Here is a 42,068-nt window from a genome sequence, read left to right as displayed (position 1 = left end):
GGGGAGATCCGTACCACTGCTTCTGGGCTGAGGATCAGCGGGCGCCTGTACGACGGGGGCGGGGTGCGGACGTGCTCGTGGCTGAAGATCAAGTGGCTGAACGAGCAGGGCAAGTACCGCACCGCGACGTTCCGGAACTGCTCGCAGTCGGCGCCGCGCGCGTTCAGCGTGAACGCCGGCCACATGCTGAGCTCGGAGGCCAAGGTGTGCCGGGGCACCGCCAAGCGCGTGACGGGGAAGTGCTCCCACTGGGAGGGGGTCTGGGCCCAGGGCGGCTGACGCGGCCACTCCGCCCGGTCGGCGGGGCCGGCCGCGGCAGGTGTGGATCTGCCGGGAGTCGAGGGTCGAGCTGCCGCAGCTGTCCGGCCGGGGAACCGGTCTTGCCGTGCTCGGGGCGGAGGCGGTGGGCGCATAGGGTGGCCTACCGGAGCGGACGGCTCGCCCCTCGGAAGGACACAGGTGTCGACGGTTCAGCGGATCACCACGCGCAATGCTCGGTTCCAGCAGTGGCAGTCCCTGCTGACCAACCGCAACAAGCGGACCCGAGCCCGCGAGTTCCTGGTCCAGGGGGTCCGGCCGATCTCGCTCGCCGTGCGGCACGGATGGCCGGTGCACGCGCTCATCTACGACGCCGAGCGCAGGCCGTCGTCGTGGCTCGCCGAGTTGCTGCGCACCGTGCCGGCCGAGCTGATCGCGATGGCTCCGGACATGGTGGCGGAGCTGGGCGAGAAGGACGAGGCGCCGCCCGAGGCCGTCGCCGTCGTGGAGATGCCCGCCGACGACCTCGGCCGTATCCCGGTCGAGGACGACTTCCTGGGAGTCGTGCTGGACCGGCCGACGAGCCCGGGCAACATCGGCAGCATCATCCGCTCGGCGGACGCCCTGGGCGCGCACGGGCTGGTCGTGGCCGGTCACGCGGCCGACGTGTACGACCCGAAGTCGGTCAGGGCGAGCACGGGCTCGATCTTCTCCCTGCCCGCGGTCCGGGTCCCCGCGCCGGGGGATGTGGTCGGCTGGGTGGCCGCGCGGCGTGAGCGTGGCAGGCCGATCGTCGTGGTGGGCACCGACGAGCACGGCGACCGCGACGTCTTCGAGTTCGACTTCACCCAGCCGGTGCTCCTCCTGGTCGGCAACGAGACCAGCGGGCTCAGCAGCGCGTGGCGCGAGGCGTGCGACGTCATGGTGAGCATCCCCATGGCCGGGGCCGCGAGTTCGCTGAACGCCGCGAACGCGGCCACGGCGATCCTTTACGAGGCGTCCCGGCAGCGGATCACCAGCGGCCGGCTCATGCGAGGTCCGCGGCGGTGAACAGGGCGATGGCCCTGGTGCCGATCCGGAACGACTGACGGGGGCGGATGCCCGGCCGTGCGGGCACGCGACGGCCGCGTACGGTCACCGCGACCACCGTGTGCGGCGGGAGGACCGACCCCAGCGCCGACATCATCGCCGGGACGTCCTTGTTCCCGTAGTCTCCCTGCCAGCTGGTCTGCTCGTCGTAGGGGGGATCGGTGAGCACGATGTCCGGCGCGTGCCCGTCGATCGCGGCGGCCAGCTGGACCGGATCGAAGACGTCGGCCCGGGCCGGCCGGTGGGGCAGCGGCCCTCCGTCCGCGAGCAGCCGGCGGGCGAGCCGCTCCGCCGCCTCGGCGGCCTGCGCGTAGCCGGGTTTGCCGAAGCGCTCGGCACGGTCCGCCAGTTCCGCGGCCCTGTCTCGCAGGCCGGACTCCGACAGCAGGTTCAGGTTGGCCCGCGCCGTTCCCAACGCGTCGTCGGAGACGTCGGAGGCCAGCAGCGTCTTGATGCGGGGACGGTGGAGCAGGCCCAGCACCGTGAGCAGGTAGCCACTCCCACAGCAGGGATCCCACACCACGGCTTGATCCTCGCCACCGCGCAGCGCGAGGGCGCGCTGGAAGATCTCAGAGGCGAGTCGTACGGGGAAGGCCGGCATGCCCGGTGCGGAGTGCAGGACGGCTCCGCCGGCGAAGTCGCTGTAGTCGGCCCGCGCCGTCTCGTACCGATATGCCAATCTGCCCGTCCTTCGCCTGAACGGGCCCCAGACTACCCCGGCCGCCCACGGCATCGGCACGTACTCGCCCGGGAGGGGCCGGGCCCAGGCGACCGACACCGGCACCCTCTCGGGCGGAGCCCGGGGGCCTGGTGCGCTGTCCACGTCCGGCACCCCTATGGGCCGGGAGGCGGCGTCCGATTGATGGGGAAATGTCGGTGGGGGATGGCATGGTAGGAGTAACGAATTCCCTGGTAGGGCGTGTATGCGGGAGCACGAGCACTCCTCGTTGCCCGTAGCGTTCTCCTAGGGGCTCAGACGATGAGGGGAGCAGGGCCATGGCTGCCGAGGTCGAGGGCGTGCCGGTGGACGCGCTGGAGCGCCACGCCGAGCTGGCGGAGCTGGCCGACGAGGCCAACTGGCGCTACTACGTGCTCGACCAGCCGACCGTGAGCGACGCCGAGTACGACCGGTGGATGCGTGAGCTGCGCGAGCTCGAAGAGGCCCACCCCTCGCTGCGCACGCCGGACTCCCCGACCCAGAAGGTCGGAGCGCCGATCTCCACCGACTTCGCGCCCGTCCAGCACCTTCGCCGGCTGGAGAGCCTGGACAACGCCTTCAACGACGCCGACCTCGCCGGGTGGCAGGCCAGGGCCGAGCGGCTGCTGGAGGCCGACCCCGGGCCCTACCTGTGCGAGCTGAAGATCGACGGCCTGGCCATCGCCCTGGTGTACGAGAAGGGCCGGCTGGTGCGGGGCGCCACCCGCGGCGACGGCCGGGTCGGCGACGACGTGACCGCGAACGTACGGACGATCAAGAACATCCCGCACCGGCTCACCGGCGACGGCATCCCCGACGTGCTGGAGGTGCGCGGCGAGGTGTTCCTGCCGGTGGCCGGCTTCGAGAAGCTCAACGAGCAGCTCGTGGCGGCCGGCAAGCCGCCGTTCGCCAACCCCCGCAACTCCGCCGCCGGGTCGCTGCGCCAGAAGGACCCGCGCGTCACCGCCCAGCGCGACCTGGCGATGATCTGCCACGGCGTCGGCGCCTGGGAGGGCGGCGAGCCGCTCCCGCCGACCCAGTCGGCCGTGTACGAGCGGCTGCGGGACTTCGGCCTGCCGGTCAGCGACCTGTACAAGGTCGTCGGCGGCCTGACCGAGATCGGGGACTTCGTCGAGCACTACCGGCAGCACCGCCACGACACCGCGTACGAGATCGACGGCGTCGTGGTCAAGGTCGACCGCATCCCGGCGCAGCGCGACCTCGGCTCCACCTCGCGGGCTCCCCGGTGGGCCATCGCCTTCAAGTACCCGCCCGAAGAGGTCAACACCAAGCTGCTGGACATCCAGGTCGGCGTCGGCCGCACCGGCCGGGTCACGCCGTACGGGGTGATGAAGCCCGTGGTCGTGGCCGGGTCCACAGTGGAACGGGCGACCCTGCACAACGCCTCCGAGGTCCTGCGCAAGGGCGTGCTGATCGGCGACACCGTGGTGCTGCGCAAGGCCGGCGACGTCATCCCCGAGATCGTCGGCCCGGTGGCGGCCCTGCGAGACGGGAGCGAGCGGGAGTTCGTCATGCCCACCCACTGCCCCGAGTGCGGCACCGAGCTGCGGCGGATGAAGGAGGCGGACGTCGACATCCGCTGCCCGAACGCCCGGTCCTGCCCCGCGCAGCTCCGGGAGCGCATCTTCTTCGCCGCCGGGCGGGGCGCGTTCGACATCGAGGGCCTGGGGTACGTCGCCGCGACCGCGCTGACCGCCCCGCTGCCGCCGCAGGAGCCGCCGGTGCGCACCGAGGCGGACCTGTTCGACCTCAAGATGGAGCAACTGTTGCCGATCAAGTCGGTGGTCCGCGACCAGGACACCGGCCTGCCCAAGACCGACCCCGAGACCGGCGAGCCGAAGGTCGTCACGTTCTTCGCCAACATGAACGGCGAGCCCAGCAAGAACGCCGAGCACATGCTGGCGCATCTCCAGATCGCCAAGGACCGGCCGCTGTGGCGGGTGCTGGTCGCGCTGTCCATCAGGCACGTCGGCCCGACGGCCGCCCAGGCCCTGGCCACGGCCTTCCTGTCCCTCGACCGCGTCTTCACCGCTTCGGAGGAGGAGCTGGCCGCCGTCGAGGGCGTCGGCCCGACGATCGCCGCCTCCATCCGGGAGTGGTACACCGAAGACTGGCACCGCGAGATCGTCGAGCGCTGGCGTGAAGCGGGCGTCCGCATGGAGGACGAGCCCCCGGCCGTCGAGGGCCCGCAGACGCTGGCCGGGCTGACCTTCGTCGTGACCGGCACACTGGCCGGCTTCACCCGGGACGAGGCCGGCGAGGCCGTCGCGGGCAAGGGCGGCAAGGTCACCGGCTCGGTGTCCAAGAAGACCGACTTCCTGATCGCCGGGGAGAACGCCGGCTCGAAGTACGACAAGGCCCTCAAACTGGGCGTCCAAATCTTGAACGAAGAGCAGTTCACCACCCTCCTCACCCACGGCCCCGACGCCGTCCGCCCACCCGCCGCCGAAGAGCCCCCGCAGGAGGTCGCCGCCGCCGAGGTCGCGGCCCGGACCAGCGAGCCCCCCGCGAAGGCCGCCGCCGACGCCTGACCACCGACGTCCGGCCTGCGATGTGGGGCCGGGCAGGGATGAGGCGAGCACCCTGCCGCAGCACACGGCAGGGTGCGCCGTGGCGGGGTATGCCAGGTGCCTGGCACGGCGGTCAGCTGATCAGGATCGTCTCCGTCCGCGTGCCTGCCGCCCCGCTCACGCGCTGGTCACACCACACCGGCGGTGGTCGATCTGGCGCCTACGCCACCAGACGCACGCTTGCAAGCCCGATGCCGGCGGCGAGATGGCGAAGATCGGCGGGCGGTGCCCTATCAGGGCATGACCTGTGGTCGCCTTGGGGCCGGTCGAACATTCATACCCGGGAAAGCCCGCTGCGCCGGCCTGCGTGTCGCCGAACTGAGATGCGGCTGAGCGCACCACGCCCGAAGCGATGGCTACAGTTCCTCTGAAAAGCATCTCGGTGCTGGCTGCGTCGTGGCTGGAGAACGATGATTGCCAACTTATTCTTGATCGAGGCAGGTCTGGTCGCGGCGGCCATCGCAGTAGTTGCGAACTGGATTAATAAGCCGGATTGGGCGAAAACTCACCCATGGATTACGGCCGTCATATTGATCGTGCTTGTTCTTGCCGGTGCGCTGCTGCCGATCGCGAATGAGTGGATCGGCGATCGGCTGGCGGGGCACCGGCAAGATCGTTCGGATCAGCCCTCGCGGCGGTCGCCGACCCCGGAGCCTTCTCCCGCCGGCGCTTCCCCGACCTCGACCCCGGCGTCTCCTTCCGTCGGTGCATCTCCGACACCGACTCCGAAGCCCTCTCTCACCACCGAACCCCTGCCGACGCCCACGACCCACACGCCCCGGCCGCCGAGTCCCACGCCGCGGCGCAGTTGGACGAAGGCACGGAAGGAGACGGTGTCGCTCCTCACCACGACCGGGCTCGAACTCGACACCGACCCTCCGCGGGTGGTCCAAGCCTTCCTGGAAGGCGTAGATCTCCACTACGGAAATGACGAGGCGCGCGGGATGAAGCTTTATCCCCACCACGGCTTCAGCAAACCGACCAGGGAGGGGGTGCCCGATGCCGAGGCATGCTATCGGGCCTTGCAGAGCAGGCCGACCTACAGCATCGAACCGAAGGCCGGCCAGACGTTTTGTGCGTACACGTCGGAAGGAGGCGTCGCCCGGCTTGAGATCGAGCATGAGGAATACAAGGAAGTGGTGGTGCGGGTAACGGCTTGGAAACCGGTCGGGGAGACGTCTTAGCCGGTGGCGTTCCGATATCGGGGTCTTCGCACGTCTCCTCGCCATGGTGATGAGGGACCTCTGCCGTGATCCGTGGGGTGCGGTCGTTGGAGGGCGAGAAGCCGGCGGAGCGTCCCGGCCCCGCGCGGGACACATGGTCAGGTGGGGCGGTGGGGGGTTAGCCAGCCGCGGTCGCGGGCGAGGAGGGCGGTCTGGAAGCGGGTGCGGGCGCCCAGGGTCTTGGCGGCGTCGCTGATGTGCTTCTGGACGGTCCGGCGGCTCAGGCCGAGCACCCGGGCGACCGCCTCGTCCTTCATGCCGGCGGACAGCAGGAGCAGGATCTCCCGGGTGCGCTCGTCGAGCTCATCTCCGGCGGAGTGGCCGGTAATCCCGGCGAGGAGGGCATTGCCGGCGGCCGGCGAGCCGTCGCCGTTCCAGCCGAGATCGAGGGAGATGGGGACGGCGCGCTGCCACACGTTCTCGAAGAGGGCGGTCAGCACTTCCAGCAGGGTGGGGGAGTGGACGACGAGCGAGCCGTCGGCGGGGTCGTCGCGGCCGAGCGGCATGATCGCCGTGGTGCGGTCGAAGATCACCAGCTTCATCGGGACGTCGGGGGCCAGCCGCAGCTCGCCGCCGTGCGCGGTGCCGCGCAGCGCCGTCTCCAGGGAGACCGCGTCGGTGAAGCCGTCGCTGTCGTAGACCGACCGCAGTCGCACCCCTTCGTTCCACACCAGCGCGCCCGCGCTGCTTCCAGTGCTCGCGCTGCTTCCAGTGCTCGCACTACTTCTGGCGCTCGCGCCGCTAGCAGCGTGCGCACCGTCGCCGCCGCCGGCGGCCGGTGAGGTGGCGGTGACGTAGGGCGGCTTGGCGAGGTGGAGGACCTCGCTGCGGGCGGTCCTGAGCAGGTGGGCGTAGCGGACGGCCACTTCGGCGGGGGTTCCCAGCACCTCGAACAGGTCGGAGTCGACGTAGCGGTGGGCCGCCGCCCGGTAGATCTCGTGCAGCCGTTCCATGTACCGCTCGGCCGCGGCCAGCTCCTGGCGTCTGCGGGCCAGCAGCGAGCCGAGGGAGGAGTGCGGCGGGCTCGCGCGCCAGCGTACGGGCCGGCCGCCGGCGCGGACGGCGAGCAGGTCGGTCTCCAGGGTCTCCAGGGCGCGAGCGGTGTCCTCGGGCGTGGCGCCGACCGCTGTCGCCACCGCGGACTCCGCGGAGTCGGGGTGGCCGACCAGGTACTCGAGCACCTGCCCCGCCAGGGGAGCGAGGCCGGTGCCGGCCCAGGACGCGCCGGGAGACGGGTCCATCGATTGGCTCCTCGAAGCGTGCGACGGCGTTGATCGTACGACCCGCCGCTTCGCGCCCGCCGGCCGCCCCACCTCCATCCGATCACCGCACTCGCCCGGTCGATCGCCCCACCTCGGCGGGTCACCCGCTCTCGACCGGCGGATCGTCCCGCCTCCAGCCGATCACCCGCCTCGCCTGGCCGACGTTCCTTCCGTGCCTCGCCCGTGGGCGGTGGTGCGTCCTCACCGCTTGGGCGCCCGCGGGTGTCCGTTCGGGTGACCGATATCGAGGCGTGGGCCTGTCTTCGGGGCCTGCCGCGATTTCCTTCGTAGGGGCCGCTTCTCATGTGGGTAATTGCGCGAGCCCGCAGCCGGAATCCCTTGTCCCTCTGCCGTGCCGACGCCAGGGTGAAGCGCAGCCGATTAGTACAAAAACGGCATTTTACCCATTAGTAACACCCCCTGAAGGGACGACAATGTCCGCAGGTTTCAGACGCGCCTCGGCCGCGACCGCGGCCGCGGCGCTGCTGGCCACCACTCTGCTGGCGACCGGCACCCCGGCCGCGCAGGCCGAGCAGACCCCCGCGGCGGACGCCGCGGGCGAGCACTCGGTCACGCTGGCCGACGGCTCGGTGGTGCGCTGGTCCGGCGACGGCACCGGCACGCTGACCGACAAGGCGGGGCGTACCCGCGCCTTCCCGGTCCCGCAGAACCCCGGCCGCACCCGCCTCGGTGTGCCACTGACCCCGACCGCCGACGTGCTGCGGCGCCGGGCGGAGGCCGCCCGCCTGACCCCGTACTCAGTCGGCGGCCCGACCGGCCAGGCCACCTCGGCGGTGCGCCCGCGCACCATGAACTACGGTGCGGTGCCCATCCCGGCCAAGGCGCTGTCGGCCGTGGACCGGGCGGCCGACCGGGCCGCGGCCAGGACGGCCACGCCACAGGCGAGCCCGCAGGCGACGCAGGCCAAGAGCGCGGTGCCCGCGAACGAAGGCCTCACGACCTCGTTCCTGTCGTACCTCAACGCCGGCGGCGTCAACGCGATCGGCGCCTTCCAGCACTTCTCGACGTACCTGAACACGCTGCCCGGCAACGGGCAGATCATCACCAACGTGTCGCTGGGCGACCTCACCGACCAGTCGATGGCCGACGCCGGTGACCCGTACGTGCGGGAGTACGGGCCGACGACCGTGATCAAGGGCGGGCAGCGCTACCTCGACTACCCGTCGATGCCGCTGATCCCGACCTACACCGCCGACAACGACGCACGCCTGGACCCGATGGGCGCGATCGAGGGGCAGGACCCCTACCTCGGCGAGGTCCTGATGGACTTCTCGATGATGGCGCCGCTGCCGCACGACCGGCAGCGCCCCGAGGCGACGGGCAGCGGGCCGACCGACCTGCTCGGCATCGCGCCCGGCGCGAGCTACCGCCTGGTCATCCCGCAGGAGCCGTCGTCCAGGGGCATCGACGCCGCCTTGCGCGCCGCGGCCGCGCAGAAGCCCCGGCCCACGGTGATCACCGCGAGCCTGGGATTCGGCACCGACGGCTCGATCGGCTTCCCCTCCCGCTGGCTGGAGGACGATCCGCAGATCCGCAAGACGCTGCGCGAGATCGTGGACTCCGGCATCGTCGTGGTGGTCTCCTCCAACGACGGCACCCGCCTCGCCCTGCCGGTCTCGGTCGGCCCGGACGGCGGCAGCACGCCGACCGAGGTGACCCGCGACGCCGCCTCGGAGACCGACATCAACGACGTGGGCGCGACCACCGTCCCGACGCGGGTGCGCGACACCGGGGTGATCTCGGCGGGCGCCACGACGCTGGACGACACGCTGAGCTCGGCCGACGTTCGCACCGCGACCTACCCGACCACCCGGTACAACGGCGCGGCGAGCTATTCGTCCGGCTTCGGCAGCCGGGTGGACCTCGCGGCCCCCGGTGACAACCTGCCGACGCTGGCGCACTCCCCGCTCGGCCCGCAGATCGTGCTCAACGGCGGCACCTCGGCGTCCGCGCCGATGATCGCCGCCGCCGCGGCGAACGTGCTGTCGGCGGCCAAGGCCACCGGGCAGAAGCTGAGCCCGCGTGCGGTCCGTGACCTGCTGGTCTCGACCGGCCGCCCGATCGCCCGGACGCCGCAGGCCGACCGTGAGCTGCACATGGGCGCACAGCTGGACGTCACCGCCGCCGTGGAGAAGGTGCTGGCCGACAAGTACCGCATCCCGACCTCGGCGCTGCGGCTCTCGATCGCCCACCGGCAGCTCCTCGGCGTGGACGTCACCTCGTCGTTCATCGAGGCCACCGACCCGGACGGCATCGACCTGACCGGGCCGGCCGACTTCTGGGGCACCCCCTCGGGCCAGAACGTCTCCTCGCCGGTCACCTTCGGCCTGGACATGACCGGCCGTGGCGACGATCTGACCTTCCGGCTGCGCGTCGGTGACCGCGGGCTGATCCCGTCCGCCGGGCCGAGCCTGCGCGTCCTGCCGGCGGAGATCCTCGCCGCGGCGGGCCTGCCGGTGGCCTCGGAGTCTCCGCGCAGCGTGCCAGTGGTGTTCGAGGCGCTGCGCCACGGCAGGACCGTCGCCGCGCTCTCCCAGCGGCTCACCTTCTCGGCCACCGACGGCACCTACACGGGCGCGCCCGCGCCGGTCGTCCCCGGGTCGATCCCGCTGGGCAAGCCCCTCACCGTCCAGTACGACCTGTCGCGCACTCGCGACCTGTCCGATGCCAGGATCGTCCTGTCCTCCGTCGGCCACTGGACGCCGCTGTCCACCACCGACAAGTTCCGCATCCACTGGAGCGCCCCGGTAACGGCCGGCCAGGGCACCGCGACCATCCCCGCCGCGGCCTTCGCCGCCGGTGGCGCCGGGATCTACGGCGTCGGGCTGGTGGTGAACGGCGCGATCTGGGGCGACTTCCGGGCCGTGCGCGTGGGCGAGGGCGCCGACCGGCGTCCGCAGGCGCCGGTGCTGAGCGGAGCCGACCACCAGAAGGGCTACTCGGCGCTGGTCACGCTGGCCGCGCCCAAGCTCACGCTCTCGTGGGACGTCACCGATGTGCACGGCGCCGACGGCGCGCTGGTGGAGTTCCTCGCCCCGGCCCCGACGCTGTACGGGGCGCTGAACACCACCACCAACCAGAACGGCAGTGGCCCGGACGACAACGGTGTCGACCACGCCTCCACCCTGGTGCGCGCACTGCCCAAGGCCAAGGGCAGCACGACCCTCGACCTCGCGGCGCTGCGGCTGACCACCAGCACGCAGTACCCGGTGCGCGTGCTGCCCACCCGCGGCGGCAAGCCGATCGGCCAGGCGTCCCCGACCTCCTTCGTGGAGTACCGCGACGGTGAGACGGTGCCGGGCGGGGTGGAGAACTTCGAGGTCACCGGGCAGAAGGCGCTCATCGCCACCGATGAGTTCGCCGCGGACGACGAGGGCCGGACCTACGTCAGGACCTCGGCCACGACGCCGTACTCGCTGGCCACCGGCAAGGTCGGCACCCCGCTGCTGAGCGACTCCGGCGGCTCCCAGACGCAGTCGATCATCGGGTCCGACCCGGGCACCGGCCACACGCTGATCGCCCGCAGGCCGTTCGACGTCGCGGCGGCGCCGCAGCTCGACCTGCGCGACACCGCGACGGGCAAGCGCATCCTGCTCACCCCGCTGCAGGACGACACCCACGGCGAGGCGACCCTCCTGGAGGGCGGCGCGGTGGACCCGGTGCGTCACCGGGCGGCCGTGACGACCTTCGACGCCCGCTCCGGCCTGGCCGAGCTGTGGCCGGTGGACATGGCGACCGGGAAGGTCGGCACGCCCATCCCGCTGAATCCGGACAACATCGGGCGGACCTTCCGCAGCGTGTCGATCGACGCGGCCACCGGCGCGGTCTTCGCCGTCACCGGTGGCACCCAGGGGCCGTGCCTGAGCACGCGGGTGCCGTTCTGGACGGTCCGGGTGGACCTTTCCGCGCGTTCGGTCTCGCCGGTCGCCGACGCTCCCCGCTGCGCCGCCGGGTTCTCCCCCGACGGCAAGGGCGGCAGGCTGTACATGCTCGCGGGCCCGAGCACGCCCTTCGCCGGGCAGTTCCCGACGAGCACCTGGACCGTCGCCGACCAGGGCACCCTCACCGGCGACGCGCCCGCCGACCTCGGCACCCGCGGCCCGGCGTGGGCGGCGCTGGACGACGTCAACCACCTGGCGCTGGTCGCCCACCTGTACGAGGCGGGCACGACGGACGACAACAACGCCATGAGCGAGATCACCGTCATCGAGCCGGACACCGGGAAGGTGCTGGCCCGGCATCCGGTGGTGAACCTGGTGAACTCGACGATCGGCGTCTCGAACGTCGACGCGACCAGCCGGCAGGGGCTGTACCTGGACCCGAAGACCAGGACGGGGTACGTGGTGAACCCGTGGGGTGACGGCATCCAGCGGTTCCACTACTGATCACAAGGGCCGGCGGCGCCATCACGGCCGCCGGCCCGCTCCGGCCCGTCACCGTGACCCGGTGGCGGGCCTCGCCGTTGTCCCGGGGCATGTGGTTTTCACCGTCGCCCCGTGTGGTCCTCGCCGCCATGACCGGCCGGGCTCGTGTCAGAGCGTGACATGCCGCGAAAATCTTCGGCGGCGGGGGCGGGGCCGGTCGGCGGGGACCGGAGGCGGGCGACCGGTGCTCGCGGGGAACGCGGACCCGCGCGCGGCAGGGCAACAGACCTGGACGAATGCCGCTGGAACCTTGTTCTATGAAATTTCAGTCATCCGTGATCGATGGTCAGCACGAAGCAGAACCGCCGTATGCCGGAAATAACCCGTGACGGAACGTGCCCAACCGGTTTCGCGAAGTGGCCTAGAGGTCGTACCCTCCCATAGTGACCTCTTGGGGGTTTACTTGCTAATGACGGATCCATCCGACACGCGGGACACCCCGCCGCGACCCTTCTCCCCGCTGTGGATCTACCTGACCGGGGTCGTCGCCACGGGCTGCGCCGCCCTGCTCATCGCGGAGATCGGCCTCGGCGCGGGCGTGATCGCCGGCCTGGCGCGCACCCCGCTGTTCTGGATGCTCGTCGTGCTGGTCGTGCTCGGAGAGCTCCGGCCCATCGTGGTCTCCAGCTCGCGCCTGGCCGGCGGCACGGCCACCTCGACGCTGTTCACCTTCGCCGTCCTGCTCTACCAGGGGCTGGCCGTCGCCGTACTGATCCACACGACCGCGCTCATCGTCAGCGGCCTGGCCCACCGCAGGGCCTGGCACCGGATGCTGTTCAACATCTCCCAGATGACGCTGGCCTCCACCTCGGCCGCGGCCGTGCTCGCCGCCTTCGGGCACCGGCCCCACCCCGCCACGCCCTGGGTGCCCGAGGGCACCGACATCGCCGCGGTCGCGGCGGCGGCGCTCGCGTACTTCGTGGTCAGAGGCGTGCTGGTGTGCTCGGCGGTCGCCCTGCACGAGCGCAGGCCCCTGTGGCGGGTGATCCGCACGACCATCGGGCACCAGAGCCTGGTCTACGGCGCGCTGCTGGGCCTGGCCCCGCTGGTGGTCGTCGTCATGAACCGCTCGCCCGCGCTGGTCCCGCTCTTCGTCGCGCCGCTCGCCGCCATGTACTTCACCGCCTCACTGTCGGTGCGCCGCGACCACCAGGCCATGCACGACGGCCTGACCTCCCTGCCCAACCGCAAGCTGCTGATCCTGCGCACCGAGGAGGCCATGGCCGAGGCGCGCGACGACGCCCGCGTCGGCCTGCTGCTGCTCGACCTCGACCGGTTCAAGGAGGTCAACGACACCCTCGGGCATCCGGTGGGCGACCGCCTCCTGCAGATCGTCGCGCACCGCCTCACCCACAGCGTGCGCCCGGGGGACGTCGTGGCCCGGCTCGGCGGGGACGAGTTCGCCGTCCTGCTGCCGACCGTCCGCGACTCCACCGCCGCCCGTGAGGTCGCCGCCCGGCTGCGGGCGGCGCTCACCGAGCCGGTGCGGCTGGAGGGCATGACCTTCGACCTGGACGCCTCGGTCGGCATCGCCCTCTACCCCGACCACGCGCCCGACTTCGAGCTGCTGCTCCAGCGCTCGGACGTGGCGATGTACTTCGCCAAGGAGGGCCGCAGCGGCGTCGAGGTCTACCTGGCCGAAAAGGACCGCAACTCGCCCGAGCGGCTGAACCTTCTCGGCGACCTGCGCCGGGCGGTCGGCGACGGCGAGCTGCAACTGCACTACCAGCCCAAGGTGAACCTGTCCTCGGGCCGGGTGGAGGGGGTGGAGGCGCTGCTGCGGTGGTGGCACCGCGAACGCGGCCCGGTGCCGCCGGACGACTTCATCCCGCTCGCCGAGCAGTCGTACCTCATGCGGCAGATCACCCAGTACGTCATCGACGCCGCGCTGGAGCAGGTGGCCGCGTGGTGGCACTCGGGCCTGCGGGTGCCGGTCGCGGTCAACGTGTCGGCGCGCGACCTGCTCGACCCGACGCTGCCCGAGCTGCTGGAGGCGGGCCTGGCCCGGCTCGACCTGCCGCCGGTTGCGATCAGGCTGGAGGTCACCGAGCGCATCCTGATGACCGACCAGGCCTACACCGCCGACTCCGTCCACGCGCTGGTCGAGCTCGGCGTCCCGCTGGCCCTGGACGACTTCGGCACGGGGTACTCCTCGCTGGTGCGCCTGCAGCGGCTGCCGGTGTGCGAGGTGAAGATCGACGGCTCGTTCGTCCAGCGGCTCGGCAAGACGGCCGACGACGAGCGCATCGTCCGCTCGATCGTCGACCTGGTGCGCTCCCTCGGGCTGCGCTCGGTGGCCGAGGGCGTCGAGTCCGACGAGGTGGCCGGGTACCTGCGCGAGATGGGGTGTGACGCCGGGCAGGGCTGGTGGTTCGCCGAGCCCATGCCGGCCGGCGAGATGACCACGTGGCTGCGCGCCCGGGTCGACGGCCACGAGACCACCGCCCCCTGCCTCGGCCCCGCGTGCCGCGGTACGCACGAGGTCACGACCCTGTAGCGTCCGGCGCCGGGACGGCCGGGACCTTCGCACGGTCACGAGGCGGAGAACCCCGTCTAATGGTTCGGCCACCTTCCGGCCCGCGCCCTAGGATGACACTGTCCGATTGCCATCCATGAAACGGGTTGACGACTCATGTCCGCCATAACCCGCGACGAGGTCGCTCACCTCGCCCGGCTGTCCCGGCTGGCGCTCTCCGAGGACGAGCTCGACCACTACGCCACGCAGCTCGATGACATCATCGGCGCGGTGGCGCGGGTCTCCGAGGTCGCCACCGACGACATCCCGCCGTCGTCGCACGCGCTGCCGCTCACCAACGTCTACCGTCCCGACGAGGTGCGCCCGAGTCTGACCCCGCAGGAGGCCCTGGCGGCCGCCCCGGCGGTGGAGGACGACCGCTTCCGCGTCCCGCGCATCCTGGGGGAGGAGGCATGAGCCTGATCCGCAAGACCGCCGCCGAGCTCGGCGCCCTGATCGCCTCCGGCGAGGTCTCCGCCGTCGAGGTCGCGCAGGCCCACCTCGACCGCATCGCCGAGGTCGACCCGCAGATCAACGCGTTCCTGCACGTCGCGGCCGATTCGGCGCTCGCGCAGGCCCGCGCCGTGGACGAGCGCCGCGCCGCCGGTGAGCCCCTCGGGCCGCTCGCGGGCGTGCCGATCGCGCACAAGGACGTCTTCACCACCAAGGACATGCCGACCACGGCCGGGTCCAAGATCCTCGAGGGCTACCGCCCGCCGTACGACGCGACCGTCACCGCGCGGCTGCGCGAGGCCGGCCTGGTCATTCTCGGCAAGACCAACCTGGACGAGTTCGCCATGGGCTCCTCCACCGAGAACTCCGCCTACGGCCCGACGCGCAACCCCTGGGACCTCTCCCGCATCCCCGGCGGGTCCTCGGGCGGGTCCAGCGCCGCCGTCGCCGCCTACCAGGCGCCGCTGTCCACCGGTACCGACACCGGCGGCTCGATCCGCCAGCCCGCGGCCGTTACCGGCATCGTCGGCATGAAGCCCACCTACGGCGGCTCCTCGCGGTACGGCCTGATCGCCTTCGCGTCCTCGCTGGACACGCCCGGCCCGTTCGCGCGCAACGTGCTCGACGCAGCGCTGCTGCACGAGGCGTTCTCCGGCCACGACAGCATGGACTCCACCTCCATCCACGAGCCGGTGCCGCCGGTGGTCGAGGCCGCCCGCCGCGCCGACGTCGCCGGCCTGCGCGTCGGCGTGGTCAAGGAGTTCGGCGGCGAGGGTTACCAGCCCGGCGTGCTCGCCCGCTTCCGTGAGGCGGTCGACCTGCTGGAGTCGCTGGGCGCCAAGGTCGTCGAGGTCTCCTGCCCGAGCTTCGGCTACGCCCTGCCGGCCTACTACCTGATCGCCCCCTCCGAGTGCTCGTCCAACCTCGCGAGGTTCGACGGCATGCGCTACGGCCTGCGCGTCGGCGACGACGGCACCCGCAGCGCCGAGGAGGTCATGGCGCTCACCCGGGCCGCCGGGTTCGGCCCCGAGGTGAAGCGGCGCATCATGCTCGGCACCTACGCCCTGTCCAGCGGGTACTACGACGCCTACTACGGGTCGGCGCAGAAGGTCCGCACGCTCATCGCCCGCGACTTCGAGGCGGCCTTCCACCAGGTGGACGTCCTGGTCTCGCCGACCACGCCCACCACCGCGTTCCCGATCGGCGAGCGCGCCGACGACCCGATGGCGATGTACCTCGCCGACCTGTGCACGATCCCGGCCAACCTGTCGGGCAACGCCGCCATCTCCGTGCCGTGCGGGCTGGCCGACGAGGACGGCCTGCCGGTCGGCCTGCAGATCATGGCGCCCGTGCTCGGCGACGACCGCTGCTACCGGGTGGGCGCCGCCGTCGAGAAGGCCCTTGAGGACCGCTGGGGCGGCCCGCTGCTGAAGGAGGCTCCGTCCCTGTGACCACCACCCAGTCCGTGATGCCGTACGACGAGGCGCTCGAGCGGTTCGAGCCGGTGCTCGGCCTCGAGACGCACGTCGAGCTCGGCACCGAGTCCAAGATGTTCTGCGGGTGCTCGACCGCCTTCGGCGCGCCGCCGAACACCCACGTCTGCCCGGTGTGCCTGGCGCTGCCCGGCGCGCTGCCGGTGGCCAACGACAAGGCGATCGAGTCGACCATCCGCATCGGGCTCGCCCTGAACTGCACGATCGCCGAGTGGTGCCGCTTTGCCCGGAAGAACTACTTCTATCCGGACATGCCGAAGAACTACCAGATCAGCCAGTACGACGAGCCGCTGTGCTCCAACGGCTACCTCGACGTCGAGGTGAACGGCGAGACCGTCCGCATCGAGATCGAGCGCGTCCACCTGGAGGAGGACACCGGCAAGTCCACGCACGTGGGCGGCGCGACCGGCCGCATCCACGGCGCCGACTACTCGATCGTCGACTACAACCGCGCCGGCATCCCGCTGGTCGAGATCGTCACCAAGCCCATCCCGGGCACCGACCGGCTCGCGCCCGAGGTCGCCCGCGCGTACGTCACCGAGCTGCGCGAGGTCATGCGCACGCTGGGCGTGTCCGACGTGCGCATGGAGGAGGGCTCGCTGCGGTGCGACGTGAACGTGTCGCTCATGCCGCGCGGGTCGGCCGAGTGGGGCACCCGCACCGAGACCAAGAACGTCAACTCGCTGCGCAGCGTCGAGCGGGCGGTGCGCGGTGAGATCGAGCGGCAGGCGGCGATCCTCGCCGACGGCGGCAAGATCGTTCAGGAGACCCGGCACTTCCACGAGGACACCGGCGCCACCACCTCGGGCCGGTCCAAGGAGGAGGCGCAGGACTACCGCTACTTCCCCGAGCCCGACCTGCTGCCGATCGCGCCGAGCCCCGAGTGGATCGCCGAGCTGCGCGGCGAGCTGCCCGAGCTGCCGGGCGCGCGGCGCAAGCGGCTGCAGGCCGAGTGGGGCGTCTCCGAGCTCGACATGGCCGCCATGCACAACGCCGGCGCGATCGACCTGGTCGAGGCGACCGTCGAGGCCGGAGTGCCCGCGGCCGACGCCCGCAAGTGGTGGATGGGCGAGCTGGCGCGCCGCGCCAACGAGTCCGGCCGGGCGCTGGCCGAGCTGCCGATCACGCCGGGGCAGATCGCCCGGGTCGTCGAGCTGGTCTCCTCCGGCGCGCTGAACGACAAGCTGGCCCGCCAGGTGCTCGAAGGCGTGCTCGCGGGCGAGGGCTCGCCCGACGAGGTGGTCGAGGCCCGCGGGCTGCGCATCGTCAACGACGAGGGCGAGCTGTCCTCGATCATCGACCAGGTGCTGTCGGCCAACGCCGACGCGGCCGACAAGGTGCGGGCCGGCAAGATCGCTGCGGCGGGCGCGCTGGTCGGCGGCGTGATGAAGGCCAGCCGGGGCAAGGCGGACGCCGCGCGCGCCCGCGAGCTGATCCTGGAGAAGCTCGGCGTCTCCGAATAGCATGCCGGTCGTACAACGGGCCCCGGGGAACTCCCGGGGTCCGTTGTGTTATGCGGACATACCTTTCTTGCGGTACTAAGTACGTATTTTCCACTCGACTTACCCATACCTCGGACGGGATTCATCTGGGGATGTTGAAGAATTCCGGGGCCTGTTTGGTTTAGGGTGATGCAGGGGATCTGGTCGAGTGCGGGAGGAGGACGAAGGCGTGCGGAACGCCGGAGCGTCCATCGACCCGCCACCCGACCCGTTCGCGGCGGTCCGCCCCGATTCGCCGGTCGCGTTACCCGTCGACCGGCAGTATTCCAAGGACAGCGGCGACCGCCGGGGCCAGGCGCCCGGCGAGCGCAAGAAGCTTCCGCGCGGCGTCTCGCCGCTGCCCCCCGGCGTCTCGCCGGAGATCTTCGCCACCACGCCGCCGCCGTTCGCCGCGACCCCGCCGCCCCCGGGCACTCCGCCCAAGCCGCCGGTGACCCTGCCCCCTCCGCCCGCAGGTCCGGCCGAGCCGTGGCCGGTGAAGGGCAACCCCCGGGCGCGCAGGCCCGTAGGCGAGCAGAAGCCCGCCTCCGGACACCAGAACCTCGACGACGAGGCCGAGTCGCCCGCCCTGCGTCGCCGGCTGCGCGGTCCCCTGCTGGCCGCCGGCGCCCTCGGCCTGCTCCTCGTGATCGCCTACCTCGTCCCTGCCGCGCTGATGTGGGGCAAGGTGCCGCCCGGCACGCATGTGCGCGACCTGCCGATCGGCGGCCTCAGCGCCACCCAGGCCATCGAACGGCTGCACGAGCGCTACGACGGCAAGGACCAGCAGGCCGTCGGTCTCCTCCTCGACGGCCGGCGCGTCGCCGTCCTCGACCCGCGTGAGGCGGGCCTCACGATCGACATCGAGGCCACCGTCGGCGACGTGGACACCGGCTTCCCCAGTCCCATGTCCGTCTGGCAGTCCTTCACGGGCGAGCGCCAGCTGCCGCTGCGCGTCTCGATCAACCAGCGCAAGCTGAACGATCGCGTCCGCAGGATCGCCAGAGAGATCGACCGCCCGGTCCGCGAAGGCGCGATCGTCTACAAGAGCGCCACGCCCCAGGTTCTCACCCCGCAGGAAGGGCTCCGGCTCGACCAGGCGAAGACCGCCGACGCCATCAAGCGGGCGTTCGTGGACGCCCCGGCCTCGGTCGTGCTCCCGGTCGGCGAAGTGCGGCCCAAGGTGGCCGCCGCGACCTTCGACGGCGCCCTCGTCACCGCGCGCCGCGCCGTCGCCGACCCGATCACCTTGGTGAACGGCGGCAGGCGGGTCACCCTCAGCCCCAAGGTGATCGCCGCCCACCTGACCTTCACCGCCGACCACCGCGGCCAGGTGCGCCCGGTCTTCGACGCGCGCAAGGCGGTCGCCGGGCTGGAGGTCAGGCTGGTGGGAGTGGCCGAGGCCGTCCGCGAGGCGGGCTTCGTCATCGACGGCGAGACGCCCAGGCTGGTCCACGCCCGCGTCGGAAAGGGCGTCGACACCGCCCGGCTCGCCGAAGCGGTCGCCCGGGTCATCGCCGGCGGCGGCCACCGCACCATCCCGGTGTCCCTCGCCGTCACCAAGCCGACCCTCACCGACGCGGCGGCCATGCGGCTCGGCATCAGGGAGAAGGTCGCCTCGGCCGCCACCTCCTACACCTGCTGCGCGGCCCGGGTGACCAACATCCGCAAGGCCGCCGCCCTGGTGGACGGCAAGGTCGTGCGGCCTGGAGAGACGTTCTCGCTGAACGAGGCCATCGGCGACCCCGCCGCCCAGAAGTTCGTCCGCGCCCAGGCGATCGAGGGCGACCGCCTGGTCATCGCCGTCGGCGGCGGGCTGTCGCAGTTCGCGACGACCCTGTACAACGCGGCGTTCCTCGCGGGAATGCAGGAGGTCGACCGCACGCCCTACCCGTTCCACGTCTCGGGCTACCCCGAGGGGCGCGACGCCTCGGTGTCCTACCCCGACCATGACCTGCGCTGGCGCAACGACACCGACCATGGTGTGCTGATCAAGGCCTCGGCCACCGGCACCTCGGTGACGGTCTCGCTGTGGAGCACCCGGACCTACGACCGCATCGAGGCCGAGACCACCGTGCGCTCCAACCCCACCGAGCCCGAGACCAGGACCGACACCGACCCCTCGTGCATCCCGATGAACGGCACCCCGGGGTTCACCGTCACGGTCACCCGGGTCTTCCGCAAGGACGGCAAGACCGTCAAGAAGGACAAGCCCCAGACGACGGTGTACGACCCCGCGCCCAAGGTGATCTGCCGGCCGGCGCGCTCCACCGGCCCGTTCCAGCAGGACGGTGACAACGCCGGCACCCAGTTACCCCCGCCGGGGCAGGACGACGACCCCTCGGCCAACGGCCGCAAGGGCGACGGCCGGCCTGACCCCGGCACTCCGGTGACGCCGAAGTCCGACAACGGCGACAAGAACCGCGACAACCGCGACGACAACGGCAACGACCCGCAGAGCTCCTCACCCCACCGCAACGCCGACCCGACGCCCACCGCCACTCCCAGCGGCGGTGACGAGGCCCCGAACGGCACCAACGGCACCAACGGCGGCGGCAAGAAGAGCGGCGACGACCTCAACAGCAACGACCCCGCCTGACCCCCACCCGGTCAGCGCAGCGGGATGACCAGGACGCGGTCGTCACCCCCGGGCCCGGAGCCGTGGCCGTCCTTGTTGCTGGTGCCGACGTACAGCGCCGAGCCGTCCGGAGTGGCGGCCACCGCGCGCAGGCGGCCGTACTCGCCGACGTAGTGGGCGATGGGCTCACCCACGCGGCCCCCACCGGTCAGCGGCACCTGCCACAGCCGCGTGCCGCGCAGCGCCGCCACCCACAGCGAGCCCTTGGCGTACGCCACGCCGGACGGAGACGCATCGGCGGGCGACCAGGTGAGCAGCGGATCGGCGTAGGCGTCCCCGCCGCCGGAGCCCTCGACCTGCGGCCAGCCGTAGTTCTTGCCCTTCTGGATGAGATTGACCTCGTCGTAGGTGTTCTGGCCGAACTCCGAGGCGTACATCCGCCCGGCGGTGTCCCAGGCGACGCCCTGCACATTGCGGTGGCCGTAGCTCCAGATCACGTTCTCGAACGGATTGCCCGGCGCGGGCCCGCCGTCCACGGTCATCCGCAGAATCTTGCCGCCGAGCGTGCCGAGGGCCTGGGCGAGCGGGCGGTCGCCGGTCTCGCCGGTCGTGGCGTACAGGTAGCCGTCCGGGCCGAAGGCGAGCCGTCCGCCGTTGTGGATGGCCCCCTTGGGGATGCCGCTGACGATGGTCACCGGATCGGACAGGCGGCCTTCGTAGCGGTAGCGCACGATGCGGTTCTCGGTGGCCGCCGTGAAGTACAGGAAGACGTAGTGGTCGCGCTCGAACCGGGGGGAGACGGCGACGCCGAGCAGCCCGCCTTCGCCGGCGGCGGACACCCCCTCGACCACCCCGACCTCGCTCGCCCGGCCCTTCGGGGTGACCCGCAACAGCCGCGCCGAGTCGCGTTCGGTGACCAGGGCGTCGCCATCGGGCAGGAAGGCGATGGCCCACGGCACGGTCAGCCCGTCCACGAGCGTGCGCGGGGTGCCGGGGACGGCCGGCCCGCCCGCGGACGCGGTGCTCCCGGTGGCAGGCCCGCCGGACGGCGCGGCGGTGGCGCCGGACGAAGGGACGGCCGTGCCGCCGCCTGTCGCGCGCCCGGGCTCCCCGGTGGAGCACCCCGCCAGCAGCACGGCCGCGGCCACCGCCGCCATCATGGACCTCGCCGAACCGCCCGGCCTCGTACGGGGCGTCCAAAGGGTCGCCGGCTCCCGTCCGCCGGCTCGCCATTCGTCGTGCCCGCCGCCGCGCTCCCGCCCCGGCGACGGCCGTCCGGTGGCGGCCTGGGCGGGGCGGGGGCGGGCCGCCGCAAAGTCCGCGCCCGGGGATGGGCGGGGTGAACGATCGCGCATCGTGAACCTCCTCGCGTCCCTCAATACTGATGCCTGCCTCGCGAGGTTCCGGCCTTCGGCGAGGGATCGTTAGGGTTGTCGTCCATGAAGATCTGGGCGCCCTGGCCGGCCATCGTCGAGGCCCTGGCCGATCTGCCGGACGTGGAATGCGTGCTCTACGAGGGCGGCGACACCCCGCCCGAGGGGGCCGAGGACGTCGAGGTGTGGATCCCGCCGCTGATCCCGCCCGCCCTGACCGCCGAGCTGCTGGGGCGCATGGGCAAGCTCCGCCTGGTGCAGACGGTGACGGCGGGGGTGGAGGCGTACCGCGCGCACCTGCCCGAAGGGGTGATCCTGTGCAACGCGCGCGGCGTCCACGACGCGGCCACCGCCGAGTGGGCCGTCGGCGCGATGATCGCCGTGACCCGTGAGTTCCCCGGCTTCGCCGCCGCCCAGCAGCGCGGCGAGTGGACCTACCACATCACCGGCGTGCTGGCCGACTCCACGGTGCTGATCGTCGGGTACGGCTCGATCGGCCAGGCGCTGGAGCGCCGACTGGACGGGTTCGAGGTGGAGGTCCTGCGCGTGGCGCGCACCCCGCGCGAGGGCGTGTACGGCGAGGCGGACCTGCCCGCGTTGCTGCCCCGGGCCGACGTGGTGGTGCTGCTGGTGCCGCAGACCCCCGGAACGGCGGGCCTGGTCGACGCCGCCTTCCTGGCCGGGATGAAGGACGGCGCCGTGCTGGTGAACGCCGCCCGCGGCTCGGTGGTGGACACCGCCGCGCTGCTCGCCGAGGTGAACAGCGGGCGGCTCAGGGCGGCCCTCGACGTCACCGACCCCGAGCCGCTGCCCGGCGACCACCCCCTGTGGAGCGCGCCCGGGGTCTTCATCACCCCGCACATCGCCGGCAGCAACCCCGCGTCCCGCCGCCGGGCGGTCAAGCTCATGCGATCCCAGATGCTGAGATACCTGTCCGGAGAACCACTGAACAACGTGATCACGGGAGCGTACTGAGTCGCTTGACTCTCGTTTCTGACTCGTAACGATAGGAAAGCAAACCCAACCCGTGGCTGCCTCGTGACCTCCGATGCGTACGGTGAGTCTCACCGCGCCGCCGTCCAGGGACGGCGGGCAGGGCGGTTATCAGATCGGTGACGACTGAGCGGTTGCCGCCTCATGCGCCGCCGGGCGAGCGCGACACTGGCGACGTGACAGGGATGAGCCGCATGGGCGACGACGTTGAACGGCCTTCGTGATCCAAGGGTGTCGTTGACCGCCGCCGCCGTGATCGGCGCGGCGGGGCCGGCGGCTGCCCTCCTCGGCGGCGCCCCCGCCGCCGCGGTCACCGCGATCGCCGGGGTGGCGGCCGGTCTCATCGCCGCCGTCTCGCTGCTGATCGCCGCCGTCCGGGCGGTCCCGCACTCCGGGCGCCGTTCCTCGGCCTGGCGCTGGCTGGCCTCCGGATCGCTCGGCTGGCTCGCCGGTGTGGGCATGCGCCCGCTCGCCGAGGGCACCCCGTTCATGCTGACCTTCGCCGACGTGCTGGTGGTCGCCGGCACGGTGCTGCTCGCCATCGGCTGCGGGCGCACCGCGCGCCGCAGGGCGTACGGAAGGTCGCTGCCGCACTACGTCTCCAGCGCCTACATCAGCGCCGCGTCGCTGTTCACGATCTGCTGGGTGGCGCTGCTCGGCCCGCTGTACGCCGGATCCGACGAGCCGAGCACCCTGGCCTCGCCCGTGGTGTGCCTGCTCGCGGCCTGCGCCGTGGCCCCGGCCGCGCTCGCCTCGCGCTCCGCCGGGTGCAGAGTGGGCCGGGCCGCGCTCCTCGTGCTCGCCGCGGCCACGGTGCAGGAGGTCGCCACCGCGATCGCCCGCATCACCGTCGACGGCCCCCCGCCGCTGGTCACCGGCATGCTCACCCCGGTCGCGTTCCTCCTGCTCGCCGCCGCGCCCTGGGTCGTACGCCCCAAAGCCCGCGGCCGACCCGCGCGCGGGCCCTCCTCGCTGATCGTGGAGGGGGCGCCCCTCGCGCTGGCCGCCGTCGCCACCGTGGTTCTGGCGGTGCGCGTGGTCACCGGCGGGCCCGAGCCGTCCGCGGTGGTGCTGCCCGTGGCCGCGGGGTCGATCGTGGTCGTGCTGCTGGCCAAGGTCTTCGTGCTGGCCCTGGAGACCGCGAGCATGCGCGGCGGCCTGGACTCCAGCGAGCGCCGGCTCATCCACCTCGCCGAGAGCGCGGGCGATGTGATCGTGGTCTGCGACCGCGACGGCGAGATCCGCGAGATCGGCGCCGGGGTCGAGGCCCTGTACGGCTACCGGCCGCGCGAGTTGGTCGGCCGCTCCATCCTCGACTACGTGCACTCCGAGGACGCGCCCGCCGTCCAGTCGGCGCTCAAGGCGCTGACCTCTGAGGACGACCTCCCCGGTGAGCGGCAGGGCGCCTGCCGCGTCGCCTGCCGGGTGCGCGCCGCCGACGGCACCTGGCGGCCGGCCGAGTCGGTCGCCACCCGGCACCCCAGCGACGTCGAAGACCTCGTCCTGATCTCCACGCGCGACGTCAGCGACCAGGTGGCGCTGCGCAACCAGGTCGTCCACCTCACCTTCCACGACGGGGTGACCGGGCTGCCGAACCGCGCCTACTTCGAGGAGCGCACCCGCGAGGTGCTCGCCCGGCGGGGGGGCGGGACCACGGCGGTGGTGTTCATCGACCTCGACGGATTCACCGGCGTCAACGACTCGGTGGGCCACGCGGGCGGCGACTACCTGCTCAGCCAGGCGGCCCGGCGGCTGCGCGCCGCCGTGCACGCCGACGACACCCTGGCCCGCTGGGGCGGCGACGAGTTCGCCGTGCTGCTGGAGTCCGGCGGCTCCGGCCAGCCGTCCGGCTCCGGGCCCACCGACGCCCAGTCCGCCATCGACCTCGCCGAACGCCTGGTACGCGAGGTGTCCGCCGAACCGTTCCGCGTGGCCGACCGCGACATCGCGCTCACCGCCAGTGTCGGCGTCGCCTTCGCCGAGGACGGCGTCCCGGCCGGCGACCTCATCCGCAACGCCGACGTGGCGACGACGCGGGCCAAGGAGCTCGGCGGGCGCCGCGTCGAGGTCTTCGCCGCCCACATGCACGCCGACGTCGTACGCCGCCTGGAACTCGCCGCCGACCTCCAGCGGGCGCTGCTGGCCGGCCAGTTCGCCATCGAGTACCAACCGGTGGTCGACCTCGCGACCTCCCGGGTCACCGCCGTCGAGGCCCTGGTGCGGTGGTGGCGGGGCAGCACGCTGGTCCCGCCGCAGCAGTTCCTCGGCGCGGCCGAGGACACCGGGCTGATCGTCCCGCTCGGCGAGTGGATCCTGCGCGAGTCCTGCCGCGAGGTGGCGGCCTGGCGGGCGTCGTCCTGGGACATCGGGCTGTCGCTCAACCTGTCCACCCGCCAGATCACCGCGCCGCGCTTCGTGGAGACGGTCGCGGCGGCCCTGGCCGAGAGCGGGTTGCCGGCGAGTGCCCTGACCCTTGAGGTCATCGAGGAGATGCTCGTCGAGGACGCCGAGGAGATCATCGGCCGGCTGTCGGAGCTGCGCGCCATGGGCGTGCGGCTCGCCATCGACGACTTCGGCACCGGGTACGCCTCCCTGGCGCTGCTGCGCCAGCTTCCGGTCGATTTGATCAAGATCGATCCGTCGTTCGTCTGCGGCCTCGGCCGCGACGAGACCCTGACCCTGCTCACCCGCACGATCGTGCGGCTCGGCCACGACCTCGGCCTCATGGTGGTGGCCGAGGGCATCGAACGCCCCGAACAGCTCGAACTGCTCCGCGAGATGGGCTGCACCCGCGGCCAGGGCTACCTCGTGGCCCGGCCGATGGCCGCCCGCGGCGTCGACTCCCTCATGCGCACCAGCCTCGCCCCGGTGCCTCCGCTGCAGAACACTGCGTAGTTTTACCTTTTCGTGCTCGGCGGCTCGTGATGTCGTTCAGGCAACGGGCCGTGCTCCTGGCGGGAGGGGATGAGCTGTGGTTCTGGTGGGGAGGGTCGGTGCGCTGGGACCGGGCATCCCATATCGTGAGACTTGTGTCCGCAGATTTGACACCTGTGACGTGTCAGGGGCTATCGTTGCGGCATGCGTATCACTGGGGACTCGATTGCCGGGCCGGCTGCCCGGCTTGACGGTGTAGTACTTCGCCGGCGCGCAGGCCGCTGACGAAGTCCCCAGCCCTGCGCGCAGCCCCAGCATCGCCGTTCCGGCGAGGCGGGGCATTTTTTATGGCCACACCCAGCCAGCCACGCAAGGAAACGAGCCGATGACCGAAGAGATGACAGGTGCGCAGGCCCTCGTCAGGGCGCTGGAGCAGGTCGGGGTCGACACGGTGTTCGGGATCCCGGGCGGTGCCATCCTTCCCGCCTACGACCCGCTCTACGACTCCACCAAGGTCAGGCACGTGCTCGTACGGCACGAGCAGGGTGCGGGCCACGCGGCCGAGGGCTACGCCCAGGCGACCGGCAAGGTCGGGGTCTGCATGGCGACGAGCGGGCCGGGCGCGACCAACCTGGTGACGGCGATCGCCGACGCGTACATGGACTCGGTGCCCATCGTCGCGATCACCGGCCAGGTCGCCGCCCCGCTGATCGGCACCGACGCCTTCCAGGAGGCCGACATCTCCGGCATCACCATGCCGATCACCAAGCACAACTTCCTGGTCACCGACGCCGCCGACATTCCGCGCACCATCGCCGAGGCGTTCCACATCGCCGCCACCGGCCGCCCCGGCCCTGTCCTGGTCGACATCGCCAAGGACGCCCTGCAGGCCAAGACCGCCTTCTCCTGGCCGCCCATCATGCGGCTGCCGGGCTACCGTCCGGTGACCCGGCCGCACTCCAAGCAGATCAGGGAGGCCGCGCGCCTCATGGCCGAGGCCAGGCGCCCGGTGCTGTACGTCGGCGGCGGCGTGCACAAGGCGCACGCCTCGGCCGAGCTGCTCCAGCTCGCCGAGCTGACCGGCATCCCGGTGGTCACGACACTGATGGCCAAGGGCACGTTCCCCGACAGCCACGACCTGAACCTCGGCATGCCCGGCATGCACGGCACCGTGGCGGCGGTCGGGGCCCTGCAGCGCAGCGACCTGCTCATCGCGCTGGGCACCCGCTTCGACGACCGGGTGACCGGCCGGCTGGACACCTTCGCCCCGCACGCGAAGATCATCCACGCCGACATCGACCCCGCGGAGATCTCCAAGAACCGCCACGCTGACGTGCCGATCGTGGGCGACTGCCGCGAGGTGCTGAACGACCTGATCAACGCGGTGAAGCACGAGCAGGCCGAGGGCCGCTCGGGCGACTACACCGCCTGGTGGGCGGTGCTGAACGGCTACCGCAAGACCTACCCGCTCGGGTACGACGCGCCGGAGGACGGCTCGCTCGCGCCGCAGTACGTCGTCGAGCGGCTCAGCGCGCTCGTCGGGCCGGACGCCTACTACGTGGCCGGCGTCGGCCAGCACCAGATGTGGGCGGCCCAGTTCATCGGCTACGAGAACCCCGGCACGTTCATCAACTCCGGCGGCGCCGGCACGATGGGCTTCGCGGTGCCGGCGGCGATGGGCGCCAAGATGGGCGCCCCGGACGCCACGGTGTGGGCGATCGACGGCGACGGCTGCTTCCAGATGACCAACCAGGAGCTCGCGACCTGCGCACTGGAAGGTGTGCCGATCAAGGTCGCCGTGATCAACAACGGCAACCTCGGCATGGTCCGGCAGTGGCAGACGCTGTTCTACAACGAGCGGTACTCCAACACCGACCTGCAGTCGCCGCGCCGCATCCCCGACTTCGTGAAGCTGGCCGAGGCGTACGGCTGCGTCGGCCTGCGGTGTGAGCGGCCCGAGGACGTCGATGCGACGATCCGCAAGGCCATGGAGATCAACGACGTGCCGGTGGTCATCGACTTCGTCGTGCACAAGGACGCCATGGTCTGGCCGATGGTCGCCGCCGGGACCAGCAACGACGAGATCAAGTTCGCCCGGGACATGGCTCCCGTGTGGGACAACGAGGAGGAGTCATGAGCCGTCGCCGCCTCGCCCGCGGACGGTCCACCGGTTCGGCAGGAGAAAACGCATGACCCGCCACACGCTGTCGGTTCTCGTCGAGAACAAGCCCGGCGTCCTCGCCCGGGTCGCCGCCCTGTTCAGCAGGCGCGGCTTCAACATCGACTCGCTGGCGGTCGGGCCCACCGAGCACGATGACGTCTCCCGGATGACCATCGTCGTCAACGTCGCCGAGCTTCCACTCGAGCAGGTCACCAAGCAGCTCAACAAGCTGGTCAACGTGATCAAGATCGTGGAGCTCGACCCCGCGCAGTCCGTGCAGCGGGAGCTCACGCTCATCAAGGTCCGCGCCGACACCGAGACGCGGTCCAATGTGCTGGAGCTCGTGCAGCTCTTCCGCGCCCGCTGCGTGGACGTCGCCACCGACGCGGTGACCATCGAGGTCACCGGCACGCCGGACAAGCTGGACGCCTTCATCAAGGTGCTCGAGCCGTTCGGTATCAAGGAACTCGTCCAGTCAGGCATGGTGGCCATCGGCCGCGGTGCCCGTTCCATCACCGACCGCTCGCTCAGGGCCCTGGACCGCAGCGCGTGAGCCCTGCGGACGCGAGCCGTACGAGAACACCACGAAAGGCAAGCTAGTGACTGAGATTTTCTACGACGACGCCGCCGACCTGTCGGTCATCCAGGGCCGGCACGTGGCGGTGCTGGGCTACGGCAGCCAGGGCCACGCCCACGCGCTGTCGCTGCGCGACTCCGGCGTGGACGTCCGGGTCGGTCTGCCCGAGGGTTCCAAGAGCCGTGAGAAGGCCGAGAACGACGGCCTGCGCGTCGTCACCCCGGGCGAGGCGGCCGAAGAGGCCGACCTGATCATGATCCTTGCGCCCGACCACATCCAGCGCCACCTGTACGCCGAGCACGTCGCGCCGAACCTCGTCGAGGGCGACGCGCTGTTCTTCGGTCACGGCCTGAACATCCGCTACGGCCTGATCGAGGCGCCCGAGGGCGTCGACGTCGCGATGGTGGCGCCCAAGGGCCCGGGTCACCTGGTCCGCCGCCAGTTCACCGCCGGCCGCGGCGTGCCGGTGCTGGTCGCCGTCGAGAAGGACGCCACCGGCAACGCCTGGCCGCTCACGCTGTCGTACGCCAAGGGCATCGGCGGCACCCGCGCGGGCGCGCTCAAGACGACCTTCACCGAGGAGACCGAGACCGACCTGTTCGGCGAGCAGGCCGTGCTGTGCGGCGGCATCTCCGAGCTGATCAAGACGGGCTTCGAGACGCTGGTCGAGGCGGGCTACCAGCCCGAGGTCGCCTACTTCGAGTGCCTGCACGAGATGAAGCTCATCGTCGACCTCATGTACGAGGGCGGCCTGTCCAAGATGTACTGGTCGGTGTCCGACACCGCCGAGTACGGCGGCTACACCCGCGGCCCGCGCGTCATCACCTCCGAGACCAAGAAGGAGATGCAGCGCATCCTGGGCGAGGTGCAGTCCGGCGAGTTCGCCCGCGAGCTGGTCGAGGAGTTCGACGGCGGCCAGGGCAACTTCCGCAAGTACCGCGAGGAGCTGGCCCAGCACCCGATCGAGCAGACCGGCGCCAAGCTCCGCCCGATGATGAGCTGGCTCAAGGAGAAGTAACCCGCACCACAATCGATCGCCCGAGCCGACCTCCGGCTCGGGCGATCATTTCGTTCCGCCCGCCATCAGGCGAACAGCTCGTCGGTGGAGTTGATGGTGGCGGCGCGTCGTCCCCACTCTTCGATCTGTGCCGGATCGGAGCATTCCAGGATCTTGGCTCGCGTGTCGTCGGACAGCTCGATCCCCCGCGCGTCCAGCACAAGGAGCAACATCTTGGCCTCCCCCCGGGCTTCGCCCCTCGCCTCGCCCTCGGCGAGGCCGTCGGCCTTGCCACGCCCGTAGTAGCCGCGGGCGAAGTCGCTCTTGTACTCGCGTGTACCGGTTTTCATGATCTCCTCCAGAACATCCCGGGCCGCTTCCGGAAGGATGGCCAGCACTTCGTCAATATAACCCTGCGCCTGCTCGGACTCGATGTTCTCGAGCCCTTCCAGCATCGCCGTGAAGATCTTCTCGCGGTCAGTGCCGTCACCATGGGCCATCGCCGACAGGACCGCGAGTTCCGGGTTGGTCCGTGCCTGCTGCGGATCGATGATCGTGGGGATCTCGTCGGGGCCCAGCACCAGCGGCTTGAACACCAGTCCGGGGTGGCCGAGGGCGATGGGCCGGGCGCACCACTGGGCGGTCTCCCGCTGAGGGCTGATGACTAGAAGCACGACCGGGCAGCGCTGGCGGGCGCGGAGGGTCGCCAGGTACGCGGGCCAACTCCACAGTTTGTTGTGGTCTTGGTGGCGTTGCACCTCGACGATGACGGCCATGGCGATCTTGGTGTCGCTGAGCAGGCTGACCACGGTGTCGGCGCGGTACTCGGTGGGGTGGTGCTCGGTCAGGTCCGCCGACTCCACGCGGGCCTCGGCGAAGACGGGGACGGCGTCGGGCTGGACGCATCCGAGCAGGTCAGCGGCCAGGGACGGACGCTCTCGTATGAGCTCGATCCATATCTGGTGTTCTCTCGTAGGCACAACGTGAACACTATACGTGTTCACTTGACTACGCTTTGGAATCACGAAAGCGATCTCTTGACTTGCGACCAACGTTTCGGCAGGTGACCCGACTTGGCCGGATCTGGTGTGTGACGCGCACTTCGCTGGCACCCGGTCCGCTGCCCCTCGCCCGCCCCATTGACCGCGCCCCCCGGCGCCGATGGCCACTCACCTTGTCGCAGCCGGCTTCGTGTACGAGGTTTGATCAAGGCGGGGAGGCGCTCTCGGGAACGGCGGGCGCGACTACGTCGCCGGGGCGATCCGCTCTCGCGGGACGCGTGTCCCTATACCCCAGGAGTGCGCTGGCCGGGGGTTTTGGTCTCCGCCAGCAGGGCTTCGTGGAAGGTTCTGGTGTCGGGGGTGCCGGGCCCGCGGTGGAGGAGTTCGGCGTTCAGGACGTCGAGTTCGCGGCGGATGCGGGCGGAGCCGGTCTGGCGGGCGATGGTGAGTGCTTCCCGGCCGAGGTGCGCGGCGCGAGCCAGGTCGGGGTGTGGCGACTGGGCCACGGCCACGGCGAGCTTGGCGGTGAGATGGCCGCGATCCCGGTTGAAGCTCGCCGGCAGTCTGTCGATCTTGGATTCGAGAATCGCGGCGGCGGTGTCGGCGCGCCCGGTCACGCGATGACAGAAGGCGCTCTGCTCATCAAGGGTGTCAAGGTCGTAGTGGTGCAGGTACACGGGAGCGTCCGGCTCGGTGACCTGCGGGTGGTCGCGAAGCGTCTCGGCCGCTTCGTCCAGGAGCCGATAGCACTCGTCGTGCTCGCCGAGCATGGCGAGTCCACGGGCCTGCTGCTGGGCGGCGAGCGCGGTCAGCTTCGGGTCCAGACCGGCGGGGTCACGGCGTGCGGCCGAAGCGAGCTGGACGACGGCGGCGTGATCATCAGTGAGGCCGGTGATGTTGCTCTGCCGGATGAGCATGTACGCGGCCATCTGGCGGTCGCCGGCGCATTGGGCCCACTCCGCGGCTCTCCGGGACCAATGGAGGGCGGTGTTCAGTTCACCGAGGTCTTGGTACAGCCATCCCGCCATTTCGGCGTACTGCGACAGCACCTGCATCAGTGGCTCGATCTGCCTGGCACGGGCGCCTTTTCGCAGGTCGTCCAGGACGCCGATCTGGGCGAGCACCGGCTGCAGGAGCCCGGCCGGGCCGAGCATCTTGTCGGCGGTGTAATGCTCGGCGAGTACCCGCCGGAAGTAACCGATGATCTCGTCGTCCAGCCTGGCCGGGCGCTCCAGGGCCTGTGTCAGACGCTGTGTCTGAGCGGGGTCGACGGTGCCGGGCAAGATCGAGGCGATCGTGCCACCGGCGAGCATATGACCGAACCGGCGTCGCGAGATGCTCACGGTCACCTTCTTTCCGTCGGCTGTCAGCACCTCCAGCATGACGGGCTCATCGTCATCGTCGCCAGGGACCATCGGCGGCGCGACGGGGCGCAGATCGGCGGCCTGACGCAGCGCTACCAGCAACCCGCCTGCGTCGAGGGCGGCGTCCAGAGCTCGGACCTGCTCGATGGGCACCAGAATGTCGCCCTGCTCTGCCCGGGAGATCCGCGAGTGGTCGTACAGGGACTTCCTGCCGAGCTCTCGTTGGGACAGTCCTGCCTGGGTGCGCAGGTGCCGAAGCGCCAGCCCGAACATGAGCGCCGTACCGGTCGTGGGCTCATGCATCGCTGTCAGCTCCTCGCGCTGTTGCTGGACTGTTGCGGCAACACCGGGTCTCTGGTGGGCGTGATCCCCGAGAGGTCACCATTCGTATGCGCCGATTGAGCGGAGCGTAGTTCTCGCCGGTCAGGGGTGCACCAGGCTGGCCGCATCCAGCCACACCACATCAGTGACGACTGCTGACGAGTCGTCGGCGTCCTGAGACATCAGCGCGCAGTGCCGTGCCGCGCGTACCGGCCCACCTGTACCCGTAACCACCCCGAGGAGTCGCCATGCCGGAGACGATGGACGGTCCACGCGTCGTCTGCTGGGAGTTGCCGCCCGACCCGGCGATCGTCGCCAAGGCTCGTGCCATGGTCGGTGAGACGCTGCTCTCCTGGGATCTTCCGGACCTGCTGGACGACGTCGTCCTGGCGGTCGCCGAACTGCTCGCCAACGCGATCACGCACGGGCGGCCTCCCGTCCGGCTCTCGATGGAGGCCGCCGGGGGAGAACTGCGCGTCCAGGTCACCGACCACGGTGCCGAGTGGCCTCGCCGGCTCGACCTGGGCGTCGAGGCCGTTCACGGCCGCGGCCTCGCCATCGTGCAGGCCCTCGCCCAGCGGATGGGCGTCCTCCCGCTCGCCGATGGTCCCGGCAAGACCGTGTGGGCCGGTTGGCTCCTGCCGCCGCGATGACGGCTTTGGCTGAAGTTCCACCAGGCGCTTCGCGCACCATCCGCATGATGGCCTGCTCCGTACGGACGGTGGGGAAGGTTTCGGGCCCGACCGATGGAGGCCGGGCCCGAGGTCGGGCATTCACGCGGAGCGGCGGGTTGGGCCGGTTGGGGGTCCGCATCGCCGCCGCGCGTGGTCGGTCAGCAGGGGGTGGGCTTGAGCCAGGAGCATTCGAGGCCGGTGTCCTCGGTGCCGGCCGGGACGGCGGTCCTGAGCTGAGCGGCGGCGTCCACGGGAGTGTCGCGTTTGAACTGCGCGAGGCGTACGGCGATGGCGTCCTCGACGGCGGGCTTGGGGTTGCCGGTCAGGTAGTTGTTGGTCAGGATCGAGAACACCAGCGGCTCGCCGTCGGCGCTGGTCACATAGCCGGACAGGCCCGAGACGCTGGTCAGCGAGCCGGTCTTGGCGTGCACGTTGCCCGCCGCCGGGGTGCCCGCCATGCGGCTGCGCAGCGTGCCGCCGGTGAACCGGTCGGCGTTCCCGGCGATCGGCAGGGCGTCGTACCAGGTGGTGAACCACGGCTTGGCGCGCAGGGCGATGAGATAGGACGTCAGCTCGCCGGGGGTGACCCCGTCGAGCCGGGACAGGCCCGAGCCGTCGCGCAGCCGCACGTTCGTGATCCCGTTGGCCTTGGCGAACGCCGTGGTCACCGCGAGCCCGGCGCTCCAGGTGCCCTTGCCGGAGACCTTGCGGCCCATGGCCTTGGTGAGGATCTCGGCGTGCATGTTGTTGCTGAGCTTCAGGAACGGCACCAGCAACTGGGAGAGCGGCATCGAGGCGCGCTCGGCCACGCTCTTGGCCCCCGTGGGGGTCGCGCCGCGCGTGGTGGCGCCGAGGACGCGTACGCCGTGATCGGCCAGGGCCTTGCGGAACAGCGAGGCGGCGTACCCGGTCGGGTCGTCGACGGCCACCCACTCGTCGTAGCGCGCGGCCACCGTACCGGTGATCACGACGGTGTTGGTGCCGTGGGCGCGTTCGACCAGGACGTCGGTGGTGGCGCCGGTCGTGGCCCGGTTCTCGATCTTGACGTGGTTCGTGGGCGGTGTGGTGGTCACCGTGGCGGGGGCGCCGGCCGCGCCGCCGGGCGAGACCGACACGATCACCGAGCCGGCGTCGTAGTCGGTGTCCGGGGACGCGGTGAGCGCCGAGATCTGGCCCGCGTAGTAGTACGGTTCGTCGTCCCACGCCCAGTCGGTGCCGAGCCGTACGTCGTCGAACCAGGTGTCGTCGGCGACCAGCTCGCCGGTGACCAGCTTGACCCCGGAGGCGGCGACCTTGGCCGCGAGCGCGTCGAAGTCGGCGGCCAGCAGTGTCGGGTCGCCGGTGCCCTTCAGGTACAGATCGCCCTTCAGGGACGAGCCTGCGCGGCGGCCGGAGGCGAGCACGCTGGTGGTGAAGCGGTAGTCCAGGCCCAGTGTGTCCACGGCGGCGGCCGAGGTGAGCAGCTTGGTGTTGGACGCCGGCAGGAAGACCCTGCCGGCGTCCTGCGCGTAGAGCTGCTCGCCGGTGGCGGCGCTCTTGACCACGACTCCGGCGCGGGCGACCGAGAGGTTCGCGGCGCTGAGGATCTGGTCGATGTCCTGGACGAGGTCGGCCACGCCCGGCGCGGGCTCGGCCGCGCCGGCCGTCCCGCCGCCGGTCGCCTGGGTCAGCGTCGCCGCGAGGGCCGCTGCCGCCAGCAGGGTGGTGAGTTTTCTGCGTCTGTGCACGTGGTGCCTCCAGGGGGCTGAGCCTGAGGGGATCATGAACAACGCGAGCCAGGCCGACAATACGGAAACCTGCGTATGTTCACCCGCGGCTTGCCGGACTTGGGTCGCCTTCCGGGGCGTCCTCGTGCCACAGTCCGGTGCCGCGGGCGTCCACCCGGGCCCGGATGCGGGTGACCGCCTCGGCGGCGGGCAGGGCGGGCAGGCGGCGGCCGTCCCGCAGGCGCAGGGCGACCTGACCGGCCGCGGCCTCCCGGGCGCCGATCACCGCCTGGTAGGGCACCAGGCGGGCCGCGCGCACCCGGGCCCCGAGGCTGCCGTCCTCCGGCGCGGCGACCTCGGCGCGCAGCCCGTGCTCGGCGCAGCGTCTCACCAGGTCCTCCGCCTGTGGCAGCTCGTCGCCGGACACCGGCAGCACCGCCACCTGGGTGGGGGCGAGCCAGGCGGGGAAGGCCCCGCCGTGCCGCTCGATGAGGTGCGCGACGGCCCGCTCGACGCTGCCGATGATGCTGCGGTGCACCATGACCGGACGGTGCCGCCCGCCGTCCGCGCCGATGTAGTGCAGGTCGAACCGCTCAGGCTGGTGGAAGTCGACCTGGACGGTGGACAGGGTTGACTCGCGCCCGGCCGGGTCGGCGATCTGTACGTCGATCTTCGGCCCGTAGAACGCCGCCTCGCCCTCGGCGGCCTCGTACTCCACGCCGGCGGCGTCCAGCACCTCGGTCAGCAGGGCGGTGGCCCGTTCCCACAGCTCCGGAGCGGCGACGTACTTGCCGCCCGGACCGGGCAGCGACAGCCGGTAGTGGGCCGGCACGATGCCGAGGTCCCGGTACGCCTGCCGGATCATCGCCAGCGCCCCGCCCGCCTCCTCGGCGACCTGCTCCAGGGTGCAGAAGATGTGCGCGTCGTTGAGCTGGATCGCCCGCACCCGGGTGAGCCCGCCGAGCACGCCGGACGGCTCGGAGCGGTACATGCCGCCCACCTCGGCCATGCGCAGCGGCAGTTCGCGGTAGCTGTGCGATCGGGACCGGTAGATGATCGCGTGGTGCGGGCACAGGCTGGGCCGCAGGACGACCTGCTCGCCGCCGAGGTCCATCGGCGGGAACATGTCGTCGCTGTAGTGCGACCAGTGCCCGGAGATCTCGTACAGCTCCCGTTTGCCGAGCACGGGGGAGTACACGTGCTGGTAGCCGGCCCGGCGTTCGGCGGTGCGGATGTACTCCTCCAGGGTGTGCCGGATGGTCGCGCCGTCGGGCAGCCAGTACGGCAGCCCGGCGCCGATCAGCGGGTCGGTGCCGAACAGGCCGAGCTCACGCCCGAGCCTGCGGTGGTCGTGCATCTGCATGGTGGTCTCCTCGTGGGTGCCGAGGCGGGTGACCACACGGCGAAGCCCCGGGGCACTCGCCCCGGGGCTTCGGACTCGAAGTCAGCTGTCAGCGCGCCGGGACACTCCTCGGCGTCGTCGTCGAACCAGCGCGCTTCATGGCCGTCACGGTAGCAGACGCCCACGCGGCCGGGCATCCCCGTGATCGCGGCGGGGTCGAGGCGGTGGCAGGTAGATGACCCGCCAGGTGATCGACGGCGGAACGTCCGCGGAAGTGGCCGGACGTTGGGCCACTGAATGGGAACGGAATTCCATTCCCGGCCATCAACTGGTAAGTGGAATATTTGTGAATTTCTACTTCATTGGCTTCTGTGGCGCTGATCACACGCTATATGTGCAGAATTACGCATACCGCTCGCTATGGTGCTTTCTATCGTCTGCACTGGCAGAGGCGGGGGCGCGCCCAGTCGGCTCCTCAGTGATGACCGCTGGTGACTCATGCGCGGTGCCAGGTCAACACGGACGGCTGCCGGCATGGCCGAGCAGCCGGCGGATCATATGGAAAGACCGGAGAAAGCAGAAGAATGAAGCTCAGAAATGTCATCGCCGCACTCGGCGTGGTGTCGGCGGCGGGGGTCGTCATGGTGACCTCGGTGCCCGCGGCGACCGCCGGCACCGCCGCCGTGCAGCAGAAGCGCACGATTCCCGACTGGGAGATCGGTGACACCTGCTCCGACGTCACGATCAAGTCGAAGGCCAACAACAAGTACGTCGCCGCCGAGCTGGACTACGACGGCTATGTCAAGGGCCAGCTTCGTGCGCGGTCGGGCAGTGGCGCGGGAAGCTGGGAGAAGTTCAGCCTCTGTCCCATGGACGGCTACCAGACGCTCTATTCGTACGCCGCCAAGGCTTACGTGAGTGTCGAGAAGGACTACACGGGCGCCGACACCGGCATGCTGCGGGCACGCGCCACCAAGGTCGCCGCGTACGAGCGGTTCCAGATCGTGCACAACGAGGCCGGGGGTTACGACACCATCAAGTCCCTGGTCAACGGGAAGTACGTGAGCGCTGAGCTGGCCTACACGCAGGGCGGCTACGCCATGCTGCGGGCCCGGAACGCCGGCGTCGGCGACTGGGAGAAGTTCATCATCAACTGACACCTGCCGAAGGCGCTGCTGGGCACGTGCCGCTGCTCAGAAGGCCGACACAAGCGCGATCGGTCTGCGGGCACCCGCGGGCCGATCGCTTTCGTGGTCCGGGGAACGGACGGGCGAGTCTCTGGAGGCTCGCCCGTTTTTCGTGTCAGCCGTTTCCTTTGGGTCGTGATCGGCCGGCGCGGCCTTGGGCCTCGGTGTCCGAGCGGTGCCGGCGGTGCGGCGCGGTGTGGGAAGGGCGAAGGTCAGGCCACCGGAGCGGTGAGGACGAAGGCGCACTCACCGAACGAGATCTCGTCGCCCTCGCGTACCCGGGCCGGGCCGACCAGGCGCCAGCCGTTCAGCCGGGTGCCGTTGAGCGAACCGAGGTCCACCAGGAGCCAGGAGTCGCTCTCGTGGCGCAGCTCGGCGTGCACCCGGGAGACCGTGAGGTCGGTCAGCACCAGGTCGCACTCGGAGCCGCGGCCGACGACGTACCGGGTGCGGTTGTCCACCGGCAGTGCGAGGCGGGGCAGGCGCGGACGGCGCCAGGCGGTCTCGATGCGCGTGGTCAGGTCGGACACCGAGGCGACGGCCTCGGTGAGCCTGCGCCGCCACTTCCCGGGCGGGGGCAGGTCGGAGACCAGGTCGGTCAGCTCGACGCGGCTGCGCGCCTGCAGCGCGCGATCGACCCGCCCGAGGAAGGTGTCGTGCGAGATCTGACCTTCGGCGGCGTGATCGCGGAGCTCGTTGATGGCGCGATCACGGTCTCCGTCGGAGGCGCGCACAGGCGGGTGCGACGAGCTCATGTGCTGAGTATCGGGCGGGCAACGGCAAGGTGTCCAGAATATGCGGGATCTGTTGCCCTGAGCATACCGAGTATGCATACTCAGTATCCATGTCCATCAGGCACGGCATCCTGGCCCTGTTGACCCAGGGGCCGCGGTACGGCTACCAACTGCGCACCGAGTTCGAGGCGTCGACCGGGGCGACCTGGCCGCTCAACATCGGCCAGGTCTACACGACGCTCTCGCGGATGGAACGCGACGGGCTGGTGGCACCTGGCGAACAGGACGAGCAGGGGCGCGTCGTGTACGCCATCACCGACAAGGGCCGGTCGGAGCTGGAGCGATGGTTCGGCACCCCCGTCGCCCAGGCCGACCGGCCGCGGGACGAGCTGGTGATCAAGCTCGCCATGGCGGTCACCTCGCCGTCGGCCGACGTCCGCCAGGTCGTCCGCGCCCAGCGCACCGCCACCATGCGCGCCCTGCAGGAGCTGACCCGCGCCAAGCGGGCGGAGGCCGGGGCGGCGCAGCGGCTGGTGCTCGACTCCATGATCTTCCAGGCCGAGGCGGAACAGCGCTGGCTCGACCACTGCGAAGTGGTCCTGGCCGCCGCGCCCGCCACTACTCAGGAGACCACCGATGACGACTGACCGCGTCGTCCGCCTCACCGGCGTGACGCGCATCCACGGCAAGGGGCCGGGCGCCGTCCACGCCCTCAAAGACGTGAGCCTCGACCTCGCCGCCGGAGAACTGGTCGCGGTGATGGGCCCGTCCGGCTCGGGGAAGTCCACCCTGCTCAACCTCGCGGGTGGCCTGGACCGGCCCACGGCGGGCGTCGTCACCGTCGAGAACGTCCACCTCGGCTCGCTGCCCGCCCGCGAGCTGGCCCGGCTGCGGCGGCGGCACGTCGGGTACGTCTTCCAGGACCTCAACCTGATCCCCTCGCTGACCGCCGCCGAGAACGTCATGCTGCCCCGCGAGCTGGACGGCGTCCGCACCCGGCAGGCGCGGCGCGAGGCCGAGGCGGTGCTCGGCGAGGTGGGCGTCGCGCAGGTCGCCGACCGCTTCCCCGACGAGATCTCCGGCGGGCAGCGGCAGCGGGTGGCCATCGCCCGCGCGCTGGTGGGGGAGCGGCGGCTGCTGCTCGCCGACGAGCCGACCGGCGCGCTGGACACCGCGACCGGCGAGGACATCCTGGCCCTGCTGCGCGCCCGCTGCGACGCCGGCGCCGCCGTCCTGCTGGTCACGCACGAGCCGCGGCTGGCCGCCTGGGCCGACCGGGTCGTGTTCCTGCGGGACGGCGCCATCACCGACACCACCGTGGCGGTGACCTCATGAGCGGGCCCGAGAACGACCCGGACGCCGCGCCGGGGGGCGGCCGGCGGGCGGGACGCGGGCGAGGGAGCGCGTTACGGGCGGCCCTGCGGCTGTCGCGGCGCGACGCCCGGCGGTACAAGGGCAGGAGCGCCCTGGTCCTCGTCATGATCGGGCTGCCGGTACTGGTGGTCACGGCGATGGCCGTCCTCATCGCGACCTTCGACGTGACCCCACAGGAGCGGCTGGACCGCGACCTCGGCACGTCGGACGCGCGGATCATCGACAGCGGGCAGGGACGGCCGGTACAGCAGGGCGCCGACGGCGGCCTCTGGTCGGTCGAGGATCCGAAGTCGACGCAGGAGGCACGGCCGGTCACGACGGACCGGCTGGTCGCGCTGCTGCCGCCGGGCAGCAAGGTCGTGCCGGTCGGGTCCGGGCGGTTCTACGCCGGCCGGGCTGTCGACCCGACCCCGGTGAGGGAAATCGACCTGCGGGACCCGCTGACCCGGGGCCTGTATCCGCTCCGGCAGGGGCGGTTCCCCGCGAGCCCGGACGAGGTCGCGGTGTCCTCCTGGCTCGCCCGGCACGGCGCACCGCTCGGGTCGCGTATCCGGCTGTCCGGTTCGGGCACCGACCATCGGATCGTCGGCGTCGTGGACCACCCCGACCGCCTCGACCTGGACGTGGTGGTCGCGTTCCCCGGGCCCGACGCGGGCGCGCGGGCGAGCGAGTGGCTGGTGGACACCCCAGGGCCGGTGCTGTGGAAGGACGTCCGGCGGTTGAACGCCGAGGGCCTGCTGGTGACCTCCCGCGCCGTGCTGACCGGACAGGATCCCGCGACTCCACCGGTGATCCGGACGGCCGGTGGCATGAGGGCCAAGGACGTCGCCGTCGGCGGACTGGTCGTGACGATGGTGGTGCTGGAGGTCGTCCTGCTGGCCGGGCCCGCGTTCGCGGTGGGCATCCGGCGGCGCCGCCGTGAGCTGGCGCTGGTCGCCGCCCAAGGCGGCTCCGCCCGCCACCTGCGGTCCATCGTGCTCGCCGACGGGTTCGTGCTCGGCGGCCTCGCCACGGCGCTCGGGGTGGCCATCGGGCTCGCCGCCGCGCGGGCCGCCGTCCCGATCGTGGAGAGCGTGAACGGCTCCGTCGCCGGGCCGTACGAGGTGCCGATCGGCTACGTCGCCGCGGTCGTCGCGCTCGGGCTGGTCAGCGCGGTGACGGCCGCGGTGGTGCCCGCCCGGCGGGCCGCCCGCGCCGACGTCGTCGCGGCGCTGGCCGGACGGCCGGCACCGGTCCGCGTCCGGAACGGCCTGCCACTGGCCGGCATCGTTCTGGTCGCCGTCGGCTTCGTGATGACCCTCGGCTGGAGGGTGGACCGCCGTATCCTCACCGAGTTCGGCGACCTCAGCCTCGCGGCCGGAGCGTTCTGCACGATGGTGGGGATCGTCCTGCTCACCCCGTGGCTGGTGCGGGCCGCGGGCCGGCTCGCGGCCCGCCTGCCGCTGCCGTTCCGGCTGGCCGCGCGGGACGCGGTGCGCAACCGGGGACGTACCGCCCCCGCGGTCGCCGCGGTGGCCGCCGCGACGGCGGGCGTGGTGGCGATCATGATCGGTGCGGCCAGCGCGGAGGCACGCTGGGCGCACGATTACCATCCCCAAGAGGTGCACGGCGCGCTGGCGGTCGACATCGGCGAGCCGGCGGGCGAGCGCGCCGCACGCGTGCGCACGGCGTTGCAGGACGCACTACCGGGGGTGCCGCTGGCCGAGGTGTACCGGCCGGTGAACGGCGAGGACCTCTGGGGTGTGCAGCTCGCCGACTGCGAGACGGAGGAGGAGTGCGGGAGCCCGGTCTATTCCGGCAACGCGTTCCGCATCGGCGGGCCTGACCTGGCGCGCTATCTCGCCGGCCGTGACGACCCCGAGGCGGCGGCGGCCCTGGCGGCGGGCAAGGTCGTGGTGTTCCGGCCCGGCGCGGTGCGTGCGGGCGTGGTACGGCTGCGCTTGTACGGCGGTAAGCCCCGGAAGGTCAGCGTGCCGGCCGTCGAGGTGCGCACGGCTCGCGCCGCCGTCACGAATGTCCTGTTGCCGGTACGGACCGCGACGGAACTCGGCCTCCGGCCGCAGCTTGCGGGGTTCGTCATCGACCCCGGGCTGCACCGGGTGACGCCGGCCGAGGAAGACAAGGTCGCGGGCCTGGCGGAGGTATGGCGATCCGGCGTCCGTGTCTACGTCGAGCAAGGTCCGCAGAACCCGCTGGGGGTCGCGTTCCTGATCCTGGCAGGGGCGGCCGTCGTGCTCGTGCTGGGTGGGACGTTCGCCGCCACCGGGCTCGCCGTCGCCGACGCCCGGCCTGACATGGCCACGCTCGGCGCGGTCGGCGCGCCGCCCGGCATGCGGCGGCTGGTGACGCTCGGGCAGGCGTGGTTCATCGCCGTGACCGGGATGGCGGCCGGCACGGTCGCGGGCCTGTCGCTCGGCGTGGCGGCCATGTGGTCGGCGGCCATCGAGCTGCAAAGCCGGACGTCCGTCCCCTACAGCCCGATCGTCATTCCCTGGGGCTCCATGGCCGCGCTGGTGGTCGGGTTGCCACTGCTGGCGGGTCTGGTCGCGGCGGCGTTCACCCGGGCCCGGGTCACCCTGCCCCGCCGGATGACCTGACCTCGCCGGTCGCCGGACGACGCGGCGGTCATGCCGGAGCGGACGGGAAGAGGACACCCCCGCGAGGGTGGTCCCGGCGCGAGGTGGGCCGGGGGAAGTCACGGGGCGGCGGTGGCGTCCGGGGCGGTGGAGTCGGTGGCCTGGGCCTCGGCGAGGTGGTCGGCGGTCAGCTCGTACTTGAGGGTCATCAGGATGCCGAGGCCGGTGATCACCGCCGGGATGATCGCCATGACGATGATGATCGCGGTGTGGGCGCTGCCCGGCTGGGTCACCGGGTGCTCGGGGTCGGAGGAGACGAACCCTCCGGCCGCGAGCACCGCGCCGACCACCAGGGCGCCGAGGGCGGCCACCGCGCTCTCCACGGCGGTCCACAACCCGGTGAACACCCCGCCCCTGCGCCTGCCGCTCAGCGCCGCGTCATGCGCGATCACGTCGGCCAGCATGGAGAACTGCAGCAGTTGCAGCCCGGCGTACCCGACGCCGATGAACAGCGTGACGACGTGCGCGTACAGCTCACCGAAGGCGGGAGTGAGCACCATGGAGAGGCCGCCGGCCATGAACACCGCGCCGGCCAGGATCATCGCGCCGCGCTTGTCCATCTTGCGGGCGAGCCACACCCACAGCGGCATGGTGATGAGCATGGGGCCCACCAGGGCCGCGAAGAGCGTGCTGGTGGCCGCGACGTCCTCGACGATGTAGGAGGCGTAG

29 protein-coding genes are annotated in these 42,068 nt (G+C 71.6%); 20 read left to right on the top strand and 9 right to left on the bottom strand.

What is annotated here, in order from left to right:
- Together IEY93_RS05875 and IEY93_RS05870 are read left to right on the top strand one after the other, a co-directional pair.
- Positions 1-279 (top strand): hypothetical protein (locus tag IEY93_RS05875; protein WP_189161925.1); only part of this gene is annotated, 279 nt, incomplete at its 5' end.
- A 180-nt stretch (positions 280-459) separates the two neighbouring features.
- Positions 460-1,308, top strand: coding sequence for an RNA methyltransferase (locus tag IEY93_RS05870; RefSeq protein WP_189161924.1), 849 nt, complete (start codon positions 460-462; stop codon positions 1,306-1,308).
- Here IEY93_RS05870 and IEY93_RS05865 read toward each other — a convergent pair.
- Entirely contained in the window at positions 1,286-2,026 is a 741-nt protein-coding gene (locus tag IEY93_RS05865; RefSeq protein WP_189161923.1) for an rRNA methyltransferase, read from the bottom strand. The two genes, IEY93_RS05870 and IEY93_RS05865, sit on opposite strands and share 23 nt — an antisense overlap.
- 317 nt (positions 2,027-2,343) lie before the next feature.
- Here IEY93_RS05865 and ligA point away from each other — a divergent pair, with 317 nt between their 5' ends.
- On the top strand, positions 2,344-4,596 hold the full coding sequence (gene ligA / locus IEY93_RS05860; protein ID WP_189161922.1) for an NAD-dependent DNA ligase LigA: 2,253 nt from the start codon (positions 2,344-2,346) through the stop codon (positions 4,594-4,596).
- Positions 4,597-5,045: 449 nt separating this feature from the next.
- Entirely contained in the window at positions 5,046-5,819 is a 774-nt protein-coding gene (locus IEY93_RS05855) for a hypothetical protein (protein ID WP_189161921.1), read from the top strand.
- A gap of 137 nt (positions 5,820-5,956) precedes the next feature.
- Here IEY93_RS05855 and IEY93_RS05850 read toward each other — a convergent pair whose 3' ends face one another.
- Positions 5,957-7,099 carry a helix-turn-helix domain-containing protein gene (locus IEY93_RS05850; protein WP_189161920.1) on the bottom strand — a complete coding sequence of 381 codons (1,143 nt, stop codon included), beginning with the start codon at positions 7,097-7,099 and terminating at the stop codon, positions 5,957-5,959.
- A gap of 455 nt (positions 7,100-7,554) precedes the next feature.
- Between IEY93_RS05850 and IEY93_RS05845 the strand changes: the two genes are divergently transcribed.
- The 6 genes from IEY93_RS05845 (at position 7,555) to IEY93_RS05820 (ending at position 20,106) form a co-directional block, all read left to right on the top strand.
- The gene (locus IEY93_RS05845) at positions 7,555-11,526 is read left to right on the top strand and encodes a S8 family serine peptidase (RefSeq protein WP_189161919.1); all 3,972 of its coding nucleotides are present in this window, start codon (positions 7,555-7,557) and stop codon (positions 11,524-11,526) included.
- Positions 11,527-11,974: 448 nt separating this feature from the next.
- A complete protein-coding gene (locus IEY93_RS05840; RefSeq protein ID WP_189161918.1) occupies positions 11,975-14,062 on the top strand; it encodes a putative bifunctional diguanylate cyclase/phosphodiesterase in 2,088 nt (695 codons plus the stop codon).
- A gap of 135 nt (positions 14,063-14,197) precedes the next feature.
- Positions 14,198-14,497 carry an Asp-tRNA(Asn)/Glu-tRNA(Gln) amidotransferase subunit GatC gene (gene gatC, locus IEY93_RS05835; RefSeq protein WP_189161917.1) on the top strand — a complete coding sequence of 100 codons (300 nt, stop codon included), beginning with the start codon at positions 14,198-14,200 and terminating at the stop codon, positions 14,495-14,497.
- The gene (gatA, locus tag IEY93_RS05830) at positions 14,494-15,984 is read left to right on the top strand and encodes an Asp-tRNA(Asn)/Glu-tRNA(Gln) amidotransferase subunit GatA (RefSeq protein WP_189161916.1); all 1,491 of its coding nucleotides are present in this window, start codon (positions 14,494-14,496) and stop codon (positions 15,982-15,984) included. Before gatC ends, gatA begins: the two co-directional genes overlap by 4 nt.
- A complete protein-coding gene (gatB, locus tag IEY93_RS05825; protein WP_372444475.1) occupies positions 15,945-17,489 on the top strand; it encodes an Asp-tRNA(Asn)/Glu-tRNA(Gln) amidotransferase subunit GatB in 1,545 nt (514 codons plus the stop codon). Before gatA ends, gatB begins: the two co-directional genes overlap by 40 nt.
- A gap of 208 nt (positions 17,490-17,697) precedes the next feature.
- Positions 17,698-20,106 (top strand): VanW family protein, encoded by a 2,409-nt coding sequence (locus IEY93_RS05820; protein WP_189161915.1) that lies wholly within the window; start codon positions 17,698-17,700, stop codon positions 20,104-20,106.
- Between the two features lie 11 nt (positions 20,107-20,117).
- Here IEY93_RS05820 and IEY93_RS05815 read toward each other — a convergent pair whose 3' ends face one another.
- Entirely contained in the window at positions 20,118-21,242 is a 1,125-nt protein-coding gene (locus IEY93_RS05815) for a PQQ-dependent sugar dehydrogenase (RefSeq protein WP_229690909.1), read from the bottom strand.
- Between the two features lie 282 nt (positions 21,243-21,524).
- On the opposite strand from IEY93_RS05815, the gene IEY93_RS05810 reads away from it, so the two are divergent.
- The 5 genes from IEY93_RS05810 (at position 21,525) to ilvC (ending at position 29,081) form a co-directional block, all read left to right on the top strand.
- Positions 21,525-22,433, top strand: coding sequence for a 2-hydroxyacid dehydrogenase (locus tag IEY93_RS05810; protein WP_189161913.1), 909 nt, complete (start codon positions 21,525-21,527; stop codon positions 22,431-22,433).
- 249 nt (positions 22,434-22,682) lie between these two features.
- Positions 22,683-25,346: a putative bifunctional diguanylate cyclase/phosphodiesterase gene (locus tag IEY93_RS05805; RefSeq protein WP_229690895.1), complete on the top strand. Its 2,664-nt coding sequence runs from the start codon at positions 22,683-22,685 to the stop codon at positions 25,344-25,346.
- Between the two features lie 319 nt (positions 25,347-25,665).
- Positions 25,666-27,462 (top strand): acetolactate synthase large subunit, encoded by a 1,797-nt coding sequence (locus tag IEY93_RS05800; protein ID WP_268241535.1) that lies wholly within the window; start codon positions 25,666-25,668, stop codon positions 27,460-27,462.
- Between the two features lie 52 nt (positions 27,463-27,514).
- The gene (gene ilvN, locus IEY93_RS05795; RefSeq protein WP_189161911.1) at positions 27,515-28,039 is read left to right on the top strand and encodes an acetolactate synthase small subunit; all 525 of its coding nucleotides are present in this window, start codon (positions 27,515-27,517) and stop codon (positions 28,037-28,039) included.
- 55 nt (positions 28,040-28,094) lie between these two features.
- Entirely contained in the window at positions 28,095-29,081 is a 987-nt protein-coding gene (ilvC, locus tag IEY93_RS05790) for a ketol-acid reductoisomerase (protein ID WP_189162043.1), read from the top strand.
- A gap of 65 nt (positions 29,082-29,146) precedes the next feature.
- Here the strand turns inward: ilvC and IEY93_RS05785 are convergent, their stop codons facing one another.
- Complete coding sequence (locus tag IEY93_RS05785) at positions 29,147-30,040, bottom strand: hypothetical protein (RefSeq protein WP_189161910.1); 894 nt, start codon at positions 30,038-30,040, stop codon at positions 29,147-29,149.
- A gap of 305 nt (positions 30,041-30,345) precedes the next feature.
- Positions 30,346-31,728 carry a helix-turn-helix domain-containing protein gene (locus tag IEY93_RS05780; RefSeq protein ID WP_189161909.1) on the bottom strand — a complete coding sequence of 461 codons (1,383 nt, stop codon included), beginning with the start codon at positions 31,726-31,728 and terminating at the stop codon, positions 30,346-30,348.
- 266 nt (positions 31,729-31,994) lie between these two features.
- Between IEY93_RS05780 and IEY93_RS05775 the strand changes: the two genes are divergently transcribed.
- A complete protein-coding gene (locus IEY93_RS05775; protein WP_189161908.1) occupies positions 31,995-32,399 on the top strand; it encodes an ATP-binding protein in 405 nt (134 codons plus the stop codon).
- A 179-nt stretch (positions 32,400-32,578) separates the two neighbouring features.
- Here IEY93_RS05775 and dacB read toward each other — a convergent pair whose 3' ends face one another.
- Both dacB and thrS read right to left on the bottom strand, forming a co-directional pair.
- Positions 32,579-34,147, bottom strand: coding sequence for a D-alanyl-D-alanine carboxypeptidase/D-alanyl-D-alanine endopeptidase (gene dacB, locus IEY93_RS05770; protein ID WP_229690894.1), 1,569 nt, complete (start codon positions 34,145-34,147; stop codon positions 32,579-32,581).
- A 79-nt stretch (positions 34,148-34,226) separates the two neighbouring features.
- Complete coding sequence (gene thrS / locus IEY93_RS05765; protein ID WP_229690893.1) at positions 34,227-35,489, bottom strand: threonine--tRNA ligase; 1,263 nt, start codon at positions 35,487-35,489, stop codon at positions 34,227-34,229.
- Positions 35,490-36,052: 563 nt separating this feature from the next.
- Here thrS and IEY93_RS05760 point away from each other — a divergent pair.
- Positions 36,053-36,625 carry a fascin domain-containing protein gene (locus IEY93_RS05760; protein ID WP_189161907.1) on the top strand — a complete coding sequence of 191 codons (573 nt, stop codon included), beginning with the start codon at positions 36,053-36,055 and terminating at the stop codon, positions 36,623-36,625.
- 242 nt (positions 36,626-36,867) lie between these two features.
- Here the strand turns inward: IEY93_RS05760 and IEY93_RS05755 are convergent, their stop codons facing one another.
- Positions 36,868-37,410, bottom strand: a complete 543-nt coding sequence (locus IEY93_RS05755) for an FHA domain-containing protein (RefSeq protein ID WP_189161906.1) — start codon at positions 37,408-37,410, stop codon at positions 36,868-36,870.
- Between the two features lie 89 nt (positions 37,411-37,499).
- Between IEY93_RS05755 and IEY93_RS05750 the strand changes: the two genes are divergently transcribed.
- From IEY93_RS05750 to IEY93_RS05740, 3 genes are read left to right on the top strand one after another with little or no spacing between them, the layout of a single operon-like run.
- Complete coding sequence (locus tag IEY93_RS05750; protein ID WP_189161905.1) at positions 37,500-38,036, top strand: PadR family transcriptional regulator; 537 nt, start codon at positions 37,500-37,502, stop codon at positions 38,034-38,036.
- Positions 38,026-38,724, top strand: a complete 699-nt coding sequence (locus tag IEY93_RS05745) for an ABC transporter ATP-binding protein (RefSeq protein ID WP_189161904.1) — start codon at positions 38,026-38,028, stop codon at positions 38,722-38,724. Before IEY93_RS05750 ends, IEY93_RS05745 begins: the two co-directional genes overlap by 11 nt.
- Positions 38,721-41,360, top strand: coding sequence for an ABC transporter permease (locus IEY93_RS05740; protein WP_189161903.1), 2,640 nt, complete (start codon positions 38,721-38,723; stop codon positions 41,358-41,360). Before IEY93_RS05745 ends, IEY93_RS05740 begins: the two co-directional genes overlap by 4 nt.
- Before the next feature lie 98 nt (positions 41,361-41,458).
- Here IEY93_RS05740 and IEY93_RS37870 read toward each other — a convergent pair.
- On the bottom strand, positions 41,459-42,068 hold a 610-nt coding region (locus IEY93_RS37870), incomplete at its 5' end, for an MFS transporter (RefSeq protein ID WP_229690892.1).

This window comes from Sphaerisporangium melleum, assembly GCF_014646695.1.
Taxonomy (GTDB): Bacteria; Actinomycetota; Actinomycetes; order Streptosporangiales; family Streptosporangiaceae; genus Sphaerisporangium; species Sphaerisporangium melleum.
This window is presented reverse-complemented; position numbering and strand designations above follow the sequence as displayed.

Bases quoted from the DNA above. Each gene is read 5' to 3' on its own strand.
- ligA (WP_189161922.1), top strand. From the start codon at position 2,344: ATGGCTGCCGAGGTCGAGGGCGTGCCGGTGGACGCGCTGGAGCGCCAC.
- IEY93_RS05855 (WP_189161921.1), top strand. From the start codon at position 5,046: ATGATTGCCAACTTATTCTTGATCGAGGCAGGTCTGGTCGCGGCGGCC.
- IEY93_RS05850 (WP_189161920.1), bottom strand. From the start codon at position 7,099: ATGGACCCGTCTCCCGGCGCGTCCTGGGCCGGCACCGGCCTCGCTCCC.
- IEY93_RS05845 (WP_189161919.1), top strand. From the start codon at position 7,555: ATGTCCGCAGGTTTCAGACGCGCCTCGGCCGCGACCGCGGCCGCGGCG.
- IEY93_RS05840 (WP_189161918.1), top strand. From the start codon at position 11,975: ATGACGGATCCATCCGACACGCGGGACACCCCGCCGCGACCCTTCTCC.
- gatC (WP_189161917.1), top strand. From the start codon at position 14,198: ATGTCCGCCATAACCCGCGACGAGGTCGCTCACCTCGCCCGGCTGTCC.
- gatA (WP_189161916.1), top strand. From the start codon at position 14,494: ATGAGCCTGATCCGCAAGACCGCCGCCGAGCTCGGCGCCCTGATCGCC.
- IEY93_RS05815 (WP_229690909.1), bottom strand. From the start codon at position 21,242: ATGGCGGCGGTGGCCGCGGCCGTGCTGCTGGCGGGGTGCTCCACCGGG.
- IEY93_RS05810 (WP_189161913.1), top strand. From the start codon at position 21,525: ATGAAGATCTGGGCGCCCTGGCCGGCCATCGTCGAGGCCCTGGCCGAT.
- ilvN (WP_189161911.1), top strand. From the start codon at position 27,515: ATGACCCGCCACACGCTGTCGGTTCTCGTCGAGAACAAGCCCGGCGTC.
- IEY93_RS05780 (WP_189161909.1), bottom strand. From the start codon at position 31,728: ATGCATGAGCCCACGACCGGTACGGCGCTCATGTTCGGGCTGGCGCTT.
- IEY93_RS05775 (WP_189161908.1), top strand. From the start codon at position 31,995: ATGCCGGAGACGATGGACGGTCCACGCGTCGTCTGCTGGGAGTTGCCG.
- thrS (WP_229690893.1), bottom strand. From the start codon at position 35,489: ATGCAGATGCACGACCACCGCAGGCTCGGGCGTGAGCTCGGCCTGTTC.
- IEY93_RS05760 (WP_189161907.1), top strand. From the start codon at position 36,053: ATGAAGCTCAGAAATGTCATCGCCGCACTCGGCGTGGTGTCGGCGGCG.
- IEY93_RS05755 (WP_189161906.1), bottom strand. From the start codon at position 37,410: ATGAGCTCGTCGCACCCGCCTGTGCGCGCCTCCGACGGAGACCGTGAT.
- IEY93_RS05750 (WP_189161905.1), top strand. From the start codon at position 37,500: ATGTCCATCAGGCACGGCATCCTGGCCCTGTTGACCCAGGGGCCGCGG.
- IEY93_RS05745 (WP_189161904.1), top strand. From the start codon at position 38,026: ATGACGACTGACCGCGTCGTCCGCCTCACCGGCGTGACGCGCATCCAC.
- IEY93_RS05740 (WP_189161903.1), top strand. From the start codon at position 38,721: ATGAGCGGGCCCGAGAACGACCCGGACGCCGCGCCGGGGGGCGGCCGG.